The organism is Paracoccus homiensis, assembly GCF_900111675.1.
Taxonomy (GTDB): Bacteria; Pseudomonadota; Alphaproteobacteria; order Rhodobacterales; family Rhodobacteraceae; genus Paracoccus; species Paracoccus homiensis.
Genome location: NZ_FOHO01000012.1, coordinates 55,715 through 106,709, shown reverse-complemented (window position 1 = coordinate 106,709; position 50,995 = coordinate 55,715). Strand labels below are relative to the sequence as shown.

Here is a 50,995-nt window from a genome sequence, read left to right as displayed (position 1 = left end):
GTGGATGCTTCGCGATCATATGCCAGCGTCGCCAACGACGCATATTACACGGTCAGGACCGGGCGCTATAGCTATTCAAATCGTTTTCAGGACGGCTGGACGGTTCACGCCTTTGGCTCATCGGGCAGTCCTATCGCGTCGCTCTTCGTCTACAACTCTCTGGGAGACAGAGGGGTCGTATCTTCTTACGATCTGTCGTCCGGGATCGATTTCGGTAAAGCTAACGTGCGCGTTTTTTCGGTGCGGGCAGGTGGCGAGGAATTCAACGGAACGATCGACAGCTTCGTTCTTAAGGACGTACCGTCGATTGCCGCAGTCCCGGTGCCTGCACCTGTAATCTTCCTTCTTACAAGCATTGCCGGGCTTGGGTTGCTTCGCCGCAGAAAATCAATCTCATAGTTCAAAGCTTTAGCAAGTGTGTTTGCTAGCGCTTCCTAGGCGATCTGATTTAAGTGCTTGACCAGAAGACCCGGTCAGCTTCGGTGCACATAGCATACGCCGCCACAGGCGGCGCATCCGCATCGTGATTATGCTCGGCAAGCCCAATGACCGGCGCTGCTTTGCAAAACACTAAGGGGGGCGCCTAATTTTTGGGCGACCGTAGCTCTCGCCGAAAGTGTCGTCCTCTGGCTCTGTAATTAACTGATCTGGAGACTAAACAGCATCACCTTGGGCAACCTAATGCGTGCACGCGTGTTCGCGCGCGCACGCTACCGACAGACGGCATTTGACTTCAGACCGACGCTTGCTTGTTGACCCCGCCACTCGTAGCTATCTTGGTCATCCGGCGATCTCCATCATATGTCTCGTCGAGGCACTTCTGCAAAACGGCGGCGTCGCTGTCCAAGCCGAGCCGGTTGGCGAAAGCTGCCAGCGTGCCGTAGCCGGCCAAGGCGTAATGCACCATGCGCTGGTACTGTGGAATGATAGCTGCGTCCCGGACCTCGGCATCCGTAATCTCGTCCGACAAGCCGTGAGCGCGCGCTTCTTTGACGAGACCTTCCATGCCCTTGCAATGCTCAGCATTCGGCTTGATGCCATGCTCGTTGCAGAGCTTCTCAATCTCGGCAAGGCCGTCAGAAATACCATTGCCGCCGTCGATCAGCGCCTCGGACAGCTCTTTGTCATGTGCAGCTCGACCAAGTTCAGTGACGACCGGCAGGGCTTGGGTGTTAGCGCTCCAGATATCCTGAAGTTGGTCGAGATAGATGTCTTTGAGAGAGTTCATTGGCATGCCTAGGTTTCCTCTTGTCGTGTCGGCGGTCCAACCTGAGAAGGCCAGTCAAAGTTCCTCAGCTAGTTCTGCAATGGGGCCATGAATAGAGGCAACAGCGCGTGAACAGATGCATTGGATGGCCCAAGGATGTCGCGTTCTCCTGGCTGGTTTCGTGAAGACGTGAGGCAGACCCATGGTCCGACCTCTTCGACGATGTGAAACGCAAGATCATCTACACGTCGAACGCCATTGAAAGCCTGAACCGCGTGATCCTGAGATCGATCAAGACGCGCGGATCATTCCCGACGGACGAGGTCGCGACCAAGCTGATTGACCTCGCGATCCGCAACTTGGAGAAAGACGGAAGGAATGTCAGGCAATGGCTTGCAGCCCGCAACCAGTTCGCCATAATCTCTGGTGATTGCTTCGACACTTGAGTATCTGAAACCGCATGGGCCGGGCCAGATACACAAAGTTCACGACACTTGCGGTCGTGGTCATGGACGATATTTTCTGCCAGATCGCCCCTCGAACACCATGCCTTTCATCTCGCGCTTCTCCACAATGGGTGGCTTTCACAACTACAGCCGTGGTGCGATCGAAGCCGCCTCGGGATGGCGACAACCAATTCTTATGATCTCTCCTGCGGAAATGACGAACCCGATCGGGCTTCCATTAGCATCGGCGACGGCGTGCAGTTAGGTGTTCATACCACCTTTGGTGCGCCCGATCTGGCGCCCACGCCCCCCTTTTTCCACCTCGACACTCGACGCCGCGCATTGTGCCTTGAGGTAGGTCGGATCGATCATGATTGCCTCGTGCTCGGCACTCTCAGCGGCCAGGCTCCCGTTATCGCTCCAGAGCTTCCGGCGGTTTTAAAGAGTCTTGTCAGCGCCGTATACCTTCGGCGCGTCGTACCATCACAAGCCGTTGCGGTTGACGAAGATTATTCTCCCTACGAGGCGACAGTCACCGACGCGGTGCTTGGCGTGGCTCGCTGGGAAGAAAGAGTTCAGGCGCTCCATCTTGGCGTCGCTCAGCGAGTAGAGACGTAAGCATCCGGCTTAGGCCACAGCGAGGTCAACGCGCGTGCTCATTGTCCATATCGATCAGTTCGCGCAGGTTTTCGATACCGAACGGAGAGAATGCGATGACACTGTCGTCGCCGGGGCCGTAGACCCAGATCACGCCATCTTCGGGCTCCATATCGATGGCGAGATCGAAGATCCGATCGACGGTTTCACCCAATTCGGCTGCAACGCGGTCGATGGTCTTTACGGAATGCACTTTGTTCAGCTGCATGATCATGCTGCCTTGGCGATGGGCCGGGATTTCCAATTCCAGGGCAGAAGTTCGTGCAGCCGCGAAACGGGCATGTCGGGCAGCCGGGCGAGAACATCGGCGAGCCACGCCTGCGGGTCGATGTCGTTCATTTTTGCCGTAACGATCAGGGTATACATGGTGGCGGCCCGCGCGCCGCCGCGCTCGGATCCGGCGAACAGCCATGACTTTCGGCCCAAGGCCACGCCGCGCAGGGCACGTTCGGCCGCATTATTCGTCAGGCAGATGCGCCCGTCATCCAGGAACGCCGTGAAGGCTTGCCAACGGCCATCTTTCTCGAACATGTAGTTGATCGCCTTGGCCACCTTGTTGTGTCGGGACAGATTGGCGCGCTCTGCCAGCAACCAGTCATGGAGGCTGTCCACCAAGGGGCGGGAGAGCTCTTGGCGGGCGGCAAGGCGGGCATCGGCATCCAGCCCGCTGATCTCGCGCTCGATGTCGAAGATGGCGTCGATCCGTTTCACCGCTTCCAGCGCGGCCGGCGAGATCTGATGGGAGAGTTTGCCCTTGCGGATGTTGCCCGCGATGTCGGCCAGTTCGAAGAACTTCCGGCGTGCATGCGACCAGCACAGCGCACTGGTCACGGGCCCCGCATCGCGATCGGCACGATAGAGATCGTTATATCCGCCATAGGCGTCGGCTTGCAGCACGCCTTGCCATCCGGCCAGGTGCTGATTGGGATTGGTCGCCGAGCGATCTCGGGAGAAGCGGAAGATCGCCGCCGGTGGCGCGCCGCCATTCCAGGGGCGGTCATCACGGACATAGGTCCAGAGACGAGCCTTTTTCGCGCCACCCCGCGCCAGAAGCGGCACTGTCGTATCGTCGCCATGCAGACGGTGGGCGGCACGAACATGGGTTTCGATCAGGGCGTGGATCGGCTGCAAGGCGACAGTCGCGTGACCGACCAGGTCTGCCAGGGTGGACAGGCTCAGTTCGACGCCTTCACGGGCAAAGCGCTCTGCCTGCCGATTCAAAGGCTGGTGCTGACCATATTTCTCAAAGACGAGCATGGCGATCAGGCTTGGCCCGGCCCATCCACGCGGGATCGCATGGAACGGGGCCGGCGGTTGGCTGATCTTCTCGCAGGCCCGGCAGGTGAACTTCTCACGCACGGTCTGGATCACCTTCCAGCGCCGCGGGACCACCTCCAGCGTCTCGGTGACATCTTCGCCCATTTTCACGAGACGATCCGAGCCGCAGCAGGTGCAGGCGGTAGGGGCCTCGACAACAACCCGCTCGCGCGGCAGGTGATCGGGAAAGGGTTTGCGCACAGGATAGCGGCGCGTGAAGGCGCGCACCGTGCTGGCCTTTTCAGCCGCCTCGCCGGCGGTCAGGACCTCTTCGGTTGCCGCCGTCTCCAACTCCTCAAGCTGCAATTCCAACTGATCGATCAACCGCGCACGTCGTTCTGACGAGATACCGTATTTGTCACGGCGCAGTTTGGCGATCTCGAGCTTGAGCTCTTGGATCATCGCTTCCGAGCAGGAGACAACCGCTCGGGCCTGTGCCAGCTCGCTTTCCGCAACATCTCCACGAGCCTCAACGGCGGCCAGGGCAGCGCGTAATTTGGCGAGTTCGGAGGCGGCAGCAGACATGGCCGATATTTACCAGCCGGAGCCACGGGACACCATTAAAAATAGGCTTTTAGTCGAAATTTATCCAGCCTTTATAGGGCGTTGCGTCCAACGCGGATTGCGCCAATCAATGCCTTCCAGAAGATAGCCCAACTGCGCCGCCGAGATCTGCACCGCTTCGCCCGACCGGCTCACCGGCCAGATGAACTTGCCTGCCTCCAGGCGCTTCAGGTAAAGCGACATGCCCACGCCATCATGCCAGAGGATCTTGACCAGATCGCCCTTGCGGCCTCGGAAGCAGAAGATCTCACCCGCATGGGGATCGCGGCCGAGCCCTTCCTGCACCTGTAGCGCCAGCGTGTTCATACCTCGCCGCATATCGGTGGTGCCGCCCGCAATCCAAACCTTCACGCCAGCCGGAAACGCGATCATTGCCCGTCCACCACTGCCAGGATCCGCGCAAGCGCTGCGGGCTCCACCCCAACCGGCACGATGACCCGGCGACCATTCGTCAGGGCTATCTCAACCTGACAGTCCAGGGGCAGACAGGGATCAGCTAAATTGGTCTGCGACGCGGGCGCTTTCGTCATGGTCACCGGCGCGAACGATACCGGGCGAGAAGACCCAAGCTCACCGTTGCGATACTGTCGCCGCCAGGTTGTCAGCAGTGATCGGCAAATACCATGCCGCCGCGCTGTGGCTGCCGCTTGGCGGTGGCCGACGAAGCTTTCCTCGACAATGCGCAGTTTATCATCATCCGACCGATACCGGCGGCGTTCACCATCGGCGGCAGACAGAACTTCGATTTGAGGGCGGTTGATAAAGTCGGACATAAGGTCGGACTTACCATCGGAGCGAACCCAAGATCAGACGGCCGCCCCCGGAGGCTTACGTAGAGACTGCTTACCAATCAGGCCTCCTTGCGGAGCCTGAACCATGCCAAGCTTCTGAAACGAATTGGCTTGAAGCCCAAGCCAACAGACTGTTGACCATCATCAATCGGACGAACAAAAATCACGCGCTGATCTTCACTGAACGACACGGTCGGCAAGCGGAGAACTGCCGGAATGGGCAAAGCGACGGAACGACTACGCGACTTCTCCGGTTGAAACCCCAGACACGGCTAACCGGAACTTCCGAGTGGTTGCCTTCGTGCGAAAGGAGAGACGCATGACCGACATTTCAAAAACTCGCATCCTGATCATGGCGACAGACGGGTTCGAGCAATCCGAACTTGAGGTGCCGCGCGATGAATTGCGCACGGCCGGAGCGATTGTCGAGATCGCCTCACCAGGCGGTAATGCGATTAGAGGATGGAAGGATGGTGACTGGGGAGAGACGGTTCAGGTTGACCGCACTATCGCTGAGGTCGATGCTGGTGTCTATCACGCGCTTGTCCTTCCAGGCGGGCAGATCAATCCCGACAGGCTGCGAACCGAAGAGGCCGCCGTCAAGCTGGTTCAGGCCTTCCATGATGCGGGCAAGATTGTCGCTGCGATCTGTCATGGCCCTTGGCTGCTGGTCGAGGCAGGTGTTGCCAAGGGGCGACGCATGACATCTTATAACTCCATCCGTACCGATCTCGAAAATGCTGGCGTGATCTGGGAGGACCAAGAAGTGGTTGCGGACAGGGGACTGATCACCTCGCGCAGCCCCGACGACCTCCCGGCTTTCTGCGCAAAGATTGTCGAAGAGGTCAGGGAAGGGGCGCATAGCCGGTAATCTGCATTGACTAGGTACAACTGAAATCAGCCCGGGCGCGACGCGGCCGGGCTTTTCCTGTTTTGTCTAGCCGGGCAAAAGGCATCGATCCAACTTGCCTTTGCCGAGCAGAGCAGATCCTTAAACCCAGATGCCAGCACGGGAAAGGCGGTGGCATGGCCTTCGCGATAGCTCAGTTCGAAGTAGCGATGCTTGCAAGCGCGTCGAAACGCCCATTCTTCCGCTCTGTAGAGGCTTCAGCAGGCGGAGCGTCGTGGGAGATTAGACGATGCGTTTGGGAACGAGGATGGCCCGTTAGGGTTATGACTGAAAGAAAGGTGATTGGATCATGAGCAGCGCAGACTTGGACAAACTGGAGACCAAGGACAGGCAACCTGGCATCGAATCCCGGATGGTTCCCGAACCTGAGTACATACCGCGCTATCCGGGCGCCGGGCGACTTAAGGGCAAGGTGGCCATTATCACCGGCGGCGATTCTGGGATCGGTCGGGCTACAGCGGCGCTTTTCGCGCGCGAGGGCGCGAAGCTCGCGATCCTCTACCTGGACGAGCATGACGATGCCAGAAAGACACGCCAATTGGTAGAGGACGAAGGCAGCGAGGCGCTGCTGCTGGATGGCGATGTCGGCGACAAAGCGTTCTGCAAAGAGGCGGTAAGCCGAACCCTGAATGAATTCGGCAGGCTTGACGTGACTGTCTGCAACGCCGCCGAACAGCACGCGCGCGAAAACGTCACGGAAATATCCGAGGAACAGCTTTTTCGCACCTTCCGCACGAACATTGGTGGCCATTTCTTCATGGTACAGGCGGCATTGCCGCACCTTGAAAAGGGGGCATCTATCATCTGCACCACCTCGGTGACAGCCTACCGCGGCCAAGATTTGCTGATCGACTACGCTTCCAGCAAGGGGGCAATCCTTTCGTTCGTCCGAGCATTGTCATCGCAACTGGCTCCTCGCGGGATCCGGGTAAACGGGGTCGCGCCGGGCCCGATCTGGACGCCTCTGATCCCCGCCTCGTTTCCTCCCGACAAGGTAGAGGATTTTGGCATGTCGGCGCCTCTTGGCCGCCCCGGCCAGCCAAATGAGGTGGCACCCTCGATGCTATTTCTTGCCTGCGAGGATGCGTCCTATATGACAGGACAGGTGCTCCATCCGAATGGCGGCGATCTTATCGGCGGCTGATCCTCGAACGAGATTGTCGGTCCGTGGACATGTTGGTCGACGCGATTATCCCTGCGGACTAGGGCCGCCGACCAACCTTCGGTAGATGAACGGCTCCTAGGATCTTCCTTTTATGGGGCTCAATCTGTCGGGGTTTTCCGCGCCCCTATCGCATCGGCTCGGCCAATTCTCCCGTTGTGTCATGGGCGGTTCGAGCCTCGATTTCCGCATTCTTGTCTTCACCCATCAATATGATGGTTGCGGAGATACATAACCAAATCAGCAGGATGATGATCGCTGCCATGGTTTCGAAGGTTTTGTTGAAGCTACCGAATTTGCTGGCCTAGATCGAAAAGCCCACCGATACGATCACGCAATTGATGGAGGCTGACAACGCACTGGAGCTAAGCCATTTCCATTCATTATCGCCGCGTAAAGACCCGTAGCAATGATCCTCCGTAAATCAGGCAGCGAGATTGATCATCGCGAGAAAGACCACGCTGAAGGTAATCAGATGGATTACCGCGTGCGTTGAACCTCTCAGGATTTTCGCGAGTATGATTTCTCTTATCCCGACCAACTGTCGGGGCTCCCTTCGGGCAGACTGTCAGATACACCGGGCGGGCCAAGCGGCCGGCCCGGCATGATCGTACATTACGCCGCATCCACATTGCGGGAACGTTGCGCCAGTTCAGACATGAAGTCGTCGGACTCGTAGATGTTGTCGAGCGCATCATCGAGCTTGCGTATAGCGTCGTCATCGCCAAGTGCCTCGGCAAAGGCCTTTGTGGTGCCGAACCCGGCGATGCCGTAGTGGCACATGCGCTGATATTGCGCGATGATCGCAACATCCAGCGCGGCGCCGCTCATATCGCTGTCTAGCGCGTGCCTACGGGCCTCCTTCACCAGCCCCTCCATGCCCTTGCAGTGTTCCTTCTTCATGTCTGCATCCGCGGCTTCCAGAAGGAATTTCAAAAGGCGAGTGTGTTGGTCAATTCCATCCTTGGCTGCACTCAGCCGGTCTGCCAGCTTACTGTCCGACGCCTTGTCGGCCATGGCCGAGACCACTTCCGACATCTGTTCATTCGCGGACCAGAGATCCTGTAGTTCTTCGATATAGAGATCTTTCAGTTTAGTCATTTCAGGCTCCTTTCAAGGTTGACCGTGCCGAAGGTTGCGGTGAGGGGACGGCAGGAATAATCGCCGTTCTTCTTTCCGGTGCAGCGCCAATCACGTGGCATTTGGACAGCGATGCGGCCGGTGTTCTCGCGGCGGGCAGAACCCGCTCTGAGTTTCGGAAGGTTTCGAGAATTTCGATGTGGCGGGGGAGATCGCGCACGTTCAGCCTCAGCCGGGCAGGCACCAGCAACGGCCATGGGCCCAGGCACCCGCACCCGGCCTTCCGGATTAGCCAGTCGGCCGGCGGCAGACTATCGTCGATCAGGTAGTCTCTTGTGTCCGTGCGCTCCTTCAAAGCATGGGACATTCCACCTGGCGCGCGACCGGTTAGGCGGCACGAGGCCTGCACGGTAACGTCATCGGAATGGAGAACCCTGGCCCCGGCCAAGCGCAGCGCGCGCACAATGCGACGGTCCTCGCCGCATTTGACGGCGGCGAAGCCGCCCGCCATTACGTAGGCTTCCCGCGTAAGAGCCAGACTCGCCCCGGCGGCTTCGCCATGGGTGCCTGCAATTTCCGCGTGGCCCGGAACGTAGCGGGCAAAGAAATCCTGCACAAGTCGGCGATAGGTAGCTTCCAGCACGCCGAGCTGTGCATCTATCCTAACGAGGATCTCGGTTTCGGACGCCATTGGTTCGATCCTGCCACAAACCACATCAGCCTCGTCCAAGTGCGCGAGGTTTCGCGCGATCCAGTCCGGTGCCACGATGCAATCGGCATCCGTCGTAAGAAGGCTGCGCAGGTCCGGTATGGTGCGCAGCGCGTGATCGCAGCCCATCCTGCGCGCGGTGCCGACGCCTTCGTGCGCGGCCAATGTGCATTCCAGCACCGACAGGTTGATCCCGTTCCTGCTGGCGACCTTGCGGGCCAAACCGGCAGTGCCGTCCGTGGTGTTGTTGACCACAAGGATCACCCTTACACGCTCGCTGACTTGTCCGGCCAGTGCAGTCAGGCAATCGGCAATCCGCGCAGCCTCGTTGCGAGCTGGGATAACGATAGCGATATCCGGGGGTTGGGGCCTGGTCATGACGCATCCTCCGGCACTCCGCGGTCGATGCGATACCCTTCGGTCCGTGTCACGGCTTCGAACGCATGTGTGTCGAGCGCGGCGGTGAAGATCTGCAGCGCCTCCTGTCCCTGCAGCCCGTGGCCGGTCTGACCCAAGTAGGTCACGCAGATCACCTCGGCCCGGGACCAGAACGTGGCAATGTCGCGGGCAAGGGTTTTTAAAGCACTGGGGTCAAGGAAGTATAGGATCTCGGACAGGATCAGCAGGTCGAAGGCGTATTTCGGCAAGGCGCAGGGGTAGAAGCCTTGTAGGAAACACGCCTGTGGAAGTGTGCGCCGAGCGGTCTCCACGGCGACTTCCACGGCGTCCATGCCGGTATAAGTGTTGCATAGCGGCGCGAGGTGTCGAGCAAGCTGGCCATTCCCGCAGCCCAGCTCAAAAGCGCCCTCATAGCGCGGACGCGACAGCGCTGCGCGGGTCGCTGTGAACTTGTCCTGTTCGTAACTGCTCTCCGCGAAATTCCACGGGTCCGCACTATCGGCATAAAGCGCATTCAGATGTTCTAGGCCTACGCCCATCACGGCATCCTCCAGAAGATCTCGTCTTCGCTGGCGAAGCGTTCGATGAAACCCGACGGAAGCACGAAGCCCAAAGGATCGTCCGCGACCACCTGACCCAGCTGGGAACGGTGTGCGGCGATGGCGGTGCGCTTGCGCGCCTCATGCTCCTCCGGCGCCAAGAAGATCGGCGCATAGGGTGCGATGCTGTTTGCAAAATCCGGGTCGTCCCATCTGGACCAAACAGGATAGCTATGAAATATCCAGTCAGGCCTCTTCGTGCGAAGCGCCGTCGCGAAGGCAGCGGTAGCCTGATGATCCTCATGGTGATCTTCACGCGCTGGCACGAAGACATGCCTTGCGCCTGTCTGTGCGATTGTGTTTTCAAGCCGTGCCGTGACATCCTGCGGATCGACGCGATAAAGAGCCGCGTCGGGCAAGCCCATCCAGGTCAGGTCGCGCGCTGTGCCGCCGAGGCATTCGATGGCGCGGGTAAGCTCGGCGCAACGCAGAACGCCTAGCCGCTCAGGGGGCCACGCGCGAGACCCGGGATGGCTGGCACTGCCATTCGTCAGGCATATCACATGCGCACCCGCACCAGCGAAGGCACGCGCCAGCAGCGCCCCACAGGCCAGCGATTCATCGTCGGGGTGCGGTGCCAGCACCACGAATTTCTCGCGGCCTTCGAACACGGCTTGGTCAGGATGGTCGGCGACATTCATCCGAAGACCCCCCATGCCCGATCGTCCTGCCCCAACGCCTGCCGGGCTGTCCTTTGCAGAAAGGCGTCGCGCGCGGCCTGACGCATATAGACCGCAAGGTCGCGGGCAATGCGTCCAGTTTCGGCACCGGACTCGAAATGGCGCAGCCCGATCGACTGCTCGCTCGCGCGGATGGCATCGAGCCCGACTTCTTCAGTAAAGAGCCGCGCCGCGATGGAGGTGGCGACAATCTGCTCAGCCTCGAGAGAGCAATCAACCGAGGCCTGCGCGGCGCGTTCTGTCAGCGCGGCGCCGGCCCAGGCCCGGGTCAACACGGTCATCAGGCGGGCCTGTTGCGCCTCGGTCTGCATCCGGTCCATGGCGCGCAGATCGGTCGCGGCCCGGTCCAGCAAACCGATGGTTGCCCCCGCCTGCAACGCAGCAATTCGCCAGACACCGCCGACAAAATTCGGCTCCTTCAGGTAATCGTCTGGGCCGCCGATCCAGTCCTGCACTTTCAGCCCGGAAAAATCGTAATTGCCCGAGGCTGACGCCCGCATTCCTTGCATGTTCCAGCAAGAGGTGTCGGAACGGTCGGGGTCACGCACATCGACCAGTGCCAGCCGAACGCCGACATCGCCGCCCACGCTCACGAGCGCATGGCTGACCGTGCCAAGGCCTGAGGTAAAACGCTTGGCCCCCTGCAGCCGCGTACCGCTTGTGTCTAGTGTGACAGGCACAGGTCCGTCCGCACCCCAAACGCCGAGCACGGCGCCCTCGGCGATCAGGGCGTCCACATTGAGCTTCAATGCGGCTGACCCGTAAAGATGGATCAGCCGAAGTGCATTCACATGCCCCTCCCAGAGCCGGCCAACACTGAGGTTCGCAGCTCCGACCTGCATCAGCGCCCGCGCGGTGCAGATAGGGTCGGCGCTGCCGTCATCGCCGAGCAGGCCGGCTTCACTCAGCAGCGCGATCGAACGGGAAACAGGGCGCTCGCCGCACTCCTCGGCGTCAGCTGCGGCCCGCAGACCATCCGTCACGTGCGGGGGCAGGGATAGACCTTTCAAATTCGGCACTTGCCAAAATGCGAAGGGGCCCGTTTTCATGGCTGCACCTCACGAGCCTTGCCCTGAACGGCTGCCCCAGAGCGCAGAAGCCGCGCCCACTGCTGGGCAACTTCGCTAAGGCGGAAAGCCGGATTGCCTCTCACCTCCGGCGGCGACTGACGCCATGCGTCAATGCGTTGTAAAATCTCGCTCGGGTCGGCGCCATTCACCCATTGCCGCGCATCCGAGACGATCTCGTCATTGGCGCCGAGACCCTGATGCACGAGGACCGGCGTGCCGACCGCATTCGCCTCGGCCAGCACCAAGCCGAAGGTCTCGGCAAAAGCGGTTTGGGGATAGAACAAGCACGAGGCGCGGCGCATCTGGCGGATCAGTTCCGGGTGGGGCAGCGCGCCGAGGAAGATGACACCCTCCGGCACCGGGCCGGTCTTCCACCGCAGATAGCCCGGATCGGCCACCGCGAGGGTTAGCTTCGGAAGGTGTTTACGCAGCGCCGCAAATTGCGCGAACACCTGCGCCAGCCCCTTGTGCGGAGAGCTGGCAAAGAGCAGCCGGTTCGGATCGCGCGGCGTCGCGTCAGGTCGTAGATCGTTGTCTAGCGGGTTGTAAATCACGTGGAGCTGCGGTGTGGCTTCGTCGCCCAGAAACGCCTGCAACTGGCGGGAATGGGTGTGCGATACGCAGATGACGAGAATACCCGCCTCTTTCAGAGCCGCGCCCATCTTGCGGTTATGGCGACCCGGATAGACATGCAGCCACAGGAAGATGGCTGTGTCGGGATACCGCTTGCGCAGCTTCAGCGCGACTTTCCAGCGGTTGATCACGATCATGGCATCGAAGTTACCGGTCGCGTCCAGATCGAACAGCGGGCAGAGCAGACCGGCGTGCGAAAGCCGCATTTCGGTGCGGCCGCTCTGGAAATGGGTGATGTCGAACCCGGTGTGCAAACCGCTGGCAACGCGCAGCACCGTGGCCTCGGTGCCGCCGAGCCCGCCGGTGTCGATATCGGGCAAATCGTAGCCAGCCGCGCTGCACGGGTCCACGATGGCAATCCGCGCTGGCGCGGTTTCATGCCGGATCGATTTCATTGCATTGCTACCTGTTCCGCAGGACCAGAGAAAATGTTTGTAACCCACGCTGCGGTCGCCTGTGTCATCGGGATATCGCGGAGGTTTAGGCAAGCGGGGCGACTGACCTGCGCAACCTCAAGGTTAGGTATATCCACCGGCACGGGGACGACCCTTCTGCCTGCCCGCCATGCCTCGACCTTTGCCCAGACCTCCGCCCGGTCCATCCGACGGCGCGCGCTGTCGTAATCTGATGCCGAGGACTGTGTCAGGCTGTCGGGCGTTTCGATCTTCGTCAGGAGCAGTTCCGGCACGATCCAGATGACCTCACCTTCGAGAATCAATCGGTTGCGAAACTCGCGGTCCTCCTCGATGCAATCCGCGAAACCGCCAAGGCGTCGGAACACGCCGGCGCGAAAGAGGCCCGAGTTGATATGCGTCCATTCGCCTGGGACCTGCGAACCCATCTGGAGGTTCGGGAACACGTCATCGAGCAGCGACAGGTCGCGCCGGATCTCAACCCGCCGACCGTCTGGCAGGATCAGTTCATGATGGGTCAGGACGGCACTCACCTCCAGCTCTTGCCCACCCTGCTTGCCTGCAAGACGCCAGTTCAAGCATTCATTGGCTCGCACGTCCTGCGCGGTCAGCACGCGAACCTGGTGGAGCACCTTGTCGCGATGAGGGATGTCGTCGGAATCGTGGAAGGTGACCGCATCGCCGTCGGTCAACAACAGGCCCACGTTCTTGGCCTGTGCCGTGCCGACGTTTCGCGCGAGCCGGACGTAGTTGAACTTCTGATGCTCAAGGTAGGGCGCCACCGCCTCCGCGGTGACATCCGTGCTGGCATCGTCAATCACCGTTACACGGATGTTCCACCAGCTTTGATCCAGCGCGGCGCGGATGGCGCTGTCGATTAGATGCGCGCGGTTGTAGGTGGGAATAATGATGTCGACGAGTGGGGCGAGCGGATTGGATTTCATGCCATAGCCTCATGTGTTTGCGCTTTCACAGCATCGCGATAGGCGCGCAAGCTGTTGCCGGTGAGAACTGCCGCCGGAAGCGGCAGCGTCACTGCCGAAACCGCAGCAAGGACGATCGGATCCGTCGGTTGCCCGATAGCAAGCAACAGAACGCCGATGATGAAGATCAGCAGTGTGCAGGGAGACAGCGCGCTCACAGTGGGGCCTCTGCTGCCGGTCTTGTCGGTCACGATGAATTTTAGCCGACAGCCGGTCAGTGCATCAAACGTCGCCTTAGCCGATTGTGGGGCCAAGGCAATGCGGCAGGCAAGGGCGCTTAACGCGATCCCCGGATTCAACCGGTCCCGCCAGGCCCGCGCTAAAACGCGGATGATTATGTCACAAAGACTTAGGACGATGGCGCCGCCTGCCAGCGTCGCTGGAATCGTGTGATCCTGTCCGGTCAGCAGCCACGCGCTCAGGAGTAGGAAGGGTACCATCGCCAGGTTGACCCAAGCGGTGAGCTGGGACAAGATCGCTATCCGCTTGGCCAGCGTAAGCGAACTGGCAAGGCCGAAGACGATGGCGGAATGGCGCGTCAGCGTCTGGACATTGCCGCTGCACCATCGATAGCGCTGTTTTTCAAGGTCGCACAGCGACAGCGGCAGCAGTCCCTTGCCGACCACCTGATTGATGAAACGGCCAGAGAAGCCAGCATTGCAAAGCCGCACGCCCAGTTCCGCATCCTCTGTCGTGGCCGCGCCTGTCCATCCGCCCGCGGCAACAAGGGCCGCCCGCGAGATCACGCAAAGCGTGCCGGTCAGAAGCACAGCTTCGGCGTCGTCGGCACTAGCGGCGTTAGTACGGAAATATTCCTCAAGCTCGGCATCCACGCCCGGCGCTACGAGAGCGGTGCCCGTGTAGGATTGAGGAAACTGGACGTAATCCGCGCCCGTCCGCCGCAGCGCGATGGCAGCGCGCTTCAGGAAATCGGGCGCGACAACGTAGTCGGCATCCACGGTCACGATATGGGTGGTGCGCGTGTCAGTATGTGCAAGCGCAATGTTGAGCGCCCCGGCCTTGGCACCTTTCACGCCGGTTCGGTGCAGGAACCTGATCCGGCCGGAATGGGTGGCGCAGAACCGTTCTACGGGCTTCCAAAGCGCGGGATTGGCAGTGTTGTTGTCCATCACGATGATTTCGTAACCTTCTGTCGGCCACTGCTGATCCAGCAGGGCGCGCAGCGTGGCGATAACCATGCGGGGCGGTTCGCAATGGGTGGCGATGTGAACCGAAAACCAGGGAGTGGCAGGATCCCGCGGCACAGGAGAGGGATGAACGGACAGACAGGCGCCTAATGGCCGAAGCGCTAAGAGGGCGACCTGAATTGCGATAACGGCACAGCAGATCGCGGCGCCAATCACCGGAATCGCTGCGGCAAGGACAAGCATGCTCAAAGCTATGAAAAGCCGTAGCTCCACCGTTCACCCCCAGGCGTTAAAATGAGTTATTCTCTTACAGAAATCAGCAGCTTACAGAATTATTAGTAACCCGCTTGGCAACACTTCTGGTGCCCTTTAGTTCCCACGTGCAGACGCATTTCGCACTCAGACGCAGCACAAGCCTGCCTGAGAAGACGAGGTCCGGCTTTCAACTGGATTGAAAGGCCGTTTGATCAGTCTTGTGGAAACCAGGAGGTATCCATCTCGGCATAGCGATCGTGGAAATCCGTAAGCTCGATCATCTCGCGCTCTTTCAGGACGCGGACCTGATCATGATCGCGCTGGATGAAACCTTCGCGCTCAAGGCGGAGGAAGGTCTTGCTGATATAGACGTTAGTCAGCCCCAGATAGTCTGCGATCTGGCTCTGGGTCATCGGCAGGCGAAAGGTATCGGTCATGCTGCGGTTGGTGATGCGCAGGCGCGCCAGCAGGTCGAGCAGCATATAGCTGATCCGTTCTTGCGCACTCATCCGGCCCATGGCGCGCAGCACGTCGATCAGCACCACATGATCCCTCAGCGCGATCGAGATGAGCAGCGCCGAAAGCCGTGGCGATTTCCGCAGGATTTCGTCGAGAGAGGATTTCGGGAATGGGCACAGGCACACGCTCTCAACCGTGCGCAGAGTCGTGGTCGAGTGTTTGAGCGCGACATCGGGAAAACCGACGATGTCGCCGGGGTGATGAATCTTGACAATTTGGCGCCGACCATCGGGCAGATCCGTATAGCTGAAAGCCCAGCCGTGCTTGACCACATAGAGGTTCCTATTCTCGTCACCCCCCTGATATATCTCCTGTCCCGCAGGGAAGGAGCGCTCGGACTTTTCCAGCCTCGCAAGCCGCTCTTTGTCCAGATCGGACAGCGGCATGTAGTGAGATAGTTTGGTAACCAGGCAACTGGATGCTTCGGGCACGACAGAGCTCCTATTCCTGACCTCGAATATGCAGCCAATCGAAGATGTTGAGAACCACGAAAACCAACACCGAAATGAAAGCTGCTTCTTTAAGATAGCCGAGACCGCAGGCAATTCCGATCGAGCCCACGGCCCAGATGGCCGCTCCGCTACGGATGCCCTTGAGGCGACCGTTATCGCCCGGCGACATGATCGCGCCGGCACCAAGAAAACCGATACCGCCCACGATACCCTGTATGAGGCGTGTCGGATCGACGGTCATGGCCCCATGCTCCGACACGCCGCTCAGCGCAAAGTTTAGCGTGACGACCATAAGCGCTGCCGAGGCGATCGAGACGAGCACGTAGGTCCCAGCTCCGAGCGGTTTTCCCTTGATCTCACGGTCCAGCCCGACGACCAGCCCGCCCCCTCCTGCGAAGAGGACGCGCAGGATGAATTCGCTGAAATCAATCATTTTCCAACGTGCTCCATGAAGGTTGCCGTAAGTTTGGTTAACAGCTTTAGGGAGCCGCACATTCAATATGTATTGAGGCGAAGCATCGCAGGCGCATTTATGGTGCCGATATCGCCGAAGACGCAAAGGAGCGACGCTATTTCTCCGGAGGATCTATTCATATGGATGTGGTTGGTGGAAAATGCCGGTCTGGTTCAAGCTGCGGTGGGAATCGTTACGGCTCTGGTCTGGTTTGTATACCTGCAAGTCCTTGTTTCGGGTGTGCGCCGTCAGCGGCGCACCGAGATATTGATTCATCTTGGCGGTAGTCGCAGCCTTGATGGGCGCTTGTTCATCAGCAATCTTGGTTTCGAGCCGATCTATATCTTGGAAATTCTCCTCACGTTACGGACCCCGTATGGCGAACGGGAGACCTCTGTCGCCGACCGGACAGAGATTGCAAAAGAGGAAGTGAAGAATCCGGTTGCCACTACTTCCCAAGGACCTTTGAAAAGCGGGGAATTTGTCGATATTGGCAGCTTCGACGACCTTTTGCAGCGGGCGCAGCGAAATACCTCCGATGATCTACAGGCTGACGGTGTAAGCCGAGTAGAACTGAAGGTTGCTGCCATCTCGGCGGCCAGTTCTGCGGTTGTCGCCGCTAAAAGACAGTTCTGCATCACATTTGACGCAGGCAAATGCCGGATACGCCCGAAGACGGTTTATGCCACGCAGATCAGGTCTTGGTGGGGGCGATGTCGTTTGAAGCGTGAGCTGGAGATGGAATTGGAGCAATAACGTCTTTCTTCTGAAAGGAACAAACCCATGTTCGTTGACGAACCTTTCCTCGACGCCATCATCAAGGGGGCATTGCTGAGTGCGCTCGGCATCTCGTGGATCATCCTGCTAGTCCGCATCGTCGGTCTGCGATCCTTCTCGAAGATGACGAATTTCGATTTCGTCATGACGATCGCCATGGGTTCGCTTCTGGCCAACGTCTCGCAATCGCAGCAATGGTCAGGCTTTGTGCAAACGCTCACGGCGATGGCAAGCCTGTTTGCTGTGCAATACTCGATGTCCCGGCTGCGGCGCTGGTCGCAGCAAATTGACCGCTTGGTGCAGAATACGCCGGTCCTGCTGATGAAGGACGGGGTGATCTTGCGTGACGCCCTGCGCGCCACCCGCGTGGCCGAGGAGGACCTGATCGCAAAGCTGCGCGAAGCAAACGCTCTAGACCTGTCTTCGATCCGAGCCGTCGTGCTGGAGACGACAGGCAATATCTCGGTCTTGCACGGTGATCGCATAGACGAGGTGCTGTTAAAAGGCGTGGGGAACACCTAAAATGAATGCCGAAGCCTTTTTCGAGTTCAGCGGCTATCACCTCTCATTGGCAATCGTCGGGATCATCGTGATCCTGGCACGGTGGCTTCCGCGGCTGGTTTCTTCCCGTGAACCGGCAGCGGCACCGCTGATGATCCTCTTTGGCGCCTTTGCCGTGCTTGCGATACCGGATCTGCCCACTCCGCCCGACCCGCGTCATGCACCGTTGGTGTGGGAGGTTATGGCAGAAATCACCGTGATCGTGGCCCTTTTCGCCGCGGGGATGCGTGTGGACAGCCTTGGGCCGGCCAGCAAATGGGGACCGACCCTTCGTCTGCTTCTGTTCGCCATGCCGCTGACAGTTATATTGATAGCGATACTGGGTGTTATACTGGGCGGACTGACGGCAGGCGGGGCCGTCCTGCTAGCGGCGGTGCTTGCGCCCACCGATCCGGTGCTCGCCGCTGATGTGCAGATCGCGCCGCCGCATGAAGGCGGTGAACACCCCGTCCGTTTTGCGTTGACGACCGAGGCGGCACTGAACGATGGGTTGGCCTTTCCGTTCGTCTACTTGGGATTGCTGATCATCGCGCAAGGTTTGATGCCCGGGGAATGGGGCCTGCGATGGCTTTTGGAAGCCGTGATCTGGCGTATCGGTGTTGGTGCAATCATGGGCTGGACCGGAGGCTGGTTGTTGGGCCAGATCATCTTTAATTGGCCACGCGAAACCCGGTTGGCCGATACCGGATCGGGCGTGATAGCAATTGCCGGAGTGTTCCTGTGCTATGGCTCAACCGAACTCGTCGAGGGTTACGGCTTTATCGCGGTGACAGCAATGGGCCTGTCGTTGCGCCGGATTGAGACCGAGCACGACTACCACCGGCACCTGCACGATTTCTCGGAATCCATTGAACACGCGCTGACAGCACTTCTGCTCATTGCCTTGGGTGGCGTGCTGCCTGTCCTAACTACAAATCTGGGCTGGCATCACATCGCGTTGGCAGTACTGTTGATCTTATGTTTGCGGCCACTGGCGGGCTGGCTTTCCCTTTCGGGAAGCGAAATGGCGAATTCCGATCGGACTCTTGTAGCCGTCTACGGTGTGAGGGGTATCGGGTCGATTTACTATTTGGCCTATGCAAGCGGACACGCCCAGTTTGCCAATCTGCCCGATCTGTGGGTGATCACTGCGCTGACAATCCTGCTTTCCACCATCCTGCATGGGTTCTCGGTAGGCTGGGCGATGAAACGCATCGGACGTTGATGCCTGTCACGCGGCGGTGTTCTACTGGCACCCTCGCTTTTCTGGTGGGTCGCCCGCCGGTGCAGGTAGATCCCGCACCTCTTGATTGATGTCGCGCAGTCGCCACGCCTCATCCTGCCCGATCCACACGCGGGCTTGCCAGCACTCCAATTCCGCACCTTTGGCCGGAACCACATTGGCACGAATGTAACGGCCGGTTTCCCGCACCTGTACGTCATGACCCGGAAACCGCCTGCGCAGCGCTTCGGAAACCGTTTTGACAACCGGGTGAATATCGGGCGACGTCAGCTCTCTAGGGGCACCGTCCAGCAATTCGGCAACGGCGATGCGCAGGTTGCGCAGCCCGTCGCGCAAGATGTCAAAGGAAATAAGACCTGCTGCTGCCGCATCAGCCCACCAGAAGCCGAATCCGATGCCGATAATCCCCGCGATTCCGGCCAGGCCCGTCTTCCAGTCGGCAGCATTCATATCCGCATCCGTGTAAAGAATTTTGTCCATCGTATCGCGCGCCAGCGGTTTCTTCATCCGCCCGAGTATCACCGGAGGGATCACCGAATAGATCAATGCCGCCACCATCAGCCAGCCAAGCCACACGTCCCACCCCAGAATTACCACGTTTCCAATGGTGGGATGTTCTTGCAGAATGAGTGCGCGACCAGCATCATAAAGCAGAAATCCACCCATTGCCGTCAGCGCGCCTGCCGCTAGAAGGAAGGCGAGCGAACCGACCCGGTAAAAGCCGAAGGGATACTTGGCTGTTGCTGGCTTGTCCTCGAACCTGCGGGCGAGTAGGAACAAGGCAGGGGGCAACAGGCTTAGCGTATCCTCGATCCAGGCAGACTTCATCGCCTGACTTGAGCCCATGGCGAAATACATCACCGCGATGATGGTTAGCATCCAGAAGATTGACCACCATTCCAACCGCTCTGCGCGGCGCAGCTTTCGGGTGATGCGGTCAGGCGTTTCGCCGATCATCGTGAAATTGCCCGTATGGCACGATTGGCTGTCGTCAGGAACCGATTTTCGCCCCTGCGGATCGCGAGTACCCGATCTTCGGTGTCATCGCCGACAGTGACCTGCCCTATCGGATCCGTTAACCCAACGTCCGAGGCGAAGGGCGTGTTGGACGGTATCCGTCCGGCTATGAGATGAAGCTCTCCCTTCTCCAAAAGCGCAAAGAGACTATGCGGATCGCCAGCCACCAAATCAACATTGGCCTGCAAGGCGTCTGCAACCCGTGCGACGGCGCGGGTTTCCACATCGTCGAGCGGATTTATCAGCGCACCGACTTTCAGTGTGCTACGAGTAACTTCTTGCGTCGTGCTTTCAGGATCTGCAGGAACCTTGCATGCCGTTGGTAAGGACGAAATCGCTACCAAGAGAACGACCCGCGAGAGAAAGGGCGAGATTAAACGTAAATGGGAGCTTTTCACGATAGGGCGACCATCTGGTTGATCTCTTTGCTCAACGAGGGACCGCACGAATAGGTTCCCGTTCCAGCCAAGTAAAAGCCGCTACTATGGTCAGATGTCTCGGCCCCTCACCTTTGGCGTCCTCAGGAAGGAAAAGGGACAGCGTAAAAGCGGTGCAATGCGGGGCGAGAGGGCAATCGCCGGAAGAAGGCGCGCACTGAGACATGTCCTGTTCCAGGCCGCAGCGCCTACAGCGTGTCACTACCCCGTTCTGAAGCCAGTCGCACAGGCCCTCGATATACGCGGCAAACCCCACAAGCTAATCATTATCGCTATCGCACGCAGGCTGATCACAACCGCAAGCGTCATCCTCAACACAAGTGTCCCATGGCCAATTCAGCTTGAGAGATGTCACAGCTGCTAGTCTCCAACAGAGCAGTCATGTGGAACTAGGAGGCCCAAGTGTCGGCAATTCAAGGCGAAACTTTGTAATTGCTCCTTCGCTCGTGACGGTAAGCCGACCGCCATGTGCTTTCGCGATTGAAGATGAAATGTGCAAACCCAAACCGAGACCTTTGCTATTGTCCACTCCGCGACGAAATGGTTGAAACAGAACTTTCTGCATCTCTAATGGGATCGGAGGCCCTGAATTTTCTACCTCTATGTAGAGTTCTTCGGCGGCACTTTTCGCGATAATTCGAACCTGCGCACCAGGGGTGCCGTGTGAAACTGCGTTAGATAAAAGGTTAGAAACAACTTGCCCAACTCGATCCGGATCACAGCTGACCGGATGTTCCAAGTCAATATCGAGTAGGATTTCATTATCTGGAACTGTGATCCGAATTTCGTCAACCACATGCTGAATAGTCTGCAAGAGCGGCGCATCCGGTATCGCCGAGACGGCAATGCCGTGACCCAGTCGAGATTTTGCGTGAAGGAGTATGTTACTAACCAATTCGTTCATTCGATGTACAGACGCGCGCATGAGCATCAGAAGCTCGCGCCCGTGGCTGGTCAGTGGTTCTCTATCCAACTGTCGAATACCTGCGCCGAAAGCTGCAACAGGGTTACGCAAATCATGGCCAAGAATTGCTACAAACTCTTCTTGAAAATTGACCAGATTTCTTTCGTACTCGATCTGATACTCTTGAGCTTCTATCCGTTCTTCGGTTTCCAGAATGCGTCCTATAAGATCGGAGAACATTTTTAACATGGCAACGGCGCGGGGACTTTTCACGTCTCTGGGCTCTATGTCTATCGCGCAAAGGGTTCCGAAAAAACTCTCATCACTGCGATAGATGGGAACCGACGCATAGCTCACTATACCAAAAGATGTGGCTATCGGGTGGCCTCGGCACTCAGGGTCAGTAGATGCATCATTAAAGATAATCATCTCTGACGTTTCCCTTACCGTCTGGCAAAAGGTAGATTCGATGGCGATCTCATCACCTTCTGTGATACCGAACTGGACGTCGTCAATGGTGCGGCAAGCGACCCACCTATCGGCCGTCACACGTGCAATGGCAGCGAAGCGCATGTTCGTTGCGAGCATGACGGTTTCAAGAATAGTGGTGATAAGATCGCTCTCAGCCAATCTCTCGATGTCAGCCTGGAAGTCATGAGTTCCGGCCACAAATTCTTCGTGGCTCTGAAGCCGGGCAAGAGCTTTATGATCGGTCATGATTTCACCCGAGAGATTGATGTGAAGATTCAGCGCAGCTTGGCGTCCCAAGTCGCAAGAGAATAGTCATAAGGCTGCCACTTTGAAAGCGCCACAGGGTGAAGGAATGCTGGACAAGCTTCTGCGTTATCCGCACATGGTTAAGGGTAACGCGGCAGAGGGTTTAGGTATAGATAGATGGCCCACCGGATACAGCTCCAGTGGGCCTTGAAGTATCGCCAAGCCTGGCCGTTAGGGACGCACGGCTACAACCTCGATTTCAACTAGCCAAAGAGGATTGGCAAGGCCCGCGACCTCGAAAACTGATCGCGTCGGCAAGTTCGGTTGGTCTTCGGTTCCAAAGAACTGCGTATAGCCTTCCATGAAGCCGGAGAAATCCATCGCCTCACCGCCCTCCGGTGCGACGAGATAGGCCTGCATCTTAATGACATCCCCCATCGTCAGGTCCAGGGCGGACAGCTTGCTTTCAATTGATTCAAGCGTGCTGACGGTCTGAGCGGCAGTATCTCCGAACCGATCCGGTGAATCTTGCGCTGCAGTCTCATCCACAACCATCGGCACCGTCCCGCTTAGGTAAACCAATGTCGCATCGGCCGGCACTTCGACAGCCTGCAGGATCGGGAAGTCAGAATCGGGGATCGGGTGGCGGGTCACCTCGGCGGCGGCGCCATTCGCCGCGAGGATTAGGCCGGCGGTTGAGGCAATCTTCAAAATCGAATTTGTCATTCGTGCTCCGCTCTGTTGGGGTCTACAGGCTCTGCCGGGCGCACCGCAGCGACCGACTCGGTCGTGGCATCCGGCGTATAATTGTTGCTCAGATTGGTCTGCATATAAGTTACAAGCGCGACAATCTGTTCATCGTCAAGGAATGTGCCAAAAGCAGGCATGCCTTTTTGTCCGTTCACGATAAGTGCGACAGCATAGGCCGAATATTCCAGATTAGGATTGCCGGCGAGTGCCGGATAGGCCCCGGCGCCGATCGCCCCGCCGCCCTCGGGCATGTGACAGCCTGCGCAAAGTGTCCGGTAAATTTCTTCACCGTCCGACGATGTATAGCCGCCTTTGCCGAATTGCTCTCCTTCGGCTGCGGCTGTGACATCCGTTTCGTCCTGCTGCATGGCTGCATCGCCCGAAGCATCTTTCTGCAGGGTCTCTTGGCCGGATGCTGACTGGTCAGCAGATGATTGCGCTAGTGCGGTCGTTGTCGACATCGCAGCGACGGCCAATGCTGTGAACAAAAATAGTTTCATGGCTTCACCCGTTGATGACCTTGTCATGGAGTCGCGAGATCGCGTCAAGTGACGAGAGAATGGCACCCTCTTGCCAAGCGGGAAGATAGGACAGATGCTCGCCCGCGCAGACGACGCGGTTGTCGATCTTGATCGCGTCCTCGTACCCCTGAGTTTCACGATCCTCCCATACCCCCGAGCAACCCAGAACCCACGGTACCTTGTGCCACGTGACTGCGACGCCGGCCTTGAATTCGTCACGATATTGCGAGTGGATCTTTTCGCCCATTCGAAGAGCCCATTCGATCCGCTCGTCAGGTTGCATCGCGTTAAACTTGAAGGTGTCCGCGCCGCGCCACGTATAACCGCCGAGCAACACCGCGGCGCCATCTGACTGGTAGCCGGTCGACGGATAGCTGATTTGCGTGATCGCCTCATCCGTGTAGGAGATACCGCCGTAGATGTGTTCGTCCTGTTCCCAGAACCGACGCTTGAATTCCAGGCCCACCTTTGTCGAACCGTTGTAGAACATCGAGTCGATAACGTTCGTCAAATCGGACGAGAGATTGTGATCAATCTGCCCGAGAATAGAGAAGGGGATCGTGCAGACACAATAGTCGGCGGTGCTGGTTTGCGTGCTCCCGCCATTTGCTGTGTCTTCCCAGGTCACCGTCACGCCGCTTTCATCCTGCTGCAGCGAAACGACTTTGGCATTGTAGGTGATGAGGTCACCGACCTCACGCTCGAACCCCTTGGCGATCCCGTCCATTCCGCCCACCGGCTGGAACATCGGCGCCCAGTGCTCAAGTGATTCATGCGTCGCCAAATAGCGCCACAATTGAGACTGGATGACCTGTTGTGGATCCAGCAGGTCGGAGGCTACGGGTGCCGCGTCGATGCCGCCGCCCGGCTGTTTCTCGTAGCCACGATATCCGCTAGTCTGCAGACCTTTGACATATGCATTCTCATCGTTGAGAACGCCAAAGCTTCGCAGGCTTTCGATCAGCATTTCGCGATCATCAGCCGTCACTTCCTCATCAAGCTTTCCTTGATCGACCGCCTTTGCCAGCAATTCAGACACATGACCACGATAGTCGGTAAGGAACTTACCCATCCGCTGAGGTTTTCCGTCGAACGCATCGCCGCGATGAACATAGGCGTTGTAGTTCGTCTGAATGAAGGGCTCCAGCGGCACCTTCAGGCGGCGACAGTAATCCAGCACCGCATAATGATGATACGGCAGCCGCCACGGACCGGGGTTGAAATAATTGCCCTCGGCGAAATCTACGGTCTGCTGTGCACCGCCAAGTTCAGTATAGCTGTCGCCGGCGCGCAGGGTCCAGCAACGACCGCCTGCCTTTTCGCGGTACTCCAGCACCTCAACCGTATAACCCGCAGCCCGAAGCTCCAATGCGGCAGTCATTCCCGCAAGACCTGCGCCAAGCACAAGAACCTTGGTATTGCCCGGGTCGCCATCCAGTTTGATCGGCCCAGTATAGTTGGAAGACATCGCGTGGCCCATCGATGCCATGGCGTAGTACATCGCTGAACTGCCCGCGGCAGTGCCGATCATCCCCAAGAGACTGCGTCTCGTGAATCCTGTCATCTCGCGATTTCCTCCATGATTTCAGAACATCAAGTTTTCACCCGCGCGAATGGTTCCGCGATTGACCATCGGCGCAAAGGGTAGCAACATAAGGATTATGTTCAGCCTTTACCTGCCCGACGCTTTTGTAAAGCGATAGTCGCCGTGCAATGTCTTGATCGTGCAATCAGGCGATCGCGTTGGTAGGGTTTTAGTCGAGTGCAGCCAACCGGCGATCCGCCTGAGATTCCGGCAGCGGCCTGATCCTTTTTGTAGCGTTGCCACGTCTCGGAATATTCGCGTCATGCATGCTGAAAATGTTCCTTTTCTGGGGCAACGCCATAACGGGACCTAACCCGTCCCGAAATCGCCTAGATCCGACCGCAGAAGGCACCACGTAAGCGTCATTGCGTCACGCTACTCCAAGACAAGCATAATCTGTCATTCGCGGCGGCAGCACGTAAGTGTTCTGGAAAACCGGGACGATGCAGAAATCCTTTCCTTTTTTGGCCCCGGCGGCACTTTTATGCTGCCCAACTTCAAGGCATATGCCTCCATACTGTCGAAATAACAGGCAGAAAGGAGGCCATTCATGCGCACATGGCACCATCTATATCCCGCGCTTCCGGCCTTCAGTGCCGCGGAGCAGCTGCGCGCGGGCCTCGGCGCAACGGTCGGGATCGGCCTATGCGCGGCGATGGTGCAGATCGGGGTTATGCTCGGTGTTTCCTCACTTTATCTGATTGCACCCCTAGGCGCGACGGCGGTGCTTGTCTTTTGTGTGCCGAACTCTCCTCTTGCGCAGCCCTGGTCTGCCATTGTCGGAAATACCAGCGCCGCTCTGATCGCGTGGCTGGCGGTCCATCTGCTGCCCGGCGACTGGATGGTCGGTGTCGCTGTGGGAGCGTCTATCATTACCATGATGATGTTGCGTGCGCTTCACCCGCCGGGAGGTGCCGTTGCCCTGCTTACCGCACTGGACCCTGCACCGGCGGTGCAGTTCGGGCCGCTTTTCGCGCTGACCCCGGTGGGGCTGACGACCGCGGCGTTGGTGCTGATCGGTGTCGCCTATAACCGGATAACGGGTCGCATGTACCCCTTTCGCCAGCCCGTCAGCGATGGTTCTCGCAAAGCCACCCCGCGATTGGGCCTTTCGAACGAACAGCTGGGGCAATTGCTGGACCGCTTCAATCAGGCCACCAATCTCGGCATCGTCGACCTTGGCCGCCTTCTGGCCGCTGCCGAGGCAGAGGCTGCGCAGCACCGTTTTGACGGCACGACTTGCGCCGATATCATGACGCGCAATCTGATCACGGTGCGGCCAGACACCACGCTGACCGAGGCCGCCCGGCTGTTCAAAAGCCATGCGATCAAAAGCCTACCCGTTGTCGATCAGAGAATGAAACTGCACGGTCTGGTGCTTCAATCCGACCTCCTGAACTCTTTGGTACCGCAGGCCATTAAACCCGCCTGGCGACAGCGTTCATCGCGTAAAAAGGTGATGCATGTGATGCGCGGCGCCGACCGCGCGGTTCCCTACGACATGCCCGTCGGTGCGATGCTTAACCGCCTTGCCGTCAATGGCAGCGAGGTCATCCCGGTCATCCGGGATGGGCACCTTGTCGGAATACTGACCCGCTCGGACATTATCAGGCTGCTTTTGTCAGGGGCAGAAGAACGCGCGGCAACATAGCGCGTCTGGCACCTTCGCCAGCCTGCGCGACACACTAGTTGCGGAAATTCATGTATCGTGGCTTTTCTCACGCGGCGCGCAGAATGTCGCTTGCCGCAGCAAGCCGCACCACGGGAGGCATAACTGGCGGTTTCCGTAGGGATTGAAACGAGAGTTCGCCGCCGCATCTTGCGGAAAACCGGTACTTCGCCCGCGCCAATCATTCGTTTGCCCGCAGTTCAGATATGAACAGTAATGCGGTCAGGAATGAGACCGGAATGCCGTCGAGAAGCTGTCAAGCCGGCCCCAACTTGGTCACGGCTCGACTGCTCTTGATCCACTACACGAACAGAGGGTCGCCTGTTTAGGAGCAACACGACTGCAGTACGAGCCCCCTTCGGTACAACGAACCACCTTTCGCCCCAGCGCACATCGCCTCAATATGGCTTACGAACGTGGAGGACCTCGGTCCGAAGTGGAAATAAATGCGGCCCCACGCATGCCGGTGGGGCGTCAAGCCCGATCTGACGCTAGTTCTGATGTCAGTATCTTTTCGATTTCATCCAAGCGGTGATTGGTCAACGTTTTGGCGACCTCACCTACCACGCGATCAGACACCTCTTTGTGCATCTTGTCACGCAACTCGGCCAAAATCCTCGGTGCTGCGACCAGCACGATCCGCTCATATGCGCCGCGATGCGCGCGCTTGTAGAGGAGTTCTGCCAAGTGGTCGGCAAAGCGCTCTTTCGCGAGCTCATGCCAATCAGTGTCATCATATGCTGATCTACCAGGCCCAACGCTTTGGTGTTGCCGTCCCGGACGATTGGCCGACTGTTCACGATCAGCGGGATTTTCCTGAGTTTCCTCGTGGCGCACCCGGAGAACCGGATACTCCTCGTCCCCTTCGTTTACTAAGAAGAGCGCTTTTTCGCCATCGGCGACCAACACCCATGTTTCGTTCCGCAAACTTTGAATGCCCATCACCGATTCTCCGTTCCCAGATTCGACGTCCCTGGCTTGTCCTCGTCAGCCTTTCTTACCCGGCTCGATCCCGTGCGTCCCTCAGCACGACGCTTCTGTTCATCCTCGCTGCCGATGGCCCGAGCGAGATTGCCTCCGGCACTGCCACTTTGCTGCGGGGTTTGCTCGCTACTTTGCCCAAGGATCTGATCGGTTTCACGGCTGCCGTCTGTCGACCTTTTGCGTTCCGCCATAGAATCCTCCTTTAGAAACAAGTGTAGTGACAACAAACACCTTGGCGACACGGTTCCGGCTTTCATTTCGGAACTTGGAAAAATCGACAATATCGCTCGACAGAGGGGTGACTTCGTCAGGACGCGCACACTTCGCAATACCTATTCCAGTGCACTCCTAGCTAGGCCACGAGTGCGGAACCCGTGCCCTACACAAACCTTCATCGTCCATTGCTTCAGGTATCATTTCTGATCCCGCTTGGCTCTTAGTTCAGTTACCTCAGATACTCTTCGACATCGCCAAAGTGGAACCGAGACAGCAACCGGTTCCAGGCACCGGAAAATGCAGCTGCAAGAACGTACGCGGGCTGCTGAATCAAAGCCGTCACAACCTTCACCGCTTGAAAACACCTTGTTATTGAACGTAATAACAGCAAGCATCAGTCGGTGACAATCGTCATTTCACCTACTTGCAAAGCAGATACTTATTTTGATAGTCTGGCGCGGGTGCGTCGGACACTTTTTGGAGCGCGTCGCATGACCAACCAAGTGCAGGTTAGCAACGAGGTGCTCACCCTTGAAATGTGTCGCGAAAGACTATTGCAGGGCTGGGAGCTGCACGTTGTTTGTGCGGAGGATCCTGTTCCAGCGCAAAATACGGTCAGAGGCTCATGGTATCTGGTCGCAGTCCAGCCAGAAACCGGTCGCTTCGGCGTCGTGGTCACACAGCGGGACTTGTACAGGGAGCGACGTCGGGCTGAGCAGTCCGGCACACCACTCGATCCGTCAGATTACGCATACAAGGAAATCAAGACCACGACCGGCCTCTTCAACGCTCAAGCAGATTTGGGCATTACTGCAACCGTCATTCCTGGCTCGAAGGGCGTCACCATGGTTGCTCAACTGCCTCCAAAAGACGAATAGCCATGATCCTGAATTTTCGGAAGGCCGTTCCGGCAGTCTAGGGCCTCTATCCCGCCGCAGCCTCATGGCATATATGTTGGCGACACCCTTCGCGGCGGGTGCTGATGTTCTCTCCGAGAGCCGCGGCTTCGTTCTAAACGCTGGCGCGGCCCACGATGTCTTCGCGCGCCCCGAGGATGATCCTACTTACTCCCGAACTTCAAAAGACGAACCAACGCTGATCCGGTCAATGCTTGTTGCCGCGGATGCGCCAGCGTCGATCCGGGTGATGGTGACGGCAGCCGCCGCCCGGTATGCGTCCCACTCTGCGATTCGCGCAGCCGGGTTTTCGCCCCGAAACTGGGACGCCTATTTCCAGTCGATGATCCAGGTCGAAAGCGCTTTCAGGATCACCGCTCATTCCTCCGCAGGTGCAATCGGTCTTGCCCAGCTTATGCCCGCAACTGCGCGCTTTCTCGGCGTCGATCCTCGTGATCCGGTCCAGAACCTCGATGGCGGAGCGCGCTATCTGCTGATGCAACTTGGCGCATTCGGCACGCCCGAACTCGCCTTGGCCGCCTATAACGCCGGCCCCGGTGCGGTCCGCAAGTACCGCGGCATTCCCCCCTACCGCGAAACCCGGAACCATGTCCGCAAGGTCATGGCGATCTATCGCAAACGTTTGTCATAAAGGAATTGGCCCATGCTGAAATTCAGGCAGAAGCTCGTCGCCGCCGTGATCTGGTGCGCGGCGGGAATGCAGGCCCGTGCCCAGGAGGTAGATCTTTCCGGGTTTGAGGATACCGGCGAAAGCATCATCGAGCAGCTCAGGGACAATAACCTGGCTCTGACCGCTGTCGTCCTCATCCTGCTGATCATCGGCTTTCTGGCGATCTTCACCAAGTTCATCGACTGGAAATGGATCGGCGTGACGGTCGTCGGGCTGTTCTTCATCTTCGGCGGTGACAACCTGGCCGAGTCGATCATCGCGATCTTCCGTGGCTCCGGCACCTGATGCGGGAAAACGTGTATATCCAGGGGCTCAACCGGCAGGCAAGGTTCTTTGGCCTGCCGCTGCCGCTGGCCGGGCTGGCCTTCATTCCGCCGTTCCTCACGTTCATCTTCCTCGACAGCCTCTGGTATCTCTGGGCGATCCCCGTTCTCTGGGCGGCTCTCTGGACCGCCTCGGTCATCAATCCACATTTCGCGCGCTTCATCGCGGTCGTGACCTCGCGCACGCCTGAGCGGCTTCTGCGCGCCAGTTCTGGATCACGGTATGAATGATATTTTCCCCAGTCCAATCCGGGCACTGTTCGGTGGCGCCCGCGACCTCGAAGACATGCTGCCCTATCTCTTCGAGGAAAATAACCATGCCATCGCCACGCGCAGCGGGGCACTGGTTTCGGTCGTGAAAATTGCGGGCGTCAATCCGTTCACGGCCAGCGAAAGCAAACTGGCCCATATGAACGACCGGCTGGCCGAGCTGGTGGACAAGTCCGGCAACAATTTCAGCTTCCACTTCCACAAGATCAGGTCGGCATATCACGACTTCGACTATCAGCCGAAAGCCTTCGTCGAACCGGGCTTCGGCAAAGAACTGGACCGTGCCTGGCGCGCGCACATCACATCGGCGGGCCTCTGCGTCCCGGTGTTGTTCCTCTCGGTGATCGAGCGCAAATCCATGGCGGAACGGATGCCTATCTTCGGCGGCTTTCTCAGTCGTGGGCGTCACGATACCCTCGCCGATCGCCTGTCCGATCTTGCAGAACTCGCCCAAAGCGTTGCCGAGACCCTGGGCGACGGCTCAGTGCTGCTGGCGATAGACGACGGCACGCTGACCGGGTTTCTGCGCGCCATCTCCACGGGCATCTATGCGCCGCTGGCCCGATCCGAGACCGGCACCATCGTGGACGATATCCGCACGCCCATCGAGATCTACGACCGGGCCGTGGAAATCGGCGACGACTTCGAAACGCGATACGCCTCGGTGATCAGCGTGGCGAACCTCTCGCCCCAGACCCATGGCGGCATTCTCGACACGCTCTACACAGATCCCGATATCCTGATCTCCTGCACCTACCAGCCACTTCTTCCCGACCTGATCTCGGCCAAGGCGACAACCCGGCTTGAGCAGACACTTGAGGAAAGCGCTGGCGGCAAGATCGCCGCGCAACTTCAGGAGGCCGCCGAGGATCTGCAAATGGGACAGATGGGCTTTGGCGACAGCCAGACCATCGTCACGGTCTATGCCGCAACCCCCGATGCTCTCAAACACAAGGTGACGGCTGTCACGGCCATCCTGCGCTCGAAGAAGCTCAAGATCGTCGTCGAAAAGCAAGGGCTGGCGGCAGCCTGGTTCGCGCGGTTTCCGGGCAATCACGAGTTTCAGAAGCGCCCTCTGACCATCTCCAACCGGAATTTTTCGGACTTCGCCGCGCTGCACATGGTCCGGCTCGGCAAGCCCGCCTCCGAATGCTATTGGGGCACGCCGATCACGACCTTCAAGAGCTGCGCCAATTCACCGTATGACTTCTCCTTCCATGGCCGCTTAGCCCATGCGGAGTCCGAGCCGCCGTTCGCCAGCACCCTGATCGTCGGCCCGCCCGATGCGGGCAAATCGACGATCATGGCCTTTCTGGCCGCGCAGGCACGGCGCACCGGATGCAGGATCATCGCCTTCGACAAGGACCAGTCGCTGGAAATGCCCCTACGCGCACTTGGCGGCACCTATACCGCCGTGCGCGCAGGCCGGAATACCGGGCTCAACCCGCTCGCCTCGGAAACTGACGAGGAAGGTCAGGCATGGCTGCGCAGCTGGCTGACCGCACTTCTGGAACGCAAGGGGCACCAGCTTTCGGTCAGTGATTCCGAGAAACTGGCGCGCACAGTCGAAAGCAACGCGACGGCCCTTTCGTCCTTCCAGGACTTCACCAACTTCACGACACGTTTCCGCTCTTTCGAGGGCGATATCGGGGCACGGGTCGGGGAATGGTCCCCAAACGGGCAGTATGGCTGGGTCTTCGGCCAGGACAGCGCCCCGATCGTGGATTTCAGCGGCTCGGATATCGTCGGTGTCGATATGACGGCGCTTCTCAACATGGAGATCGAGCGGACCGCGCTGCCGGCCTATCTCTTCCGACAGATCGAAAAGACCGTCAGTGCCCGCAGCCCGACCCTGCTGGTTCTGGAAGAGGCCGGCGTGTTCCTCGACGATCTCTACTTCCAGCGCGAACTGAAGACCTGGCTGGCGACGCTGCGCAAGAAGAACGTCGTCGTGGTCATGCTGGTGCAGTTCGTCTCGCAGATCAGGGATTGCGCTGCCGGGGCCTCGATCCTCGAAGGCTTGCAGAACCAGTTGATCCTCCCGCACCACCAGGCGGGCCGCGACAGCTATGACGGGCTGGCGCTGTCTGACGCCGAACTGTCCTTCCTGCTCGGTTCGCAGGCCGGTGGCCGACGGGCGCTGTGGCGCGACGGACAAAGCTCGAACATTCTCGACACCGATCTCTCGGCCCTTGGCTCCTATCTCAACGTCCTTGGCGGTGGTCGCTCAGCCGAACGGCGCTTCGGCAGCGACTGGCGCGACAAACCCGATTTCTGGAAAGGAAACACGGCATGACCCGTATCGTGATGAGCCTTTTTCTTGCGCTAGCGGTGGCCGGCTGTGCCGCGCAAAGCGGCGAGTTGTCCGAACGCCGCTCGAATTGCTTCGGCAAGTTGAAGCCCGGCCCCCAAAGTTCGCTTCTGGTGGAAGTGCCAAAGGCATGATCCGGACCCGGCGCCTAGTACTCGGCCTCATGCTCGGAGCCTCCGTGGCGAGTCTCACGCTCGCCCAAGGGGTTCCTGTGAGCGATGCCTTGCGGACCCTGCGTGCCGAAACGCTCTCGGTGCTGCAGGGCCGGATCGTGGGCGAGGCCGAAGACGGAAACAGCGTTCGCATCGACATGAATGCACTTCATCGCGATCAGCTGGCAGCCATCGACGCAGCCATTGCCTCGATGAATACCAGCGGCTTCGCGCCCACCGATTTCGAGGACCTGGACGGTGCAGCGGTGTCCGCCGCCTATGATACCTCTGCCGTCACGGGTGCGGAAAGCCGGCTCTTCGGCGGAGGCCGGGTGACGATCGAACAGATGATCGTGGAAACCGTCCAGCGCTACCAGACGCACCCGGCGCTGGCCCGTGCCGGTGTCTCGCCGGTCGGGTTCCGGGCTTGGTTCCAGGCGCTCGTGAAGCAGGAAAGCGGGTTCCAGGTCCGGGTCTGTTCGCACAAGGGCGCCTGCGGGCTGACCCAGATCATGCCGGGCACATTCGATCAGCTTGGTATTCCGGCCTCGCAGCGCAACGATCCCCGCGTGCAGCTCGATGGCGGCGCACGTTACCTGCTGATGCAGCTCGGCAGCTTCGGCTCGATGCCGCTCGCGCTTGCGGCCTATAACGCCGGCCCGGGCGCGGTCCAGCGCTATGGCGGAATTCCCCCTTATGCAGAGACACAGGATTACGTGGTCAAGATCACCGGGTATGCGAATGCATATGCCGCCGGTATGGGATCACCGGAAGATCTTGGGACCATGGTCGCGGGCGACATGGCTTTGGCCGAACTTGGCAACCTGTCCGATGCGGGCATGGAACTCGGGTTTTCCATGTCTAACCAGCTGGAACTCTCGGCCCGTCGCATCCGCGCCCTGATCGCCCGCATTCCCGAAACCACGACCACCCGTGAGGCCATCGACCTCAACACCTACCTGCGCGCCGAGATCACGCGCCTCGCGTCGATGATGACGATCATGGAAGCAACGCAGCGGCGCGTCGAAGCGCAGCGTTTCGCGGCCCAGTACCAAGCGCAGATCGCCGACGAAGAATTCCTTACCCTGACCGACCCCCACACGACAGGAGGCTGACCATGAGCATGATCCGCAATCTCACCGCCGCAACGGTTCTGTGCCTCTCTGCGGGGCTGGCCTTCGCGCAGGGCGTGCCGACCCACGATCCGCGTTCGCTGGCCGAACTGATCGCGCTCTTGAACTCCAGTCAGGACGAGCTGGCGCAGTCGATCCGGACGAACGGGATTCTCGACGAGCATACCCAGCAACTGATCCGGCAACTCGAAGAGATGGAACAGGTCGTATCCTCGCTGACCGATGGCTTAGATCTCGACACCTTGCTGGCCGGCCTCGATCTCGACGACCTCCTGGGCGGCCTCAACCTCGGCAGTCTTCAGGATCAGCTGGCGGCGGCCCGTTCGGGCGACTGGGGGGCCGTGTTCAGCAACGGAACGGTCGGCGGATCGCCCGCAGGCGACGTCATTGCCGGGATCTATGAAAGCGCCGGTCTGTCGCAGGAGAGCGTGGACGAACTGACCGCCAGCGACAATCCGGAGCAGCAGCGTGTCGGCACGCAGGCCGCGACCAGTGCCTATACCTCGGCCGCGGCCGAGAACGCGATCGAACAGACCTCGGCCTCGCTCGACCGCACAGCCACCCTGATCGGGCAGATCGACGACGCGACCAATCTCAAGCAAGCCATCGACCTCAACACCCGTGTGACAGGCGAATTGGTCATTGCACTGATCAATCAGGCCAACATGGAGGCGATCCAGACCGTCTCCATGGGTCAGGCGGGTGTGATCGACGCCGCGACGATGGCCGATGACGAAAAGTTCTTGTCGCTTACCGGGGACGACACTCTGCGTGAGGAGGACGAGTGATGGCGAAGCATATCTGGATCGGCGTCGCGCTGGTCGCGCTTGCCCTCGCCATCGGCTGCTGGCTCTGGCTGCGGGACGTCACCGCCCTGCCATTCGTAACACCTCAGCCTGAACAACCCGCCGACCCTGAAACGGCCGCCGTCATGGAGCGTGTCCGTCAGGAACAGGCAGAGGCGCTGACCGAAGATGCCCCGACCTCGACCCAAGAGCCACAAACGGAGGACCTGTAATGACGCCCCCGAAGACACGCCTGATCGGCGCCACGGCCATTGCCGCCCTTGCCCTCGCCGGCGTGCTGGTCGCCTGGCAGGCATCCTCCGACAGCCCCGCCGATCTGGCGCAACTCTCTGACGACGACAAGCTGGAGATCCTGAACAGCGGTGATGCAGACGCCTTCAGCGAGCTTCTGGAAGCCGAGGAGGCCGCCGCGCAGGCGCAGTTTGCCCGCGAGCGGCTGGAACGCCAGAAACGCGAGGCCGCGATCGACGTGGAGCGGGCGGAGGCCAACGCGCGCGGCGCGGCCTATTGGGACAGTTTCGATCCCGACAGCATCGACCTGACAGGCTTCGATTTTGCAATGGCAGATGTTTTGTCTCGTGATGAGAGGCGCGCCATGCTCGACGACGCGAGCTTTGCCAGAGACTTCGAACGTGCCAGCAGCGTGAAGTTTGCTCGTAGCAAGTTTGACTGCAATTCAACGCGCTTTGTTGGTATCCGTGAACTTCTGAAGGATAAGGCGGACCTACCTTTGTCCGTTGATCAAGGGATCATATTCAGCTTTCTAAATTATCTGGGTAGCCGCGCGGCACTTGAAACAGGTGACTGCTCCTGTGCGACCCAGCATGTGCCGCCCGAACTGGGATGGGAACTGGCAGAAAGACTTTCTCACCACCCAAGCGCAGGCATCATCAGTGACGTTTTCGCGCGCCAGAATGCCATGCAGAGTGCAGCAAACCTGTTCTTCGATTCTCTTAACGGTGAAGCCCGTGAATTCTGCAAGAAGGGCTAAGCCATGGAATTTATCGGGACAATAGTCACACTGATCGACAGCCGTATCCTTCAAATCGCGTCCCAGACCTTCACCCGATTGGCGGAGATCCTGACGGGCGGACTGGAAATACTCGCGGTGCTGCTGATTGTCCTCTACGGTATCAACGTGCTCTTCCGCTTTACGGAATTCTCCTTCCCGCAGCTGATCGGCATCATGATCCGCATCGGCGCGATCTACATGTTCCTGTTCTCGTGGGACAACTTCAACGTCATCTACAGTGCCGGAACGTCCCTCTTCGATACGGTCGGCAATACCGTGCGCGACTTCGTGGCCGGCCCTGCTTCCGACAACAGCGGTGATGCGGCAACCGACATGTTCCAGAGCCTCGCCGAAGTCATCGACCTTGTGGTGAACGGAAACTCCGTTCTCGTGCGGGCACTGGTCGGGGCGTTCCTCTTCGTGGTCCTCGGCATCCTCGCCGTTGTTTATATCCTCGTCGTGGCCTATGCCAAACTGTTGTTGGCGGTCCTGATCAGCATTGCGCCCCTCATGGGCTTTTTCCTGCTGTTCACGCGCACCCGGTCAATGTTCGAGGCATGGCTGGCCGCTGTCTTCGGCTATCTTATCTATCCGATCGCCATCGGTGCGGTCATTGGGATCATCGCGGGGCTGCTGCTACACATTACCGTTGAGATAGACGCTAATACCTCGCTACTCAGCGTTCTGGGCTTCATCACGGTGGCGGGCCTCGGCATCAAGATGCTGTCCGACGTGCCGTCCATCGCATCGAGCCTCACCGGCCAGTTCAATCTCGGCACCATGTCGGGCGCCGCCTCGGCAGCCGTGAACCCGATGGGTGCCGTGCGCAGCCGAGCCCGCAGCTTCGCGACCGGTTACCTGACCGGGCGCACGCCTATGATGCAGGCCCGCGCGACAGACAAGGCCTATGCCAATTACGGCATGGCCGCGCGTGGCGTCTCGCCCGAGCGGGGCCGGGCCATGCAAGTCAAGTTTTCAGAAATCGACCGCTTGAGAAAGGCATCGAAGTGACCGATCAGGCTCTCAAATCCCAGCTGAACCGCGACATGTATTTCGGTATCAGACGCCGCGAACAACTGGCCTGGATCGTGGCAATCATCGCCGGTCTGGCTGCCTTGTTGCTGGCTGCCGCGATCCTCTTCATGATGCCGCTCAAGACCACGCAAGCCTATCTCGGCCTGGTGGACCGCCAGTCCGGCGACGTGATCCGTGCCTATGAAGTCGGCCGGGCCACGCTGACCGAACGGGATGCGGTGATCGAAAGCTGGGTCTACACCTATGTCCTCGATCGCGAGACCCATGACATTCACGACCAGCAACAGCGTCTCGAACGGGTGATCTCCCGATCCGTCGGCACCGCCCGCGACGATCTGCTCGATCTGTGGAACCCCAGATCCCCGCGCTATATCCGCAAGCTCATCTCCCGCGACGCCCGTGTGTTCGTCACCATCAACGCGATCACGCTCCTGAGCGAACACACCGCCCAGGTCCGCCTGCAGAAACGCATCGTCGATGGCACCCGAGAAGGCACATCGAACTACATCGTGACCCTCTCCTGGCGCTTCAAACCCGCGAACACCGCCTCCGACCGGATGATCTGGGAAAACCCCTTCGGCTTCCAGGTGACGGATTATCGCATCGACCATCAATCGGAAGGATAAGGCCATGCCCCGTTTCCCGGCTCTCGCCGCCTCTGCAATGTTCGGCTTTTGTGCTCTTTGCAGCGCCGCCTCCGCCGAAATCACCCCCTCCGTCAGCCCGACCGACGATCGGGTCCGGACCGTCGTCTTCACCGAACGGCAGGTCTATCGGATCGACACGAAGGTGCTGACCGCCACGACCATCGAGTTCGGTCCGGGTGAGGAAATCATCAACGTCGCCCTCGGCGACAATGTGGGCTTCACCTACGGACAGCTCGGCGACAACAGCCTCGCAGTCAAGCCGACCCAGACCGGCGTGCGCACGAACATGTCGGTTGCCACGTCGCGCGGCACCTATGTCTTCGAGATGATCGAGGGTGCGAGGCGGCCGATGTACCTCGTCGAGTTCGCCTATCCCAAATCCGGCGCGGCAACCCGAAGTGCGATCCGTGGACCCAGCCCGAATTCGCGGACCTACTATGTCACGCAGGCCAGCCGGGCGACCGGCTTCATGCCCGCCCGGATCTGGGACGATGGGACCAAGACTTACATGCAGTTTTCGCAGAACGCCGCGATGCCCGCGGCCTTCCGGGCCGATGGCAACGGTCGGGAATACTCGGTCCAGACGAAGATCGAAAACGGCGTGATGATCATTCCGAGCGTCCAGGACCGATGGGTTCTGCGCCTCGGGGCTACGGTAATCTGCATCTGGTCCGACCGTCTGAGCGCCGCGCTGGCAAAGCAGGGAAAGGGGTGACGCCATGGCCGCACGCAACGAGATCCTGAACCAGAAGCGCCCCCCGCGCAAAAGTGGCTGGATGCGGACCACCGCGCTGGCCGCTGGCTTCGCTGCCGTCGGCGGCGCGGGGGTCTATTATGTCCTGTCGCAGTCGGGCACTGCCGATGAGACGTCATTGGAAACCTCGCAATCCGCAGCGATCCAACAGAATGATCGCAGCGGAGTCATGGTGCCGGACCTGAGCGAACCCGACCTCGACGAACCAGAGATCGAGGCCACGCCCCTTGCCGTCGATCAGGGTGAGCTAGACCGTTTGCGCACGGAAAACGAGCGCCTGGCCGCGCAGATCGCCGAGGAACAGGAAGCTGCCGCCGAACGTCGCAGGCTGTTCGAGGAACGGCTTGACGAGATCGAGCAGGAGAACGCCGACCAGCTCGCGGCGATGCAGGCCCAACTCGAATCCGATTACAGCCGCAGGCAAGCCGAGGCCGCAGCCGAACAGGCCGCGCGCCTGGCAGCCGAGCAAGCCGAAGCCGACCGGCGCAGGGCGCTGGAAGAAGAACGTGCTCGCCGCGAGGAAGAACTGGCCCGCCGGATGCAGGCGCCCCCGGTGATGGGAAAGACCGGCGCAGAGACCTTCGCCAATGGGACCGTCGGTGCCGAACGGCAGGCTATGTCCGGTGATCGGGAATTCCTGATCGCCAGCGCCGAAGCGACCGAGACCCGCCGCACCACCGTGACGGCCAATCCCTCGAACACGGTTGGACAGGGCACGATCATCGAGGCGGCGCTTGAGGTCGCGATCAACTCCGACCTGCAGGGCCAGGTGGCAGCCATTGTCTCTCGCGACGTATGGTCAATGGACATGACCCGCGTCCTGGTGCCCAGAGGCTCGAAGCTGTTCGGCACCTATAATTCCGAGATGGGACAGACCCAGAAGCGCGTCCTGGTGGCATGGACACGTCTGACCACGACGGACGGGCAGAGCGTATCGCTGAAATCCTATGGCTCCGACCGCCTCGGACGCTCCGGCATGGTCAGCGAGGTGAACAATCACTTCGCCTCCCGCTTCGGCTCGGCCGCGATGGTCAGCGTCATCAGCGCCCTGCCGCTGCTGCTCTCGGATGATGGCGACGACTCGTCCGGTTCTTCGAACGATGCAGCGGCAAATGTCAGCGCCAGCCTGTCGGGTGCCGTGGGCGATGTTATGAAGGGCTATCTCGGCCAGAAACCGACGATCCTTGTGCACCAGGGATCGAACGTGTCGATCCGCGTCGATAGCGACCTGGAATTCTACTGATGCTGGTCCCGCTACTGATCGACGCGCTGACGCCTCTGCATCAGGTTCTGAAACGTCCCGATCTGGTCGAGTGCTCGATGAATGCCGATGGCCGGATCTGGGTGAAGCTTCAGGGTCATGCCCAGATGCACACACCACAGGGCGTCCCGGTATTGCCGCCGCAGAAGATGATCGAAATCACCGAACTCTGCGCCGGCGCTGCCGGCGAGAAGTTCGACGAGGACCGCATTCTCGCGACCGGCACATTCGATTTCTGGATCGAAGGCATGGAGGGCGGCATGCGCAAATTCCGCTTTCAGGCGGTGAGATCTCCGGCCGTCTATGGCGGCCCCGTTGCCATGTCGCTGCGCGCCTTCGCAACCGGCGATACGCAGAAGGACTTCCGCTTCGAGCGGTTGCGGGATCTGGGCAAATCGCTTGAGGCCGAGATTGCCAAGAACGCCCGCGCGATCTTCGACATGGCGCTGGACGGAAATTGCGACTTCGACGACGTGCTGGCGGCCCTGACCCACGAACGCATGAACCTGGTGATCTCCGGGGCCACCGACAGCGGCAAGACCGCGCTCACCCGGCGCTATATATCCTTCATCGAGCCCGATGAACGCATCATCACCATCGAAAAAGGTGTGGAGTTGTTCCCGACCCAGCCCAATAGCCTGATGCTGCAATCCGATCTGGACCCGGCGAGCCAGCGCAATCCGACAAAGCTGCTACAGGCATGCCTGCGCCTCAACCCGCGCCGGATCATCCTCGGCGAACTTCTGGGGCCGGAGGCCCAGACCTTCATGGAGGCCATCAACTCCGGTCATGAAGGCTCCATGACCACGATCCATGCCAGCACCGCCCGCATGGCCTTCGAGAAACTGTCCTCGCTGATCCGCCAGTCCGGTGCCCGCATCGACCACAGCGAACTGCTGGAGAACTTCCGCCAGTCGATCCACTGCGTGATCCAGGTGATGGAAGACCGCCGAACCGGGAAACGCGGCATCGCCGAAATCTGGTTCCCGTCTCTGGATGCGTAAAAAACTCTTTACCGCGGAAGAGGCGGTCTGGCGATCAAATACGACTGTGCTGCACTGATCCGACCCTCATGGAATCATTATTCTGCGTGGCCCCGTCAGTGTGAGCGGCAAGACGGTCTCAAAGGTTCAGACCACTGCCACCAACCGCAGGGCCCCGCCCCCTTTTGGCTGGGCTTATCGCGGCGATCATATTTGAAGCGCTTTTTGTCGTTTCCTTTGATTGCAAGCGGCTCGAGCCTTGTGCTTATAAGCGGATGGACAGTAGCGACGATCGGCAACCATGATCCGCAATATGTTGATGTTTTTTTGGTCAAGCCTTGGTTAATTATAAGAAATAGGCGTGGAAAGGATCCGCAAAATGCCCCTGGAAACACCGGCACGTATTGAGCCATGCGGCATCGAGGAAAAAATCCCTCTGGCGCTGACCGATCTGGCCTTGGAAATCCGGTCTACGGCCGAAGAGCTTGGGCGAAAGCTTCATCCTGACAGCGCCGCCGAGCTCCGCGCGATGACGCGGATCATGAATGCCTATTACTCGAACCTGATTGAAGGTCACAACACCCGCCCTCGCGACATCGAGGCTGCTCTGGCTGGCCGTTTTGATACGGTGGAGAACCGCCCCTTGGCGGAAGAGGCGGTGGCTCACGTGCGCGTTCAGGCATGGATCGACGAAACCTATGCCAAAGGTGATTTGCCTGAGCCGACCTCTGTCGAATTTATTCGCGATCTGCATCGCCGCTTTTATGAGGCCATGCCGGAAGAGTTGCGTTTCATAGAGCATGACGGTCAGCGCAAGGAGATTGTTCCCGGCGCCTTCCGAAGCAAAGGTGAGGAGGTCGCGGTGGGGCGCCACCTTCCTCCGTCTGCGGAGCGCCTGCCACAGTTCATGGACTATTTCGTCATGCGATACCGAGGGTTGAGCCAGGGAGCTACCGGGCGGATTTTGTCCATCCCTGCAGCTCATCACCGGCTGAACTACATTCATCCGTTCCTGGACGGAAATGGCAGGGTAAGCAGGCTCATGTCACATGCGATGTGCCAAGCAGCAGGCCTTGGGGGTCATGGGCTATGGTCCATCAGTCGCGGGCTGGCGAGAGGGCTGGCGGATCCGGCCGAATACAAAGAACGCATGGACACCGCCGACAGACCCCGCCAAGGCGATCGTGATGGGCGCGGAAACCTGTCGCTCAATGCGTTGACCTCTTTCACCGGATGGTTTTTGACGGTCATGCTGGATCAGATACGCTTTACCGAAGCGATGTTCGATCTTCGAACATTGCAGGACCGCTACACTCGACTGATCGCGGATCTTTATCCGGGTAAGGATCGCTTACCGCAGTTGATTACACATGTCCTGCGCCACGGCGAAATGGCCCGAGGGGATGCACGTTTTGTGACCGGAGTCTCCGAGCGCAGCGCCAGCACCGACCTTGGAGAACTGATCAAGGGTGGGTTTCTCAAGTCTGCGATCCAAAAGGGGCCAGTGCGCATTGCCTTTCCGCTGCATTATCGAGAGCGCATCTTCCCGAACCTCTTCACCGATGCAGCGCCCATAATACCCGCGCCTCCGACGGCCCCGAGGCTTTGATATCCTGCGTCCCGACATCCATGCAGGAAATCACGCGAACTGCGAGGCTTGCAGCACGGCTTGCCATGGCCTCTCTTGATCGCTCCAAAATTTTCAGCATGGTGAACCATCTGCTTGCATGAACGAAGCTCTCTTGCTGCCGAACCGCTGTCAAGCGGTACGCATGCTTGGATGCCGGTTCATATCGACCAGCGCCATCGGACAACGCATTTCGTCGGCCAACAGGCCGCCGTAGCGATTCTTTCGTTTTAAATCAGCAGCTTGGCTGATCCCGCCTATAGAGGTATCTTCCTGTCTCAACTGTAAACGACCGGTTGATGCCGCCTGCCGGTTGGAAGCGGTCCAGCCGTCACGGGGCAGAGCAACACTGCAGGATGCAGCCCAAGCTGATTACTCTGCGGGATAGTGCTTGTTCAGCTTGCGGCCTTGCGCACGCAATACAAGAAATCCACCGCCGGCAACAGCGATGGCGATGACAGGCACGATGAACTCAAAGAACGTCATTCCTTCACCTCTTTACGGATCAGACCTAAAATATAGTGCGAAAACCCGTGCAATGCGAGTCCTGTCAATCCCCACCAGAGCGCGGACAAGCTTGCGTTGGCGATGTCCTCGACCAAGGGTCGCAGGATCGCGAAGCCAATCAGCCCCAAGGCAACCGCATTGACGAAGCTCGCAAACAGCTTCACGCGCTCATTATTGGCCGCCAGAGGATCACGTGCTGTCAACATGTTCAACACCTTCTTTGATTGCGTCACGCCCGATACAGTATCCCTGTGGTCTTCGGGAAATGCCTGACAGCCTCCCACCTCCACCGTCAGCCGCTGAATATTTAGGAAAACGCATGGGATGCAGATCAGCCCGCAGAAAGCGCGACAGACCGAAGCCGCCTACGACCGATCCTGTTTCTTCATCGCGGACTGTCTCTGCGCTTTCACAGGCGCGGCACGTTGCTTTGCTATCACCTTGGAGTTTTGTAACTTTTCAGCCTCCTGCTTTGCAGCCTCCCTGATCGCCCCCATACGGCTCTCGTACGACGCCGCAGCCTCTTTCCGCGGAAGGACCACGGCTGGGTCCTGCACCTCGCGTTTTGGGCCCACCTCGAACGTCTTCGCCTCCGCGAGCGCTTCTCGCATCTTCCGATTATCCGCGGCAGTTTGCACAACCTGTTGTTCCAGGCGGTCGATATGCTGCAACTGCCGCGACGGATAGGGGTAGGGGCCCTTCTGGCGCTCAAAGATCGGCTTGAAGACCGGATCAGCGTAATAGACGATCTTGTCCGCCAGAATCGGCTGGTGCCCTTCCGGCATCAGCAGAACCTTTGATTTCGGCAATCCCCGCAGCTGCGCGGCGGTGAACAGTGGCAGTTCCTCGGTCGAGACATTGACACTGCGGTTTGAGAAATCGTTCAGCGTATAGCTGTAGGAGGCCTTGAAGCCGGTGCGGGTGCCGAGCGCCTTGGTGATCTCTTCCGTGGTCGAGTGATCATTGGGAGAGATATAGATCTTCATCTCGCAGCCGGCGAGCAGGCTTTCGACCTCGGCATCGCTGTAGCCCACCGATTTCAGGCCGGGGATCGACTGCGTGACCACCGTCGTGCGCGCGCCATGACCGGCCAGCTGTTTCATCGATTGCTGGACGATCGGCATATAGCCCAGCTGGTCGAACTCGTCGAGCATGATGAATACCTGCCCCAGCCCACTGTCGTGGTCCGAGCTGGTCTGGCGGATCGAAGCGATCAGGTCCGTGAACATCAGCCGGATCACTGCGTTCAGCGGCGAAATATCGTCCGACTGCACCACGATATAGATGGACTGCCGCCGCGAGCGGATGTCGTCGAACCGGATATCGTCGCGACGGGTCACCGCTTGGATCTGGGGATTGGCCCATTGCTTCAGCCCGCTGTCGCTCATGACCTGGCTGTAGGATTGCCGGATCTTCGGATCGAGATTTCCATAATTCGAGAACTCCCGCCGCACGATCGGGTTATCCGAAACCTTTGCGATGGCGTTGTAGCGGTCGCTGTCACTCACCCCGACCTCAGTGCCATCGCCAAACATCAGCGCATGGACACGGGTCAGTGTCGGATCTTCCATCTCAATAGCTCGCAGGCACCCGGCGATGAACCATTGCTTGGCTCCGCCAAGAAAGTTCGATGCCGAACCTTCACCCTTCGCTACCAGAAAATTGTCCGCGAGCTTGTCCAGTTCCGCATACCGGCGGTTCGGATGGGTGATCGCGGCAATGCGCGCCAGCGGATTGTAATGATGCGAGCCATGCTCGAAGTCATAGGGTGCGAAGCGAAACACTTCATCGCCGAGTTCAACCCGCATCCGCGACGTGTTGCGGAAGATCTCGCCCTTCACATCGAGCACCACCAGCGAGCCGTCCGCGAGCAGGCAGTTGGGCGTGAGATAGGACACCCCCTTACCCGACCGCGTCGGGCCGATCAGCAGGCATTGCGGAAAGGCGTCGATCGGCGCCGAGATGAACTCCGCGTTTAGCGCCTCCTTCGGCGGTGTTTGCACCACTTCCAGCGGCTTGCCCCGCAGCTCTTTTGGCGGGCGCGCAACCTTGCCGAAGATCAGGCCGCCCTCTTCCAGCGGCGTAACAAAGCCGTTCCGGCGCATCTCCTTGATCCCTTGGAAATGCGCCGTGCCGTAGCGCGTCGTGGTCGTCGTGTAGATCATCACCCCGACGAACACGATGCAGAGCACAACCACGCCAACGAAGATCGCCGCCGCGATCTTTTGCGCCTCGGTCTGAAGGCTCAGATCGCTCAGAACACCGACGATCGAGATCGGACTGCCGTTGAAGTCTCGGTTCATGCCGTTCAGCACTAGGCTCGAGGCGATAACCGCGATCAGAAGCGTCATGACGATGCCGGTGACGAGCCGCACCCGGTCTTTCAGGTCAAGTTCCATGCTGCCCTCCCCTCAGAGCGAGAAATCGTCGCCGGTGCTGCTCTGGCCAAGCGCCCGCTGCGCCTTGTGGGGCTCGTCGGCCGCCGCGTAGCCCTGGGCAATCTGCTCGCGCGACAGATCGAACTTCGCGGCATGTTCCGGACGCTCCGCCATCGCCAGCACCGAGGCTGCCAGTTCGCGCTGGTGCAGCCGGTTCGGCGTGATGGATTCGAGATCGCGGTAATCCCCTTCAGCCATGCGCTCGAAGCCCCTGGTCCCGAACTCGGCACGAAGCGCCGCCGCGTATTCCCGCTCACTTTCGCGGTTGGCGAACTCCGGCGCCGCGGAGGGATACTCGCGCTCGGTCAGACGCTGCATGAAGGACCGCAGGTAATCCCTGTCGGGCGTCATGATATTGGCCCGCATCTCGCCGCGCACCTCTTGAACCCTGTCGAACATCTCGTCGGCCGAGATCTTCGGACCGCGTTCGGGATCGACGGCCGAGGACAGCACATCACGCTTCTGATCATCACTCAGTAGGTCGTTCTCGAACACGCCTTTGGCGAATTGTCGGTCGATCCCGGCATCACCCGACAGCTCGTCGAACTTCTGCCAGAAATCCGCCACCGCGCCGGGCCGGGCCTCGAAGCTGTAATCGACATTGGCAAGCTCGACCGCGCGCAGCGACGTCTTGTAATCGCGAATTCTGTCGTCACTTAGAATGGTAACTTCCTGGCTATCATAGGGCCGGATGGCCTCATCAAATTCGCGCAAGCGGTCCTGCTCGAACTGCTTCACCTGGGCACTGTAGTTCTCGAAATCTTCATGTTCATGCGGTTTGAACTCGCGGGTATCCTCGCGCACCAATCCGTCGCGCATCTGCTCACCGTATCTGTCGGCAGTGTCGCGCAGCAGCGCATCGGCACGGCGCTGATCTTCAACCGACAGTCCTCCCCCCTCGCGCTCGTTAGCCAAGACTGTGAACGCTATTCCCAGTTCAGCTTTGACGCTGACATTGGAACCGTTCAGGGTGATACCATCTCGGCCCGTCACAAGAGGCTCGAATTTCGTAAACTCGTTCGCCTCGCCGTCAAACTGTGCAATAACCCCCTTTTCCACTTCTGAAATGATTGCTGCCTGCCGATCGGCAAGTTTAGCATCCTCGAATTTTCGGATCTCGTCCTCGTCAGAGACCCCGGCCGAGAACATCTCTACAGCCGCCGCCAGCGTCTCCCGGCCGATGTCGCGACCCTCGGGGACATAATCCTCGGCGCGACGGGCCAGAAGGTCGCCATCGGCATGCAGGCTGTTCGCCATCGGACCGGGATGCGCGATCCCCTCGACCTCGATGACAAGCCCGTAATCCCGTTTCATATCCGACAAGACGCCGTCGATTTCCGCGAAATGCTTGCCCTGCATGTCAGGAGGCAGCGTCAGAACAGTGTCTCTTACGTCGTCTACCCAGCCTTTGACCGCCGCTTCGAAATCTCCCGCGGTCTCGACATTCTCCAACACCATCTCGAAATCCTTCCTTGAAATCGGGCTCTGCGTGGCGATGCCCTGGATCATGCGCTCTGCGACCTCGGCCACACGCGCGTTGCCCACCATCTTCGCGACCGTCGCCACCTCACCCCACTCGTCGGCCTCGTCGATCAGCATGCCCAGAACGCGATCCGACAACGCCCGCTGGCCCGGCTCCCTGCCTTTCCGCCACTGCGCCGAGGACGGCGAATACTGAAGATCGCCACGTGCGTAGCGGGTTGTCGCCTCCAACTGGACCCCGTATTCCTGCGCCACCGACACCATGAGGTTCCGAAAACCCTGGTAAGTGAATGGAGCCTCCAGCTTGTTCGACAGATAGAACCAGCTGCCGTTCTCGACCCCGCGATTATTGACCAGAACGTGCACATGCGGGTGCGACCGGTCCGTGTGCAGCGCCGCGATGTACTCCCAACGATCGTCGGCAAATTCCTTCTCGCCCCCGAATGCCCGCTCGCACATTTCCTCGGCGATGGCCGCCGCGTCGCGCGGTGCCGTATCGGGCGGAAACGAGATCAGCAGATGCGAGGTATGACCGTTCCTGGGCGCGCCCCGCCAGCTGGCCTCCCAGCTATCCGCAATGGCCTCAAGCGACGCCTCGGACTGGCGCCGGTCGTCGGACAATGCATCGCTGAAACCGAATGTGTATTGCGCCTTGGTGTTGATGTAATCCATCTGCCGGCGCATCTGGTGGCGGTTATGCGTTCCGCCGCTGGCGATCTTCTTGAAAACGGCGGCCCGCGAGCCTTCCGCGAAATTCCACTTGTTCAGCAAGCTGCCAGACAGGCCCGACCCACGCCGGCCACCCGAGCGTCCACCGTCCCGCACCTTCCGTAGATGCGGGCGGATCGCCACACCGTCATCGTCCTCGGCAAGGAAACTCACGGGCTCTCCCCTTCGCCCGCAGCGTCAGAGGCACGGGCCGCCGTCCAGACCCGTTCGTTCGAGCGACGCGCCTCCTGAACGACGTTGTTCAGCGTGGGCAGAACTTTCCGAAGCTGCGATTTCAACTCTGCCAGTTCCGTACCTGCCTCGCGCAGCGGTGGCGCCTGGCCGCGGTTCACCGCCCGCGCGATCTGGTTCACATTGACCCCGATCGCCGACACCTCGTCATAGAGTGCTTTCACCTCGCCCACGAAGGCGAAGTTCCGATCCAGCAATCCGACCGAATTGCGCACCAGCGCCCGCAGCGCATCCGACCGGTCCTTGAATCCGGCACGAGCCAGTTCTTCGTCAAACGCTTCCATCTCGCCTGCGGAAATACGGAACGAAACCCTCTCAGTGGGAGCATGTGCAGGGCGCACCGCAGCAATCGCGGCGCTGCGGAGCCGGTAGACCGTGCTCTTCGCGACCTCGAACTCTGCCGCGATCCGGCCCACTGGCTCGCCCTCCTTGAGCCGCGCCACGATCTGATCGCGGGTCGCTGTGGTCAGGTGGGCCGCCTGTCCGCCCTTTGACAAAGCGGCTCTACGCGAATTCTGTCTGACAACTTGCACTTCCTGCCAACCGCTTACTTAACCCTCACTCTCCCATAGCATCGATGGCCCCTTTCCCAAAGGATTTTGTCTATTTTGTCTGCTTCGCGCTTTCGCGGCGCAGACAAGGGGAAGCGCGATGCGAGGGATACGCGCCGTCGTTCACGACCGTCGATGCAGGAAGTCACCAGGGGCTTTGCCCCTCGCGCCGGCAAGGACAATAGACAGAACCGTGTCCTCGGCTGCGCCTGCGGGCCGCACCACTTCCCTCGATTGTCCTTGCCTCTGCTCCCCCCACTCTCGGCGAGGCCAGACCCCGAAAACCGAAGTTTTCGGGGCAGGCTCCATTTGCCGCACCCCGATGGTGATGGGGTACAGATGACCGATCACGGTGGGGACGATTGCGAGGCGGAAGGGCAGGAGGGCCGCATGTCCCGTCTGGGACGGTTTCGGAATCTGCTGGAGGCGATCGCAGCCTGCGACTGGCATGACGCGGAGATGGTCATGTCCGCCGTTCTGGAGGAAGCGCGCGCGGATGCACCGCTGATGCCGTTCGGCGAGATCGACGACGATGCAGAGTTCTGGGCCGCGATGGCAACCTATGAGGAACTGCGGGCTTGGTTCTTGGCGTGTGGAAGGCGCCTTGCGCATCGCGATCTCGGTCGCCGGGGGAAGATCCGGCTGGCGCAGCTGTTACTCGCTGACCTGTCCGACGAGGACCGCAAGGCAGCGCTCGCGGCGGCCCGAACTGGCTCTAGACGACGGCAGGTTACCCAGCCCAAACGCCGCCAGGCGGAAGGACCTCGCAGATGAACGAGCGGGACGCGCCCCCAGAGAGCGAAGGGACGCGAGAAAATCTGTGGAAAACCTGACGTCCTTTAGAGCCAGGAAATGACGTGACGGGCGAAGCCTCGTCGCAATTTGCCGCGCAGCGGCTCCGCGCGGACAGCGCCGGACCAGGAGGGCAGTGGCCGGCTCGCCGGTCGCTGCCCTCCTGGTCAATCAGGCCCAAGCCGCAAATCGCCCCCCAGCCCGCAGATATCGGGCCGGGGGAAAATATCAGCCTACATCTTCAACAAGGCGCTCTCCCGTAAATGGGTCCATTTCATAGATCAGAACACTGATGCCGAAACGTGCGGCGCGCGCACGGGCGCGCTTGCGAGCCTCGGCCAGTGACTCGCAGAGAATGGGCAAATCGTCGGGATGGTCGCGCAATTCATAGAACATCGCGCAACCCTCACAACCGATGCCACGCCGCGAGGGCGCGGGCATCGTCATGCTGATTGAGCATGGCCCGGAAATAGGCGTGGCGGTCGCCCCGCCGCGCCGGATCGAACCGGGCTTTCGGATTGATCTTCCGGGACGCCGCGCGGATCACGGCCAGGTTGCTGGCGCAGATCGTCACGTTCAGGCGGCAATAGGCGGAAAAGCTGTGCATGGTCTTTCCTCCTTACAGGGTGATGCCGGGTTTCAGATTGCCGTCGCGGTCGAGCCAGCCGCGCGCCATTGCGCAGGACATGCAGATGCAGGTTCCGACCGGCTCACCCGGCACGGTCACGGGCGCGAGAAACACCAGCGGGTTGACGCTGCCGCATTTGCGGCAGGTCAGGACGGGCAGGGGGGTCGGGCCGCTCATGCGGCGGCCCTTTCCTCGATCATCCCGGCGGGTGCGGTTTTCATGAGCCAGTCGGCGGCCTTCTGTGCCTCGGTCGCGGCCTTGAAGATCATCCGCTTGTCGTCTTTCAGCGCGCGCAGCCACGACGCGATATAAGCCGCCGACTGCCCGAAATCAGGCGTCAGGCCGAGTTGAGCGCAGACCATAACTTGCCCCAATTCGGCGCAAAGTTCCTCGAATGCATAAGATGCCCGGTCGCTGAACCGGCTGAAGCGGTCCAGCCGGTGCGCTGCGCCGCTGGCATGGCAAAATTCATGGGCGAGGGTCGCGTAATATCCTCCCGCCTCGTGAAAGGTCGAAACCGGCGGCATATGCACGAAATCACCGGCCATATCGTAATAGGCGCGCGGATCGTCGCTGGTGCGGCGTTCGATGCCGGTCGCGTCAAAGAACGCCTCAAGCGCCGGATCTGCCTCGGTCCCGAGATCGCGGGGTTCCTCGATGGGTGCGCCATGATAGGCTTCGGGCAATCCGTCGATCTGGTCGGCGTTGAACACCCGGTAAGACTTGGCATAGCCAATGGTCTTTTCCTCGCCGGTCTCGGGGTCTTCACGGTCCACGGTGCCGTATTTGACGACAATGGCGGATTTTTCGCCCTTGCGGACCTGACCGCCAGCCTCCTGCGCCTGCCGGTAGGTGAACCAGTAGGGGCTCCGGAAACCCTTTTCGGCCGCCTCGCTCCACAACATCAGGATATTGATACCCCGGTAGAACTCGCCGGTGCTGCGCCGGGGGAAGGGGATGCCGCCCGCATCGCCGGTCCAAGGCTTGCGCCATGCGGGCGTGCCTGCCTCGATGCTGGCAATGATCTGATCGGTGACATGCTGATAAATATCGAACTTCGCTGCCATGTCGGCCTCCTTTGCGACGGGCGGCGCGGGCTTGGTGCCTGCTTTCCGCCGATGGGCGAGACCTCTCTGCTTGTCGTCGAAAGGCCCCATGCCTTTCGGACGGCAAAGCGGGGAGGGCGCAGCCCTGCCCGCGGCCCTGGGGCTGACTGTCAAGGCTCGGGAAGGCGGGGTGGTGCGGCCCGCAGGCGAAGCCAAGGACACGGCCCGCCTGGACGACGACGCGCATCGCGCGGCGCTTGGCCATTGACCGTCAGACGCAGGGATGCGTGGCGGACAAAAGGAAACGAAAAGATCGTCGGGGCGGGGGTGAGCGCGGGCGCAGCCCGCGTCGATCCCCCGCCACGTCCTTGTCATCATCTTGGCCCGCGCCTGCGCGCGGGTCGCCGAATTGCTGTTGGGCGGCATTACGCCATTCTGCTATGCGAGACCTTCCTGCCGTTCGCTGCGACCGTGGCCTGCGAGGGGTAGAGCGTTGGCCATGTGCAATAGCGGATGTCGACCTTACTTACCGCTTCAAAAATAGTCGTGAGTTTGCAGCAACTGGAGGGCTCGATCACCCGATCAATGGCAGCTTCGGGTTCAAGATCGCGAATTGATCATGGGCGGAGTTCTTGCCGCACTGGAACCGCTGCAGATCGCCTCGATCCTCGTCAAGGCTGGGATGTATGTCAGTGTCCTGCTTGCGGCGGGCTCCGTCATCAATCTCCAGCTCCTGACGGTGCAGCATGGTCAGCCATCGTCGGCATTGTCTTCAGCACGCTGAACATTCCCCTGCGGGCGGCTTTCTATTACGGGGGCGTTGTTGGCGCGCTTGATCCGATGATGCTTCAGATCGCCCTATTTAGCCCACCTGGGCTGTCG

At 59.7% G+C, this 50,995-nt stretch carries 58 protein-coding genes and 2 pseudogenes (1 of these 60 only partly in view); 27 read left to right on the top strand and 33 right to left on the bottom strand.

What is annotated here, in order from left to right:
* Positions 1–399: VPLPA-CTERM sorting domain-containing protein (locus BMX67_RS14810; RefSeq protein WP_175479932.1), on the top strand; the 399-nt coding region annotated here is incomplete at its 5' end.
* A 334-nt stretch (positions 400–733) separates the two neighbouring features.
* Here the strand turns inward: BMX67_RS14810 and BMX67_RS14805 are convergent.
* Positions 734–1,234: a ferritin-like domain-containing protein gene (locus BMX67_RS14805; protein ID WP_090736638.1), complete on the bottom strand. Its 501-nt coding sequence runs from the start codon at positions 1,232–1,234 to the stop codon at positions 734–736.
* Positions 1,235–1,422: 188 nt separating this feature from the next.
* On the opposite strand from BMX67_RS14805, the pseudogene BMX67_RS14800 reads away from it, so the two are divergent.
* Positions 1,423–1,653: pseudogene (locus BMX67_RS14800) on the top strand (transposase); the annotation flags it as partial.
* 198 nt (positions 1,654–1,851) lie between these two features.
* Here the strand turns inward: BMX67_RS14800 and BMX67_RS14795 are convergent.
* The 5 genes and pseudogenes from BMX67_RS14795 to tnpA all read right to left on the bottom strand — a co-directional run.
* Positions 1,852–2,241 (bottom strand): annotated as a pseudogene (locus BMX67_RS14795) (transposase family protein); the annotation flags it as partial.
* Positions 2,242–2,296: 55 nt separating this feature from the next.
* The gene (locus tag BMX67_RS14790; protein ID WP_217645867.1) at positions 2,297–2,524 is read right to left on the bottom strand and encodes a hypothetical protein; all 228 of its coding nucleotides are present in this window, start codon (positions 2,522–2,524) and stop codon (positions 2,297–2,299) included.
* The gene (tnpC, locus tag BMX67_RS14785) at positions 2,521–4,152 is read right to left on the bottom strand and encodes an IS66 family transposase (RefSeq protein WP_090736635.1); all 1,632 of its coding nucleotides are present in this window, start codon (positions 4,150–4,152) and stop codon (positions 2,521–2,523) included. The genes BMX67_RS14790 and tnpC overlap by 4 nt, the downstream gene beginning before the upstream one ends.
* A gap of 60 nt (positions 4,153–4,212) precedes the next feature.
* Complete coding sequence (gene tnpB / locus BMX67_RS14780) at positions 4,213–4,563, bottom strand: IS66 family insertion sequence element accessory protein TnpB (protein WP_090736633.1); 351 nt, start codon at positions 4,561–4,563, stop codon at positions 4,213–4,215.
* Positions 4,560–4,964, bottom strand: coding sequence for an IS66-like element accessory protein TnpA (gene tnpA / locus BMX67_RS14775; protein ID WP_090736630.1), 405 nt, complete (start codon positions 4,962–4,964; stop codon positions 4,560–4,562). The genes tnpB and tnpA overlap by 4 nt, the downstream gene beginning before the upstream one ends.
* Positions 4,965–5,301: 337 nt before the next feature.
* Here tnpA and BMX67_RS14770 point away from each other — a divergent pair, with 337 nt between their 5' ends.
* Both BMX67_RS14770 and BMX67_RS14765 read left to right on the top strand, forming a co-directional pair.
* Positions 5,302–5,853 carry a type 1 glutamine amidotransferase domain-containing protein gene (locus BMX67_RS14770; protein WP_090736627.1) on the top strand — a complete coding sequence of 184 codons (552 nt, stop codon included), beginning with the start codon at positions 5,302–5,304 and terminating at the stop codon, positions 5,851–5,853.
* Positions 5,854–6,181: 328 nt separating this feature from the next.
* On the top strand, positions 6,182–7,036 hold the full coding sequence (locus BMX67_RS14765; protein ID WP_090736625.1) for an SDR family oxidoreductase: 855 nt from the start codon (positions 6,182–6,184) through the stop codon (positions 7,034–7,036).
* Between the two features lie 145 nt (positions 7,037–7,181).
* Here the strand turns inward: BMX67_RS14765 and BMX67_RS19370 are convergent, their stop codons facing one another.
* From BMX67_RS19370 to BMX67_RS14715, 11 genes are all read right to left on the bottom strand, one after another.
* Complete coding sequence (locus tag BMX67_RS19370) at positions 7,182–7,319, bottom strand: hypothetical protein (RefSeq protein ID WP_139206546.1); 138 nt, start codon at positions 7,317–7,319, stop codon at positions 7,182–7,184.
* Positions 7,320–7,669: 350 nt separating this feature from the next.
* A complete protein-coding gene (locus BMX67_RS14760; RefSeq protein WP_090736622.1) occupies positions 7,670–8,155 on the bottom strand; it encodes a YciE/YciF ferroxidase family protein in 486 nt (161 codons plus the stop codon).
* A gap of 1 nt (position 8,156) precedes the next feature.
* A complete protein-coding gene (locus BMX67_RS14755; protein WP_090736620.1) occupies positions 8,157–9,221 on the bottom strand; it encodes a glycosyltransferase family 2 protein in 1,065 nt (354 codons plus the stop codon).
* Entirely contained in the window at positions 9,218–9,781 is a 564-nt protein-coding gene (locus BMX67_RS14750) for an SAM-dependent methyltransferase (protein ID WP_090736617.1), read from the bottom strand. The genes BMX67_RS14755 and BMX67_RS14750 overlap by 4 nt, the downstream gene beginning before the upstream one ends.
* On the bottom strand, positions 9,781–10,482 hold the full coding sequence (locus BMX67_RS14745) for a PIG-L deacetylase family protein (RefSeq protein ID WP_175479931.1): 702 nt from the start codon (positions 10,480–10,482) through the stop codon (positions 9,781–9,783). The genes BMX67_RS14750 and BMX67_RS14745 overlap by 1 nt, the downstream gene beginning before the upstream one ends.
* Entirely contained in the window at positions 10,479–11,570 is a 1,092-nt protein-coding gene (locus BMX67_RS14740; RefSeq protein ID WP_090736611.1) for an acyl-CoA dehydrogenase family protein, read from the bottom strand. Before BMX67_RS14740 ends, BMX67_RS14745 begins: the two co-directional genes overlap by 4 nt.
* Entirely contained in the window at positions 11,567–12,619 is a 1,053-nt protein-coding gene (locus BMX67_RS14735) for a glycosyltransferase (protein WP_090736609.1), read from the bottom strand. Before BMX67_RS14735 ends, BMX67_RS14740 begins: the two co-directional genes overlap by 4 nt.
* The gene (locus BMX67_RS14730; protein ID WP_090736606.1) at positions 12,616–13,581 is read right to left on the bottom strand and encodes a glycosyltransferase family 2 protein; all 966 of its coding nucleotides are present in this window, start codon (positions 13,579–13,581) and stop codon (positions 12,616–12,618) included. The genes BMX67_RS14735 and BMX67_RS14730 overlap by 4 nt, the downstream gene beginning before the upstream one ends.
* Positions 13,578–15,011 (bottom strand): glycosyltransferase family 2 protein, encoded by a 1,434-nt coding sequence (locus BMX67_RS14725; RefSeq protein ID WP_281249176.1) that lies wholly within the window; start codon positions 15,009–15,011, stop codon positions 13,578–13,580. The genes BMX67_RS14730 and BMX67_RS14725 overlap by 4 nt, the downstream gene beginning before the upstream one ends.
* 224 nt (positions 15,012–15,235) lie before the next feature.
* Complete coding sequence (locus BMX67_RS14720; protein ID WP_090736601.1) at positions 15,236–15,928, bottom strand: Crp/Fnr family transcriptional regulator; 693 nt, start codon at positions 15,926–15,928, stop codon at positions 15,236–15,238.
* 55 nt (positions 15,929–15,983) lie between these two features.
* Positions 15,984–16,427: an MgtC/SapB family protein gene (locus BMX67_RS14715; RefSeq protein WP_090736598.1), complete on the bottom strand. Its 444-nt coding sequence runs from the start codon at positions 16,425–16,427 to the stop codon at positions 15,984–15,986.
* A gap of 15 nt (positions 16,428–16,442) precedes the next feature.
* On the opposite strand from BMX67_RS14715, the gene BMX67_RS14710 reads away from it, so the two are divergent.
* From BMX67_RS14710 to BMX67_RS14700, 3 genes are read left to right on the top strand one after another with little or no spacing between them, the layout of a single operon-like run.
* A complete protein-coding gene (locus BMX67_RS14710) occupies positions 16,443–17,204 on the top strand; it encodes a hypothetical protein (protein WP_139206544.1) in 762 nt (253 codons plus the stop codon).
* Between the two features lie 27 nt (positions 17,205–17,231).
* Positions 17,232–17,747, top strand: coding sequence for a DUF421 domain-containing protein (locus BMX67_RS14705; RefSeq protein WP_090736592.1), 516 nt, complete (start codon positions 17,232–17,234; stop codon positions 17,745–17,747).
* A 1-nt stretch (position 17,748) separates the two neighbouring features.
* Complete coding sequence (locus BMX67_RS14700; RefSeq protein ID WP_090736589.1) at positions 17,749–18,990, top strand: cation:proton antiporter; 1,242 nt, start codon at positions 17,749–17,751, stop codon at positions 18,988–18,990.
* A 21-nt stretch (positions 18,991–19,011) separates the two neighbouring features.
* Here BMX67_RS14700 and BMX67_RS14695 read toward each other — a convergent pair whose 3' ends face one another.
* The 6 genes from BMX67_RS14695 to BMX67_RS14670 form a co-directional block, all read right to left on the bottom strand.
* Positions 19,012–19,965 (bottom strand): cation efflux transmembrane domain-containing protein, encoded by a 954-nt coding sequence (locus BMX67_RS14695; RefSeq protein ID WP_090736587.1) that lies wholly within the window; start codon positions 19,963–19,965, stop codon positions 19,012–19,014.
* A complete protein-coding gene (locus BMX67_RS19365) occupies positions 19,962–20,423 on the bottom strand; it encodes an enoyl-CoA hydratase (RefSeq protein ID WP_139206543.1) in 462 nt (153 codons plus the stop codon). Before BMX67_RS19365 ends, BMX67_RS14695 begins: the two co-directional genes overlap by 4 nt.
* Positions 20,424–20,841: 418 nt before the next feature.
* Positions 20,842–22,134, bottom strand: coding sequence for a sensor histidine kinase (locus BMX67_RS14685; RefSeq protein WP_245739477.1), 1,293 nt, complete (start codon positions 22,132–22,134; stop codon positions 20,842–20,844).
* Positions 22,135–22,314: 180 nt separating this feature from the next.
* Complete coding sequence (locus BMX67_RS14680; RefSeq protein WP_090736580.1) at positions 22,315–22,809, bottom strand: RidA family protein; 495 nt, start codon at positions 22,807–22,809, stop codon at positions 22,315–22,317.
* Positions 22,806–23,333, bottom strand: coding sequence for a c-type cytochrome (locus tag BMX67_RS14675; protein ID WP_175479929.1), 528 nt, complete (start codon positions 23,331–23,333; stop codon positions 22,806–22,808). Before BMX67_RS14675 ends, BMX67_RS14680 begins: the two co-directional genes overlap by 4 nt.
* A gap of 4 nt (positions 23,334–23,337) precedes the next feature.
* Positions 23,338–24,918: a flavin monoamine oxidase family protein gene (locus BMX67_RS14670; RefSeq protein WP_090736574.1), complete on the bottom strand. Its 1,581-nt coding sequence runs from the start codon at positions 24,916–24,918 to the stop codon at positions 23,338–23,340.
* Positions 24,919–25,489: 571 nt separating this feature from the next.
* Here BMX67_RS14670 and BMX67_RS14665 point away from each other — a divergent pair.
* Positions 25,490–26,590, top strand: coding sequence for an HPP family protein (locus tag BMX67_RS14665; protein ID WP_090736571.1), 1,101 nt, complete (start codon positions 25,490–25,492; stop codon positions 26,588–26,590).
* Positions 26,591–27,082: 492 nt separating this feature from the next.
* On the opposite strand, the gene BMX67_RS14660 is transcribed toward BMX67_RS14665, so the two are convergent.
* A complete protein-coding gene (locus tag BMX67_RS14660) occupies positions 27,083–27,544 on the bottom strand; it encodes a host attachment family protein (protein WP_090736674.1) in 462 nt (153 codons plus the stop codon).
* Between the two features lie 5 nt (positions 27,545–27,549).
* Positions 27,550–27,783: a hypothetical protein gene (locus tag BMX67_RS14655; protein ID WP_090736569.1), complete on the bottom strand. Its 234-nt coding sequence runs from the start codon at positions 27,781–27,783 to the stop codon at positions 27,550–27,552.
* A gap of 516 nt (positions 27,784–28,299) precedes the next feature.
* On the opposite strand from BMX67_RS14655, the gene BMX67_RS14650 reads away from it, so the two are divergent.
* From BMX67_RS14650 to BMX67_RS14580, 16 genes are all read left to right on the top strand, one after another.
* On the top strand, positions 28,300–28,686 hold the full coding sequence (locus tag BMX67_RS14650) for a hypothetical protein (RefSeq protein WP_139206542.1): 387 nt from the start codon (positions 28,300–28,302) through the stop codon (positions 28,684–28,686).
* A 64-nt stretch (positions 28,687–28,750) separates the two neighbouring features.
* The gene (locus tag BMX67_RS14645; protein ID WP_245739476.1) at positions 28,751–29,356 is read left to right on the top strand and encodes a lytic transglycosylase domain-containing protein; all 606 of its coding nucleotides are present in this window, start codon (positions 28,751–28,753) and stop codon (positions 29,354–29,356) included.
* 12 nt (positions 29,357–29,368) lie between these two features.
* Positions 29,369–29,680: a TrbC/VirB2 family protein gene (locus BMX67_RS14640; protein WP_090736561.1), complete on the top strand. Its 312-nt coding sequence runs from the start codon at positions 29,369–29,371 to the stop codon at positions 29,678–29,680.
* Positions 29,680–29,949: a VirB3 family type IV secretion system protein gene (locus tag BMX67_RS14635; protein WP_090736559.1), complete on the top strand. Its 270-nt coding sequence runs from the start codon at positions 29,680–29,682 to the stop codon at positions 29,947–29,949. Before BMX67_RS14640 ends, BMX67_RS14635 begins: the two co-directional genes overlap by 1 nt.
* Positions 29,942–32,284, top strand: coding sequence for a VirB4 family type IV secretion/conjugal transfer ATPase (locus BMX67_RS14630; protein WP_090736556.1), 2,343 nt, complete (start codon positions 29,942–29,944; stop codon positions 32,282–32,284). Before BMX67_RS14635 ends, BMX67_RS14630 begins: the two co-directional genes overlap by 8 nt.
* Positions 32,281–32,433 carry a hypothetical protein gene (locus BMX67_RS19635; protein ID WP_175479928.1) on the top strand — a complete coding sequence of 51 codons (153 nt, stop codon included), beginning with the start codon at positions 32,281–32,283 and terminating at the stop codon, positions 32,431–32,433. The genes BMX67_RS14630 and BMX67_RS19635 overlap by 4 nt, the downstream gene beginning before the upstream one ends.
* Positions 32,434–32,510: 77 nt before the next feature.
* Entirely contained in the window at positions 32,511–33,566 is a 1,056-nt protein-coding gene (locus BMX67_RS14625; RefSeq protein WP_175479927.1) for a lytic transglycosylase domain-containing protein, read from the top strand.
* 2 nt (positions 33,567–33,568) lie between these two features.
* The gene (locus BMX67_RS14620; RefSeq protein ID WP_090736551.1) at positions 33,569–34,372 is read left to right on the top strand and encodes a type IV secretion system protein; all 804 of its coding nucleotides are present in this window, start codon (positions 33,569–33,571) and stop codon (positions 34,370–34,372) included.
* A complete protein-coding gene (locus BMX67_RS14615; RefSeq protein ID WP_090736548.1) occupies positions 34,372–34,602 on the top strand; it encodes a hypothetical protein in 231 nt (76 codons plus the stop codon). Before BMX67_RS14620 ends, BMX67_RS14615 begins: the two co-directional genes overlap by 1 nt.
* A complete protein-coding gene (locus BMX67_RS14610) occupies positions 34,602–35,381 on the top strand; it encodes a hypothetical protein (RefSeq protein WP_090736546.1) in 780 nt (259 codons plus the stop codon). The genes BMX67_RS14615 and BMX67_RS14610 overlap by 1 nt, the downstream gene beginning before the upstream one ends.
* 3 nt (positions 35,382–35,384) lie before the next feature.
* On the top strand, positions 35,385–36,413 hold the full coding sequence (locus tag BMX67_RS14605) for a TrbL/VirB6 family protein (protein ID WP_090736543.1): 1,029 nt from the start codon (positions 35,385–35,387) through the stop codon (positions 36,411–36,413).
* A complete protein-coding gene (locus BMX67_RS14600) occupies positions 36,410–37,063 on the top strand; it encodes a VirB8 family type IV secretion system protein (protein ID WP_090736541.1) in 654 nt (217 codons plus the stop codon). Before BMX67_RS14605 ends, BMX67_RS14600 begins: the two co-directional genes overlap by 4 nt.
* A gap of 4 nt (positions 37,064–37,067) precedes the next feature.
* On the top strand, positions 37,068–37,799 hold the full coding sequence (locus tag BMX67_RS14595) for a TrbG/VirB9 family P-type conjugative transfer protein (RefSeq protein WP_090736538.1): 732 nt from the start codon (positions 37,068–37,070) through the stop codon (positions 37,797–37,799).
* 61 nt (positions 37,800–37,860) lie between these two features.
* Positions 37,861–39,081 (top strand): TraB/TrbI/VirB10 family type IV secretion system protein, encoded by a 1,221-nt coding sequence (locus BMX67_RS14590; RefSeq protein ID WP_175479926.1) that lies wholly within the window; start codon positions 37,861–37,863, stop codon positions 39,079–39,081.
* On the top strand, positions 39,081–40,103 hold the full coding sequence (locus tag BMX67_RS14585; RefSeq protein WP_090736530.1) for an ATPase, T2SS/T4P/T4SS family: 1,023 nt from the start codon (positions 39,081–39,083) through the stop codon (positions 40,101–40,103). Before BMX67_RS14590 ends, BMX67_RS14585 begins: the two co-directional genes overlap by 1 nt.
* Positions 40,104–40,461: 358 nt before the next feature.
* Entirely contained in the window at positions 40,462–41,691 is a 1,230-nt protein-coding gene (locus BMX67_RS14580; protein ID WP_090736527.1) for a Fic family protein, read from the top strand.
* 500 nt (positions 41,692–42,191) lie between these two features.
* Here BMX67_RS14580 and BMX67_RS14575 read toward each other — a convergent pair whose 3' ends face one another.
* From BMX67_RS14575 to mobC, 4 genes are all read right to left on the bottom strand, one after another.
* Positions 42,192–42,422 carry a hypothetical protein gene (locus BMX67_RS14575; protein WP_090736524.1) on the bottom strand — a complete coding sequence of 77 codons (231 nt, stop codon included), beginning with the start codon at positions 42,420–42,422 and terminating at the stop codon, positions 42,192–42,194.
* A gap of 159 nt (positions 42,423–42,581) precedes the next feature.
* Positions 42,582–44,615, bottom strand: coding sequence for a type IV secretory system conjugative DNA transfer family protein (locus BMX67_RS14570; RefSeq protein ID WP_090736522.1), 2,034 nt, complete (start codon positions 44,613–44,615; stop codon positions 42,582–42,584).
* Between the two features lie 12 nt (positions 44,616–44,627).
* Positions 44,628–47,018 carry a relaxase/mobilization nuclease domain-containing protein gene (locus BMX67_RS14565; protein ID WP_090736519.1) on the bottom strand — a complete coding sequence of 797 codons (2,391 nt, stop codon included), beginning with the start codon at positions 47,016–47,018 and terminating at the stop codon, positions 44,628–44,630.
* Positions 47,015–47,539, bottom strand: a complete 525-nt coding sequence (mobC, locus tag BMX67_RS19800) for a plasmid mobilization relaxosome protein MobC (protein WP_281249174.1) — start codon at positions 47,537–47,539, stop codon at positions 47,015–47,017. Before mobC ends, BMX67_RS14565 begins: the two co-directional genes overlap by 4 nt.
* 498 nt (positions 47,540–48,037) lie before the next feature.
* Here mobC and BMX67_RS14555 point away from each other — a divergent pair, with 498 nt between their 5' ends.
* The gene (locus tag BMX67_RS14555; RefSeq protein ID WP_175479925.1) at positions 48,038–48,421 is read left to right on the top strand and encodes a hypothetical protein; all 384 of its coding nucleotides are present in this window, start codon (positions 48,038–48,040) and stop codon (positions 48,419–48,421) included.
* A gap of 246 nt (positions 48,422–48,667) precedes the next feature.
* On the opposite strand, the gene BMX67_RS19625 is transcribed toward BMX67_RS14555, so the two are convergent.
* From BMX67_RS19625 to BMX67_RS14540, 4 genes are read right to left on the bottom strand one after another with little or no spacing between them, the layout of a single operon-like run.
* On the bottom strand, positions 48,668–48,835 hold the full coding sequence (locus tag BMX67_RS19625; protein ID WP_175479924.1) for a hypothetical protein: 168 nt from the start codon (positions 48,833–48,835) through the stop codon (positions 48,668–48,670).
* 10 nt (positions 48,836–48,845) lie between these two features.
* Positions 48,846–49,046 (bottom strand): hypothetical protein, encoded by a 201-nt coding sequence (locus BMX67_RS14550; protein ID WP_090736511.1) that lies wholly within the window; start codon positions 49,044–49,046, stop codon positions 48,846–48,848.
* Between the two features lie 12 nt (positions 49,047–49,058).
* Entirely contained in the window at positions 49,059–49,244 is a 186-nt protein-coding gene (locus BMX67_RS14545) for a hypothetical protein (RefSeq protein WP_090736508.1), read from the bottom strand.
* Positions 49,241–50,134: an ArdC family protein gene (locus tag BMX67_RS14540; protein WP_090736504.1), complete on the bottom strand. Its 894-nt coding sequence runs from the start codon at positions 50,132–50,134 to the stop codon at positions 49,241–49,243. The genes BMX67_RS14545 and BMX67_RS14540 overlap by 4 nt, the downstream gene beginning before the upstream one ends.
* 598 nt (positions 50,135–50,732) lie before the next feature.
* On the opposite strand from BMX67_RS14540, the gene BMX67_RS19920 reads away from it, so the two are divergent.
* Both BMX67_RS19920 and BMX67_RS19915 read left to right on the top strand, forming a co-directional pair.
* Positions 50,733–50,897 carry a hypothetical protein gene (locus BMX67_RS19920; protein WP_245739475.1) on the top strand — a complete coding sequence of 55 codons (165 nt, stop codon included), beginning with the start codon at positions 50,733–50,735 and terminating at the stop codon, positions 50,895–50,897.
* A gap of 56 nt (positions 50,898–50,953) precedes the next feature.
* Positions 50,954–50,995, top strand: partial view of a hypothetical protein gene (locus BMX67_RS19915; protein WP_245739474.1) — the 5' portion only. The gene runs 369 nt beyond the window's last position; only the first 42 of its 411 coding nucleotides appear in the window; it begins with the start codon at positions 50,954–50,956; the stop codon falls past the right edge of the window.

Excerpts from the sequence above, each read along its gene's own strand:
- BMX67_RS14605 (WP_090736543.1), top strand. The coding sequence starts at position 35,385 with ATGGAATTTATCGGGACAATAGTCACACTGATCGACAGCCGTATCCTT.
- BMX67_RS14590 (WP_175479926.1), top strand. The coding sequence starts at position 37,861 with ATGCGGACCACCGCGCTGGCCGCTGGCTTCGCTGCCGTCGGCGGCGCG.
- BMX67_RS14695 (WP_090736587.1), bottom strand. The coding sequence starts at position 19,965 with ATGATCGGCGAAACGCCTGACCGCATCACCCGAAAGCTGCGCCGCGCA.
- BMX67_RS14570 (WP_090736522.1), bottom strand. The coding sequence starts at position 44,615 with ATGGAACTTGACCTGAAAGACCGGGTGCGGCTCGTCACCGGCATCGTC.
- BMX67_RS14670 (WP_090736574.1), bottom strand. The coding sequence starts at position 24,918 with ATGACAGGATTCACGAGACGCAGTCTCTTGGGGATGATCGGCACTGCC.
- BMX67_RS14640 (WP_090736561.1), top strand. The coding sequence starts at position 29,369 with ATGCTGAAATTCAGGCAGAAGCTCGTCGCCGCCGTGATCTGGTGCGCG.
- BMX67_RS14700 (WP_090736589.1), top strand. The coding sequence starts at position 17,749 with ATGAATGCCGAAGCCTTTTTCGAGTTCAGCGGCTATCACCTCTCATTG.
- BMX67_RS19635 (WP_175479928.1), top strand. The coding sequence starts at position 32,281 with ATGACCCGTATCGTGATGAGCCTTTTTCTTGCGCTAGCGGTGGCCGGC.
- BMX67_RS14610 (WP_090736546.1), top strand. The coding sequence starts at position 34,602 with ATGACGCCCCCGAAGACACGCCTGATCGGCGCCACGGCCATTGCCGCC.
- BMX67_RS14580 (WP_090736527.1), top strand. The coding sequence starts at position 40,462 with ATGCCCCTGGAAACACCGGCACGTATTGAGCCATGCGGCATCGAGGAA.
- tnpC (WP_090736635.1), bottom strand. The coding sequence starts at position 4,152 with ATGTCTGCTGCCGCCTCCGAACTCGCCAAATTACGCGCTGCCCTGGCC.
- BMX67_RS14755 (WP_090736620.1), bottom strand. The coding sequence starts at position 9,221 with ATGACCAGGCCCCAACCCCCGGATATCGCTATCGTTATCCCAGCTCGC.
- BMX67_RS19625 (WP_175479924.1), bottom strand. The coding sequence starts at position 48,835 with ATGTTCTATGAATTGCGCGACCATCCCGACGATTTGCCCATTCTCTGC.
- BMX67_RS14655 (WP_090736569.1), bottom strand. The coding sequence starts at position 27,783 with ATGGCGGAACGCAAAAGGTCGACAGACGGCAGCCGTGAAACCGATCAG.
- BMX67_RS14725 (WP_281249176.1), bottom strand. The coding sequence starts at position 15,011 with ATGCTTGTCCTTGCCGCAGCGATTCCGGTGATTGGCGCCGCGATCTGC.
- BMX67_RS14745 (WP_175479931.1), bottom strand. The coding sequence starts at position 10,482 with ATGAATGTCGCCGACCATCCTGACCAAGCCGTGTTCGAAGGCCGCGAG.
- BMX67_RS14550 (WP_090736511.1), bottom strand. The coding sequence starts at position 49,046 with ATGCACAGCTTTTCCGCCTATTGCCGCCTGAACGTGACGATCTGCGCC.
- BMX67_RS14545 (WP_090736508.1), bottom strand. The coding sequence starts at position 49,244 with ATGAGCGGCCCGACCCCCCTGCCCGTCCTGACCTGCCGCAAATGCGGC.
- BMX67_RS14555 (WP_175479925.1), top strand. The coding sequence starts at position 48,038 with ATGTCCCGTCTGGGACGGTTTCGGAATCTGCTGGAGGCGATCGCAGCC.
- BMX67_RS14735 (WP_090736609.1), bottom strand. The coding sequence starts at position 12,619 with ATGAAATCGATCCGGCATGAAACCGCGCCAGCGCGGATTGCCATCGTG.
- BMX67_RS14750 (WP_090736617.1), bottom strand. The coding sequence starts at position 9,781 with ATGGGCGTAGGCCTAGAACATCTGAATGCGCTTTATGCCGATAGTGCG.
- BMX67_RS14705 (WP_090736592.1), top strand. The coding sequence starts at position 17,232 with ATGTTCGTTGACGAACCTTTCCTCGACGCCATCATCAAGGGGGCATTG.
- BMX67_RS14680 (WP_090736580.1), bottom strand. The coding sequence starts at position 22,809 with ATGACAAATTCGATTTTGAAGATTGCCTCAACCGCCGGCCTAATCCTC.
- BMX67_RS14720 (WP_090736601.1), bottom strand. The coding sequence starts at position 15,928 with ATGCCGCTGTCCGATCTGGACAAAGAGCGGCTTGCGAGGCTGGAAAAG.
- BMX67_RS14650 (WP_139206542.1), top strand. The coding sequence starts at position 28,300 with ATGACCAACCAAGTGCAGGTTAGCAACGAGGTGCTCACCCTTGAAATG.
- BMX67_RS14790 (WP_217645867.1), bottom strand. The coding sequence starts at position 2,524 with ATGATCATGCAGCTGAACAAAGTGCATTCCGTAAAGACCATCGACCGC.
- BMX67_RS19920 (WP_245739475.1), top strand. The coding sequence starts at position 50,733 with ATGGGCGGAGTTCTTGCCGCACTGGAACCGCTGCAGATCGCCTCGATC.
- BMX67_RS14715 (WP_090736598.1), bottom strand. The coding sequence starts at position 16,427 with ATGATTGATTTCAGCGAATTCATCCTGCGCGTCCTCTTCGCAGGAGGG.
- BMX67_RS14805 (WP_090736638.1), bottom strand. The coding sequence starts at position 1,234 with ATGCCAATGAACTCTCTCAAAGACATCTATCTCGACCAACTTCAGGAT.
- BMX67_RS14630 (WP_090736556.1), top strand. The coding sequence starts at position 29,942 with ATGAATGATATTTTCCCCAGTCCAATCCGGGCACTGTTCGGTGGCGCC.
- BMX67_RS14740 (WP_090736611.1), bottom strand. The coding sequence starts at position 11,570 with ATGAAAACGGGCCCCTTCGCATTTTGGCAAGTGCCGAATTTGAAAGGT.
- BMX67_RS14575 (WP_090736524.1), bottom strand. The coding sequence starts at position 42,422 with ATGTTGACAGCACGTGATCCTCTGGCGGCCAATAATGAGCGCGTGAAG.
- BMX67_RS14595 (WP_090736538.1), top strand. The coding sequence starts at position 37,068 with ATGCCCCGTTTCCCGGCTCTCGCCGCCTCTGCAATGTTCGGCTTTTGT.
- BMX67_RS14635 (WP_090736559.1), top strand. The coding sequence starts at position 29,680 with ATGCGGGAAAACGTGTATATCCAGGGGCTCAACCGGCAGGCAAGGTTC.
- BMX67_RS14665 (WP_090736571.1), top strand. The coding sequence starts at position 25,490 with ATGCGCACATGGCACCATCTATATCCCGCGCTTCCGGCCTTCAGTGCC.
- BMX67_RS14710 (WP_139206544.1), top strand. The coding sequence starts at position 16,443 with ATGAAGGTTGCCGTAAGTTTGGTTAACAGCTTTAGGGAGCCGCACATT.
- BMX67_RS14675 (WP_175479929.1), bottom strand. The coding sequence starts at position 23,333 with ATGAAACTATTTTTGTTCACAGCATTGGCCGTCGCTGCGATGTCGACA.
- tnpA (WP_090736630.1), bottom strand. The coding sequence starts at position 4,964 with ATGTCCGACTTTATCAACCGCCCTCAAATCGAAGTTCTGTCTGCCGCC.
- BMX67_RS14760 (WP_090736622.1), bottom strand. The coding sequence starts at position 8,155 with ATGACTAAACTGAAAGATCTCTATATCGAAGAACTACAGGATCTCTGG.
- BMX67_RS14615 (WP_090736548.1), top strand. The coding sequence starts at position 34,372 with ATGGCGAAGCATATCTGGATCGGCGTCGCGCTGGTCGCGCTTGCCCTC.
- tnpB (WP_090736633.1), bottom strand. The coding sequence starts at position 4,563 with ATGATCGCGTTTCCGGCTGGCGTGAAGGTTTGGATTGCGGGCGGCACC.
- BMX67_RS14770 (WP_090736627.1), top strand. The coding sequence starts at position 5,302 with ATGACCGACATTTCAAAAACTCGCATCCTGATCATGGCGACAGACGGG.
- BMX67_RS14730 (WP_090736606.1), bottom strand. The coding sequence starts at position 13,581 with ATGAAATCCAATCCGCTCGCCCCACTCGTCGACATCATTATTCCCACC.
- BMX67_RS14585 (WP_090736530.1), top strand. The coding sequence starts at position 39,081 with ATGCTGGTCCCGCTACTGATCGACGCGCTGACGCCTCTGCATCAGGTT.
- BMX67_RS14765 (WP_090736625.1), top strand. The coding sequence starts at position 6,182 with ATGAGCAGCGCAGACTTGGACAAACTGGAGACCAAGGACAGGCAACCT.
- BMX67_RS14620 (WP_090736551.1), top strand. The coding sequence starts at position 33,569 with ATGAGCATGATCCGCAATCTCACCGCCGCAACGGTTCTGTGCCTCTCT.
- BMX67_RS14540 (WP_090736504.1), bottom strand. The coding sequence starts at position 50,134 with ATGGCAGCGAAGTTCGATATTTATCAGCATGTCACCGATCAGATCATT.
- BMX67_RS19370 (WP_139206546.1), bottom strand. The coding sequence starts at position 7,319 with ATGGCAGCGATCATCATCCTGCTGATTTGGTTATGTATCTCCGCAACC.
- BMX67_RS14645 (WP_245739476.1), top strand. The coding sequence starts at position 28,751 with ATGGCATATATGTTGGCGACACCCTTCGCGGCGGGTGCTGATGTTCTC.